The 56321-nt window shown below is 62.9% G+C and carries 62 protein-coding genes (2 of these 62 cut by a window edge); 46 read left to right on the top strand and 16 right to left on the bottom strand.

The features are described from left to right. Both IGS60_RS16780 and IGS60_RS16775 read right to left on the bottom strand, forming a co-directional pair. A protein-coding gene (locus IGS60_RS16780; RefSeq protein ID WP_070221557.1) for a RidA family protein crosses the window boundary here: on the bottom strand, positions 1-212 show its 5' portion. The gene continues 139 nt to the left of window position 1, outside the view; only the first 212 of its 351 coding nucleotides appear in the window; the start codon lies at positions 210-212; its stop codon lies off the left edge, out of view. A 54-nt stretch (positions 213-266) separates the two neighbouring features. Then, positions 267-1148 carry an alpha/beta fold hydrolase gene (locus IGS60_RS16775; RefSeq protein ID WP_121669202.1) on the bottom strand — a complete coding sequence of 294 codons (882 nt, stop codon included), beginning with the start codon at positions 1146-1148 and terminating at the stop codon, positions 267-269. A 263-nt stretch (positions 1149-1411) separates the two neighbouring features. On the opposite strand from IGS60_RS16775, the gene IGS60_RS16770 reads away from it, so the two are divergent. Next, positions 1412-2713, top strand: a complete 1302-nt coding sequence (locus tag IGS60_RS16770) for a dicarboxylate/amino acid:cation symporter (RefSeq protein ID WP_230505575.1) — start codon at positions 1412-1414, stop codon at positions 2711-2713. A gap of 249 nt (positions 2714-2962) precedes the next feature. Continuing rightward, a complete protein-coding gene (locus IGS60_RS16765) occupies positions 2963-3376 on the top strand; it encodes a DoxX family protein (protein WP_230505574.1) in 414 nt (137 codons plus the stop codon). Positions 3377-3385: 9 nt separating this feature from the next. On the opposite strand, the gene IGS60_RS16760 is transcribed toward IGS60_RS16765, so the two are convergent. From IGS60_RS16760 to IGS60_RS16750, 3 genes are all read right to left on the bottom strand, one after another. Continuing rightward, positions 3386-4597, bottom strand: a complete 1212-nt coding sequence (locus IGS60_RS16760) for a DUF2235 domain-containing protein (protein ID WP_230505573.1) — start codon at positions 4595-4597, stop codon at positions 3386-3388. 152 nt (positions 4598-4749) lie between these two features. Next, positions 4750-5400, bottom strand: a complete 651-nt coding sequence (locus tag IGS60_RS16755; RefSeq protein WP_070221586.1) for a CoA transferase subunit B — start codon at positions 5398-5400, stop codon at positions 4750-4752. Between the two features lie 21 nt (positions 5401-5421). Further along, positions 5422-6120, bottom strand: coding sequence for a CoA transferase subunit A (locus tag IGS60_RS16750; protein ID WP_070289089.1), 699 nt, complete (start codon positions 6118-6120; stop codon positions 5422-5424). A gap of 147 nt (positions 6121-6267) precedes the next feature. Here IGS60_RS16750 and IGS60_RS16745 point away from each other — a divergent pair, with 147 nt between their 5' ends. Then, complete coding sequence (locus IGS60_RS16745) at positions 6268-6834, top strand: LuxR C-terminal-related transcriptional regulator (protein ID WP_070221561.1); 567 nt, start codon at positions 6268-6270, stop codon at positions 6832-6834. Between the two features lie 9 nt (positions 6835-6843). On the opposite strand, the gene IGS60_RS16740 is transcribed toward IGS60_RS16745, so the two are convergent. From IGS60_RS16740 to IGS60_RS16730, 3 genes are all read right to left on the bottom strand, one after another. After that, positions 6844-7659, bottom strand: coding sequence for a phytanoyl-CoA dioxygenase family protein (locus IGS60_RS16740; protein ID WP_070289088.1), 816 nt, complete (start codon positions 7657-7659; stop codon positions 6844-6846). A gap of 8 nt (positions 7660-7667) precedes the next feature. Continuing rightward, on the bottom strand, positions 7668-8246 hold the full coding sequence (locus tag IGS60_RS16735; RefSeq protein ID WP_070221563.1) for a bifunctional 2-polyprenyl-6-hydroxyphenol methylase/3-demethylubiquinol 3-O-methyltransferase UbiG: 579 nt from the start codon (positions 8244-8246) through the stop codon (positions 7668-7670). Positions 8247-8349: 103 nt separating this feature from the next. Further along, entirely contained in the window at positions 8350-9126 is a 777-nt protein-coding gene (locus tag IGS60_RS16730; RefSeq protein ID WP_070221564.1) for an SDR family oxidoreductase, read from the bottom strand. Positions 9127-9390: 264 nt separating this feature from the next. On the opposite strand from IGS60_RS16730, the gene IGS60_RS16725 reads away from it, so the two are divergent. From IGS60_RS16725 to IGS60_RS16670, 12 genes are all read left to right on the top strand, one after another. Then, on the top strand, positions 9391-11067 hold the full coding sequence (locus IGS60_RS16725) for an electron transfer flavoprotein-ubiquinone oxidoreductase (RefSeq protein WP_175445164.1): 1677 nt from the start codon (positions 9391-9393) through the stop codon (positions 11065-11067). Positions 11068-11377: 310 nt separating this feature from the next. After that, positions 11378-14590 carry a tetratricopeptide repeat protein gene (locus tag IGS60_RS16720; RefSeq protein WP_230505572.1) on the top strand — a complete coding sequence of 1071 codons (3213 nt, stop codon included), beginning with the start codon at positions 11378-11380 and terminating at the stop codon, positions 14588-14590. After that, positions 14587-15702, top strand: coding sequence for a DegT/DnrJ/EryC1/StrS aminotransferase family protein (locus tag IGS60_RS16715; protein ID WP_070289085.1), 1116 nt, complete (start codon positions 14587-14589; stop codon positions 15700-15702). Before IGS60_RS16720 ends, IGS60_RS16715 begins: the two co-directional genes overlap by 4 nt. Before the next feature lie 43 nt (positions 15703-15745). Further along, positions 15746-16762, top strand: a complete 1017-nt coding sequence (locus IGS60_RS16710; RefSeq protein ID WP_121669197.1) for a ketoacyl-ACP synthase III — start codon at positions 15746-15748, stop codon at positions 16760-16762. Positions 16763-16806: 44 nt separating this feature from the next. Continuing rightward, the gene (locus IGS60_RS16705) at positions 16807-17025 is read left to right on the top strand and encodes an acyl carrier protein (protein WP_121669196.1); all 219 of its coding nucleotides are present in this window, start codon (positions 16807-16809) and stop codon (positions 17023-17025) included. Positions 17026-17027: 2 nt separating this feature from the next. Further along, on the top strand, positions 17028-18083 hold the full coding sequence (locus tag IGS60_RS16700) for a ketoacyl-ACP synthase III (RefSeq protein WP_070300386.1): 1056 nt from the start codon (positions 17028-17030) through the stop codon (positions 18081-18083). A gap of 3 nt (positions 18084-18086) precedes the next feature. Next, on the top strand, positions 18087-18845 hold the full coding sequence (locus tag IGS60_RS16695) for an SDR family NAD(P)-dependent oxidoreductase (RefSeq protein ID WP_070289083.1): 759 nt from the start codon (positions 18087-18089) through the stop codon (positions 18843-18845). A gap of 8 nt (positions 18846-18853) precedes the next feature. Further along, positions 18854-19486 carry a NeuD/PglB/VioB family sugar acetyltransferase gene (locus tag IGS60_RS16690; RefSeq protein WP_070220049.1) on the top strand — a complete coding sequence of 211 codons (633 nt, stop codon included), beginning with the start codon at positions 18854-18856 and terminating at the stop codon, positions 19484-19486. Beyond that, positions 19483-20502 (top strand): Rieske 2Fe-2S domain-containing protein, encoded by a 1020-nt coding sequence (locus IGS60_RS16685; RefSeq protein ID WP_230505571.1) that lies wholly within the window; start codon positions 19483-19485, stop codon positions 20500-20502. The genes IGS60_RS16690 and IGS60_RS16685 overlap by 4 nt, the downstream gene beginning before the upstream one ends. A gap of 164 nt (positions 20503-20666) precedes the next feature. Further along, positions 20667-21518 carry a flagellin gene (locus IGS60_RS16680; RefSeq protein WP_070220045.1) on the top strand — a complete coding sequence of 284 codons (852 nt, stop codon included), beginning with the start codon at positions 20667-20669 and terminating at the stop codon, positions 21516-21518. 191 nt (positions 21519-21709) lie between these two features. Beyond that, positions 21710-22564, top strand: coding sequence for a flagellin (locus IGS60_RS16675; RefSeq protein ID WP_070220043.1), 855 nt, complete (start codon positions 21710-21712; stop codon positions 22562-22564). Positions 22565-22604: 40 nt separating this feature from the next. Beyond that, a complete protein-coding gene (locus IGS60_RS16670; RefSeq protein ID WP_230505570.1) occupies positions 22605-23705 on the top strand; it encodes a hypothetical protein in 1101 nt (366 codons plus the stop codon). 53 nt (positions 23706-23758) lie between these two features. Here the strand turns inward: IGS60_RS16670 and IGS60_RS16665 are convergent, their stop codons facing one another. From IGS60_RS16665 to IGS60_RS16635, 7 genes are read right to left on the bottom strand one after another with little or no spacing between them, the layout of a single operon-like run. Continuing rightward, a complete protein-coding gene (locus IGS60_RS16665) occupies positions 23759-25846 on the bottom strand; it encodes a flagellar biosynthesis protein FlhA (RefSeq protein ID WP_070220038.1) in 2088 nt (695 codons plus the stop codon). Continuing rightward, complete coding sequence (locus IGS60_RS16660) at positions 25843-26982, bottom strand: flagellar biosynthesis protein FlhB (RefSeq protein ID WP_070220036.1); 1140 nt, start codon at positions 26980-26982, stop codon at positions 25843-25845. The genes IGS60_RS16665 and IGS60_RS16660 overlap by 4 nt, the downstream gene beginning before the upstream one ends. Continuing rightward, positions 26972-27772 carry a flagellar biosynthetic protein FliR gene (locus IGS60_RS16655; protein ID WP_230505569.1) on the bottom strand — a complete coding sequence of 267 codons (801 nt, stop codon included), beginning with the start codon at positions 27770-27772 and terminating at the stop codon, positions 26972-26974. Before IGS60_RS16655 ends, IGS60_RS16660 begins: the two co-directional genes overlap by 11 nt. A gap of 11 nt (positions 27773-27783) precedes the next feature. Beyond that, the gene (locus IGS60_RS16650) at positions 27784-28056 is read right to left on the bottom strand and encodes a flagellar biosynthetic protein FliQ (RefSeq protein ID WP_034757874.1); all 273 of its coding nucleotides are present in this window, start codon (positions 28054-28056) and stop codon (positions 27784-27786) included. Positions 28057-28059: 3 nt separating this feature from the next. Next, positions 28060-28830 carry a flagellar type III secretion system pore protein FliP gene (gene fliP, locus IGS60_RS16645; RefSeq protein ID WP_070220032.1) on the bottom strand — a complete coding sequence of 257 codons (771 nt, stop codon included), beginning with the start codon at positions 28828-28830 and terminating at the stop codon, positions 28060-28062. Continuing rightward, the gene (locus IGS60_RS16640) at positions 28827-29192 is read right to left on the bottom strand and encodes a FliM/FliN family flagellar motor switch protein (RefSeq protein ID WP_070220030.1); all 366 of its coding nucleotides are present in this window, start codon (positions 29190-29192) and stop codon (positions 28827-28829) included. Before IGS60_RS16640 ends, fliP begins: the two co-directional genes overlap by 4 nt. A 1-nt stretch (position 29193) precedes the next feature. Further along, positions 29194-30072, bottom strand: coding sequence for a FliM/FliN family flagellar motor switch protein (locus IGS60_RS16635; RefSeq protein ID WP_230505568.1), 879 nt, complete (start codon positions 30070-30072; stop codon positions 29194-29196). Between the two features lie 554 nt (positions 30073-30626). On the opposite strand from IGS60_RS16635, the gene IGS60_RS16630 reads away from it, so the two are divergent. From IGS60_RS16630 to IGS60_RS16550, 17 genes are all read left to right on the top strand, one after another. Continuing rightward, entirely contained in the window at positions 30627-30965 is a 339-nt protein-coding gene (locus IGS60_RS16630; RefSeq protein ID WP_034787870.1) for a flagellar hook-basal body complex protein FliE, read from the top strand. A 60-nt stretch (positions 30966-31025) separates the two neighbouring features. Further along, a complete protein-coding gene (fliF, locus tag IGS60_RS16625; protein ID WP_121669191.1) occupies positions 31026-32762 on the top strand; it encodes a flagellar basal-body MS-ring/collar protein FliF in 1737 nt (578 codons plus the stop codon). Beyond that, positions 32740-33780 carry a flagellar motor switch protein FliG gene (locus tag IGS60_RS16620; protein ID WP_070289073.1) on the top strand — a complete coding sequence of 347 codons (1041 nt, stop codon included), beginning with the start codon at positions 32740-32742 and terminating at the stop codon, positions 33778-33780. Before fliF ends, IGS60_RS16620 begins: the two co-directional genes overlap by 23 nt. After that, entirely contained in the window at positions 33777-34466 is a 690-nt protein-coding gene (gene fliH / locus IGS60_RS16615) for a flagellar assembly protein FliH (RefSeq protein WP_070219799.1), read from the top strand. The genes IGS60_RS16620 and fliH overlap by 4 nt, the downstream gene beginning before the upstream one ends. After that, positions 34463-35773 carry a flagellar protein export ATPase FliI gene (gene fliI, locus IGS60_RS16610; protein ID WP_070219797.1) on the top strand — a complete coding sequence of 437 codons (1311 nt, stop codon included), beginning with the start codon at positions 34463-34465 and terminating at the stop codon, positions 35771-35773. Before fliH ends, fliI begins: the two co-directional genes overlap by 4 nt. 8 nt (positions 35774-35781) lie before the next feature. Further along, positions 35782-36219, top strand: coding sequence for a flagellar export protein FliJ (locus IGS60_RS16605; RefSeq protein WP_070289072.1), 438 nt, complete (start codon positions 35782-35784; stop codon positions 36217-36219). Between the two features lie 89 nt (positions 36220-36308). After that, entirely contained in the window at positions 36309-37733 is a 1425-nt protein-coding gene (fliD, locus tag IGS60_RS16600; protein WP_121669189.1) for a flagellar filament capping protein FliD, read from the top strand. Positions 37734-37784: 51 nt separating this feature from the next. Continuing rightward, the gene (gene fliS, locus IGS60_RS16595) at positions 37785-38174 is read left to right on the top strand and encodes a flagellar export chaperone FliS (RefSeq protein ID WP_070219791.1); all 390 of its coding nucleotides are present in this window, start codon (positions 37785-37787) and stop codon (positions 38172-38174) included. 31 nt (positions 38175-38205) lie between these two features. Then, positions 38206-38484 carry a hypothetical protein gene (locus IGS60_RS16590; protein WP_227742152.1) on the top strand — a complete coding sequence of 93 codons (279 nt, stop codon included), beginning with the start codon at positions 38206-38208 and terminating at the stop codon, positions 38482-38484. Then, positions 38481-39644, top strand: coding sequence for a flagellar hook-length control protein FliK (locus IGS60_RS16585; protein ID WP_230505567.1), 1164 nt, complete (start codon positions 38481-38483; stop codon positions 39642-39644). The genes IGS60_RS16590 and IGS60_RS16585 overlap by 4 nt, the downstream gene beginning before the upstream one ends. An 11-nt stretch (positions 39645-39655) precedes the next feature. Continuing rightward, positions 39656-40120 carry a flagellar basal body-associated FliL family protein gene (locus tag IGS60_RS16580; protein WP_306798497.1) on the top strand — a complete coding sequence of 155 codons (465 nt, stop codon included), beginning with the start codon at positions 39656-39658 and terminating at the stop codon, positions 40118-40120. Positions 40121-40153: 33 nt separating this feature from the next. Then, positions 40154-40897 (top strand): FliA/WhiG family RNA polymerase sigma factor, encoded by a 744-nt coding sequence (locus IGS60_RS16575; RefSeq protein ID WP_046684903.1) that lies wholly within the window; start codon positions 40154-40156, stop codon positions 40895-40897. A 56-nt stretch (positions 40898-40953) separates the two neighbouring features. Further along, positions 40954-41868, top strand: coding sequence for a flagellar motor stator protein MotA (gene motA, locus IGS60_RS16570; protein WP_034757817.1), 915 nt, complete (start codon positions 40954-40956; stop codon positions 41866-41868). Next, on the top strand, positions 41795-42856 hold the full coding sequence (locus IGS60_RS16565) for a flagellar motor protein MotB (RefSeq protein ID WP_070219910.1): 1062 nt from the start codon (positions 41795-41797) through the stop codon (positions 42854-42856). Before motA ends, IGS60_RS16565 begins: the two co-directional genes overlap by 74 nt. A 16-nt stretch (positions 42857-42872) precedes the next feature. Beyond that, positions 42873-43163 (top strand): flagellar biosynthesis anti-sigma factor FlgM, encoded by a 291-nt coding sequence (gene flgM / locus IGS60_RS16560; RefSeq protein WP_034757812.1) that lies wholly within the window; start codon positions 42873-42875, stop codon positions 43161-43163. Further along, positions 43160-43600 (top strand): flagellar export chaperone FlgN, encoded by a 441-nt coding sequence (gene flgN, locus IGS60_RS16555; protein ID WP_083287147.1) that lies wholly within the window; start codon positions 43160-43162, stop codon positions 43598-43600. Before flgM ends, flgN begins: the two co-directional genes overlap by 4 nt. After that, positions 43587-44339, top strand: coding sequence for a glycoside hydrolase family 73 protein (locus IGS60_RS16550; protein WP_070219908.1), 753 nt, complete (start codon positions 43587-43589; stop codon positions 44337-44339). The genes flgN and IGS60_RS16550 overlap by 14 nt, the downstream gene beginning before the upstream one ends. 7 nt (positions 44340-44346) lie before the next feature. Here the strand turns inward: IGS60_RS16550 and flgA are convergent, their stop codons facing one another. Then, positions 44347-44967: a flagellar basal body P-ring formation chaperone FlgA gene (gene flgA / locus IGS60_RS16545; RefSeq protein WP_227742151.1), complete on the bottom strand. Its 621-nt coding sequence runs from the start codon at positions 44965-44967 to the stop codon at positions 44347-44349. A gap of 281 nt (positions 44968-45248) precedes the next feature. Here flgA and flgB point away from each other — a divergent pair, with 281 nt between their 5' ends. From flgB to IGS60_RS16475, 14 genes are all read left to right on the top strand, one after another. Beyond that, entirely contained in the window at positions 45249-45611 is a 363-nt protein-coding gene (flgB, locus tag IGS60_RS16540; protein WP_034758109.1) for a flagellar basal body rod protein FlgB, read from the top strand. Positions 45612-45619: 8 nt separating this feature from the next. Next, positions 45620-46036 carry a flagellar basal body rod protein FlgC gene (gene flgC / locus IGS60_RS16535; protein WP_034757795.1) on the top strand — a complete coding sequence of 139 codons (417 nt, stop codon included), beginning with the start codon at positions 45620-45622 and terminating at the stop codon, positions 46034-46036. 3 nt (positions 46037-46039) lie between these two features. After that, positions 46040-46693: a flagellar hook capping FlgD N-terminal domain-containing protein gene (locus tag IGS60_RS16530; RefSeq protein WP_070219904.1), complete on the top strand. Its 654-nt coding sequence runs from the start codon at positions 46040-46042 to the stop codon at positions 46691-46693. A gap of 58 nt (positions 46694-46751) precedes the next feature. Next, positions 46752-47930: a flagellar hook protein FlgE gene (locus tag IGS60_RS16525; RefSeq protein WP_070219903.1), complete on the top strand. Its 1179-nt coding sequence runs from the start codon at positions 46752-46754 to the stop codon at positions 47928-47930. A 26-nt stretch (positions 47931-47956) separates the two neighbouring features. After that, positions 47957-48685, top strand: a complete 729-nt coding sequence (locus IGS60_RS16520; protein ID WP_070219896.1) for a flagellar basal body rod protein FlgF — start codon at positions 47957-47959, stop codon at positions 48683-48685. A 32-nt stretch (positions 48686-48717) separates the two neighbouring features. After that, a complete protein-coding gene (gene flgG, locus IGS60_RS16515) occupies positions 48718-49506 on the top strand; it encodes a flagellar basal-body rod protein FlgG (RefSeq protein ID WP_170909686.1) in 789 nt (262 codons plus the stop codon). An 11-nt stretch (positions 49507-49517) separates the two neighbouring features. Next, on the top strand, positions 49518-50180 hold the full coding sequence (flgH, locus tag IGS60_RS16510; RefSeq protein ID WP_046685514.1) for a flagellar basal body L-ring protein FlgH: 663 nt from the start codon (positions 49518-49520) through the stop codon (positions 50178-50180). 9 nt (positions 50181-50189) lie between these two features. Continuing rightward, on the top strand, positions 50190-51302 hold the full coding sequence (locus IGS60_RS16505; RefSeq protein ID WP_070219890.1) for a flagellar basal body P-ring protein FlgI: 1113 nt from the start codon (positions 50190-50192) through the stop codon (positions 51300-51302). Continuing rightward, positions 51302-51691: a rod-binding protein gene (locus IGS60_RS16500; RefSeq protein WP_070219914.1), complete on the top strand. Its 390-nt coding sequence runs from the start codon at positions 51302-51304 to the stop codon at positions 51689-51691. The genes IGS60_RS16505 and IGS60_RS16500 overlap by 1 nt, the downstream gene beginning before the upstream one ends. Before the next feature lie 81 nt (positions 51692-51772). After that, positions 51773-53134, top strand: a complete 1362-nt coding sequence (flgK, locus tag IGS60_RS16495) for a flagellar hook-associated protein FlgK (protein WP_070219888.1) — start codon at positions 51773-51775, stop codon at positions 53132-53134. A 10-nt stretch (positions 53135-53144) separates the two neighbouring features. Then, the gene (gene flgL / locus IGS60_RS16490) at positions 53145-54056 is read left to right on the top strand and encodes a flagellar hook-associated protein FlgL (RefSeq protein ID WP_070219886.1); all 912 of its coding nucleotides are present in this window, start codon (positions 53145-53147) and stop codon (positions 54054-54056) included. A 5-nt stretch (positions 54057-54061) separates the two neighbouring features. Further along, complete coding sequence (locus IGS60_RS16485) at positions 54062-55105, top strand: hypothetical protein (RefSeq protein ID WP_070219884.1); 1044 nt, start codon at positions 54062-54064, stop codon at positions 55103-55105. Between the two features lie 171 nt (positions 55106-55276). After that, entirely contained in the window at positions 55277-56245 is a 969-nt protein-coding gene (locus tag IGS60_RS16480; protein ID WP_230505566.1) for an IS1595 family transposase, read from the top strand. A 45-nt stretch (positions 56246-56290) separates the two neighbouring features. Continuing rightward, positions 56291-56321, top strand: the beginning of a protein-coding gene (locus IGS60_RS16475) for a glycosyltransferase family 9 protein (protein WP_230505565.1). 1070 nt of this gene lie beyond the right edge of the window; the window shows 31 of its 1101 coding nt (coding positions 1-31); its start codon is at positions 56291-56293; the stop codon falls past the right edge of the window.

Raw genomic sequence — 56321 nt, 5'->3', positions numbered from 1 at the left:
ATGTCGGCGATGTAGATCTGGCACGACAGGATGCACGTCTTGTCGCTGCCCGCTTCCATCAGCAAACGGTCGACGTGGCCGAGCACTTCACGCGTCTGGCCGACGATGCCTTGCGTGGTGTCTTCCGCGATCTGTCCCGCCAGGTAGATGGTGTTGTTATGTATCGCTACTTCAGAAAGGCGTTTGCCTACGTGCAGTCGTGTAATTTCCATGCTTCTTCTTTCGGTTGTTTCAAAATCTGTACAGCGGTATTGCTTGTTGCCTTCTTACTTGCCCAGCAAAAACTTGCGCGCGATGGCGATCTGGTCGTCGTGGACGAAAGTGGGCGCATGGCCCACGCCGGCGATTTCCACCAGTTCCGCTTTCGGGCCGCGGCCCAGCATGATCTGCGCCGTCGCGTGCGACAGCAGATCGGATTCCGACCCGCGCACCAGCAAGGTGGGGCAGCGCACGGCATCGTACGCGGCCCACAGCATGGCTTCGTCGCTGGCCGCCGATTCCGGCGTGGCCGAGCGGAACGGCATGGCCAGTCCCATATCATAGTGACGGCGCCAATGGCCATCCTTGTCCTGCCGCAACACATCGACTGCCAGTTTATGCCATTCCGCATCCGTGTGCGGGCCGAAGCTGGCGGACACGTCGCGCACAAATTTGGCGCCCTGCTCGAAGGTATCGAAACGCAAGTCCTGGCCGATGTAGTCGCCGATGCGCTGCAAGGCTTCCGGCGCCAGGGTCGGGCCGATATCGTTCAATACCAGCTTGCTGATCGGGCTGTGCGGCAACGAGGCCAGGCCCAGGCCGATCAAGCCGCCCATCGAGGTGCCGAACCAGTCCACCGTCTGGCGCTCGCCATTGGCCAGCACGCGCGCCAGCAGGGTCACCATGTCGCTCACATACTGGGGCACGCGGTAGAACTGGGGATTGGCCAGCCAGCCCGAGCGCCCGCGTCCCACCACGTCGGGGCAGATCACGCGGTAATCGCTGGCCATGGCGCGCGCCAGGTTGTCGAAGTCGTCCGCCACGCGCGTCACGCCATGGGCGCAGACGAGCACGTTCGGATTGTCGGGCGCGCCCCACTCCTTGTACGACATGGTGTGCAGGCCTGCGGGGGAGATGCACTGGACGGATTTGATGCTCGCTTCGATCATTCGATTTCCTTATTCGATATAAAAAGAGCACCGCTTTCTGCCTGCCAAGGGATGTCCCGCGCGCGACGCTACGGCAGTGTAGCGCAGCGCGGGCAATGCTCCAAGCGCGCGGCTGAATTGCTGCGTCGCAGCACAGCACTCGCACGCCCCTCATCGCGCAATACCCGATATAGCGAAACTGCATATCTGCGGTTATCCACAATTGAGCACGCCTGCCAATGGGCGGATGATTCGCAGCATCAACCCGCAAGAGGAGACCACTCGTGAAAAAACCATTCTATAAAATCCTGTACGTACAGGTGCTGTTCGCCATCGTGGCTGGCGTGCTGCTGGGGGTGTTCTACCCTTTGAACGCCGTCGACATGAAACCGCTGGGCGACGGCTTTATCAAACTGATCAAGATGATCATCGCCCCCGTGATCTTCTGTACCGTGGTCTCCGGCATCGCCGGCATGCAGGACGTCAAGAAAATCGGCCGCGTGGGCGGCAAGGCGCTGCTGTACTTCGAAGTGGTCTCCACCTTCGCGCTGGCCATTGGCTTGCTGGTTGCTAACATCCTGAAACCGGGCGCCGGCTTCAACGCCGATCCGGCCCACCTCGATGCCAAGTCGATCGCGCAATACACGCACGCCGAAGGCATGAGCACCGTCGACTTCCTGATGAACATCATCCCGAAGACCTTCGTCGATGCCTTCGCCAAGGGCGACATCCTGCAAGTGCTGTTGATCGCCATCCTGTTCGGTTTCTCGCTGTCCCTGCTGGGCGAGCGTGGCCGTCCCGTCACCAAGCTGATCGACGAGCTGTCGCACGCCATCTTCGGCATGGTCAACATCATCATGAAAGTCGCTCCGATCGGCGCGTTCGGCGCGATGGCCTTTACCATCGGCAAATACGGCCTGGCGTCGCTGATCCCGCTGGCTAAACTGATGGGTTCGTTCTACCTGACCTGCTTCCTGTTCGTCTTCGTCGTGCTGGGCCTGATCGCCAAGTACACGGGCTTCTCCATCGGCCGCTTCTTGTTGTACATCAAGGAAGAATTGCTGATCGTGCTCGGTACCAGCTCGTCGGAATCGGCGCTGCCGGCCCTGATGAAGAAACTCGAGCGCCTGGGCTGCTCCAAGCCAGTCGTCGGCCTGGTCGTGCCGACCGGCTACTCGTTCAACCTGGACGGCACCAATATCTACATGACCATGGCCGCCCTGTTTGTTGCACAAGCAACCAACACGGAACTGACGATCTGGCAAGAGCTCACCATCCTGGGCGTGGCGATGCTGACGTCGAAAGGCGCGTCCGGCATCACGGGCGCCGGCTTCATCACCCTGGCCGCCACCCTGGCCGTGGTGCCGACGATTCCCGTGGCCGGCATGGCGCTGATCCTGGGCATCGACCGCTTCATGAGCGAATGCCGCGCGCTGACCAACTTTGTCGGTAACGGCGTGGCCACCATCGTCGTGTCGAAATGGGAAAAGGAACTGGACATGGACAAGCTGCACAGCGAGCTGGCCCATCCCACCCACCCGGCCGACGACGCCTACGTTGCACCGACCGTCAATATCGTCAAGTAAGCCCGCCAAGCAAGCTGTACTCTCCATTGAAAAGCCCCGCAGAGCGATCTGCGGGGCTTTTTGCATGCGCGAGGGGTTTTTTATTGCATCATCAACATATGGTAAATCATGCATCAATATTTCATCGGATGATCAATGAATGAAAAACCATTACAGTGCTGTCTATTGTTCGCCGCCAGGCTCCCGCATAATGACATTGCGTTAATGCAAGCCAGACACCGAACCATCCACCTTTGAATGGAGTACGCCATGTCCCTCTCGCCCGCCCTCTACGCCACCTGGTCCCCACGCTTGCTGGGCTTGCTGCGCATCATCCTCGGCTTCCTTTTCCTGCAACATGGCACGGCAAAACTGTTCGGTGCGCCGCACGTGGCCATGTTCGACGGCTTGCAACTGTTTTCCCTGATGGGCGCGGCCGGCGTCATCGAGCTGGTAGGCGGCAGCTTGCTGCTGCTCGGCCTGTTCACGCGCCCCGTCGCCTTCATCCTGTCGGGCCAGATGGCAGCCGCCTATTTCATCGCGCATGCGCCTGCCGGCTTTTTACCGATCCTGAACGGCGGCGAAATGGCCGTGATGTACTGCTTCACCTTCCTGTACTTCGCAGTTGCAGGCGCTGGCGCTTACAGCCTGGACGGTTTGCGCGGCAAGGCTGGCGCCGCATAAACGACCGGGCTAGCGCGAGCACTCCAACGGATAGGGCCGTTGCTCGATCACACCCTGCATGCGCAACGGCGCACTGCCGGCAACGGTCCTCACTTGCAGGGCCGGGGCCTGCATGGCGCCGTCGGGCAATACCCTGTCCTCGCAATGGCTTAACAAATTGGCCGGCCAGTCGCCGATCGACCAATGCGCCAGGCCCAGCGGATCGCCAGCCAGCTGCAACGGCGGGAGCGCATAATCTTGCGCCAGGCCCGTCATCATCCACGCCAGCGACAGGTCGGACAACGACCGTGAATCGGCGTAACCACCACCGATATCGGCATGCGATCCGGGAAACCAGAGTTCGCTGACGCTCGTGTAGTCCGCATTAATGGGCGGACACAGCAAGATGGGATGGAAGCGGCTGCGCTTTTCATCGCGCGACACGGCGTGCAGGATGCGGCGGATCGGCGGATAGGAATCGGACTTGTAGCGGTCGCCGTCCCTGCCGTCGCTCATTTCCTTGCACACACCGAAGTCCTTGAACAGGGAACCGGGCACGGTATCCCACAGGCCGAGAAATTGGATTTCCACCGGCACCACGGCTACCTTGAAACGTTCGCGCAGTTCTTTACCGGCGATCGGCTCCTGTCCCGGCCGCCACGCCTTCCACGCATCCACATAGGCTTCATCGTTCTTGCGCTTGACCACTTCGAGGATGGCGTTATCGCGCCGAAGCCGTTGTTCGATTTCGTCTTCCGACCTGGCCGGCACGCCCGCATAGGCGATCAGGCCAGCCAGTGCGCGGGCCTGGTGGGCGCCACGGCTGAAGCCCAAAATGTAGAGCTTGTCACCGGGGCGAAACGCCTGCGCGACGAAGTCATAGCCGCGCAGGATACGCGGCTCCATGCCAAGGCCGAGACTGGCGCCCAGCACGGGACTTTCGACGCTGCCCACGCCTTCGATATAGATGGCGCTGGTCTGCGCCTCGTCGGCATGGAGCACCGCATCAAAGACCCGGCGCACATTGGTCCCGGAGGCGCTGTCATTGCGCGTCCCATCCAGAAAGACAAAGATGTTTTTTGCCAGGGCGGGATCGCCCGTAAATACTTTCTCCGTCACCACCGGGTTGACGTGCTCGCCGCCGGCGGCAGCACAGGCGGACAGCAACGCCGCCAAGCCCGCTGCCAACACACTCCCTGCCATGCGCCTCAGTAGTGGCGATGCGTACCAGTTTGCCTTCATGACTGCTCCTTGTCGTGACTTCGTCTGCCCTGCACCGCTCCAGCATAGGCACACTCCAGGGACAGCCTTAGACATGGCGCAGACGTAGTGCGTGCGCGGCGAAAAAAAAGCGGACATCGCTGTCCGCTTTTTTTATGCATGCAACGATCCGTTTATACGGCGGAAACGTCCAGTTCCGCGCCCGTGGCCGCCTGCACTTGCTCCTTGGTCACGCCCGGCGCCAGTTCCACCAGCTTCAAGCCGTTTTCCGTCACGTCGATGACGCCCAGGTCGCTGATGATGACGTCGACCACGCCCACGCCCGTCAGCGGCAGGTCGCATTGTTTCAGCAGCTTGTGCGACGTCGTGCCATCCTTGGCCGTGGCCACGTGCTCCATCAGCACGACGACGCGCTTGACGCCGGCGACGAGGTCCATCGCGCCGCCCATGCCCTTGACCATTTTGCCTGGAATCATCCAGTTCGCCAGGTCGCCCTTTTCCGACACTTGCATGGCGCCCAGGATAGCCAGGTTGATCTTGCCGCCGCGAATCATGCCGAACGAATCGGCCGAGCTGAAGTAAGCGGCGCCGGGCAAGGCCGTCACCGTCTGCTTGCCAGCGTTGATCAGGTCGGCATCAACCTCATCTTCGGTGGGAAACGGGCCGATGCCCAGCAAGCCGTTTTCCGACTGCAAAAACACTTCGATATTGTCCGGCACATAGTTGGCCACCAGGGTCGGCAAGCCGATGCCCAGATTCACATAAAAGCCATCCTGCAATTCCTTTGCCGCGCGCGCGGCCATTTCATCTCTTGTCCAAGCCATGATCATCTCCCAATCTTGTATTTAGTCGGCGCGCACGGTGCGCTGCTCGATGCGTTTTTCCGGGTTCGCGTTGACCACGATGCGGTGCACGAAGATGCTCGGCGTGTGGACCTGGTCCGGGTCGATCTCGCCCACTTCGACCAGTTTTTCCACTTCCACGATGGTGATCTTGCCCGCCATGGCCACGTTCGGGTTGAAGTTGCGCGCCGTCTTGCGGTAGATCAGGTTGCCGGCGCGGTCGGCCATGTAGGCTTTGACCAGGGCCACGTCGGCCACGAGGCTGCGTTCCATCACGTATTGTTCGCCGTCGAATTCGCGCAGTTCCTTGCCGTCGGCAACGATGGTGCCCACGCCCGTCTTGGTGAAGAAGGCGGGGATGCCGGCGCCGCCGGCGCGCAGTTTCTCGGCCAAGGTGCCTTGCGGCGTGAATTCCAGCTCCAGTTCGCCGGCCAGGTACTGGCGCGCGAATTCCTTGTTTTCACCCACATAGGAGGCGATCATTTTCTTGATCTGGCGCGTGGTCAGCAACTGGCCCAGGCCGAAGCCGTCCACGCCCGCGTTGTTGGAAATGGCCGTCAGGCCCGTCACGCCCGAATCGCGCAAGGCGCCGATCAGGGCTTCGGGAATGCCGCACAGGCCGAAGCCGCCGACGGCGATGGTCTGGCCATCTTGGACGATACCGGCCAGCGCCGAGGCGGCGTCAGGATAAACTTTATTCATGGGTGTCCCTCTATCTTTTGTTAAGCTTTGGTCTTGAGTCCATGACTCAGGCAGCGTCTCAGCATAAAATACGCGAGTGGAAAGTACAATACCGTAGAACTACCGGCGCCGTGCCGGCAATCCCCCTGTGAGAGTGATACGTATCAGATGAACGCCGCGTCAGCCATCGATTATGAAAGCATCTTCCTGCACGCGCCCGTGGGCATGTGCATGTCGGAAAACCGCATCATGCGCAGCTGCAACGAAGCGCTGGCGGCCATGTTCGGCTATGCGCGCGCCCAGCTCGACGACCAGTCCTTCGAAGTACTCTACCCCACGCACGACGAATTCCTGCGCACGGGTGACCGCATCATCCCCATCATGAACGCCAGGGGCCGCTATTCGGACGAGCGCATCATGCGCCGCAGCAATGGAGAATTGTTCTGGTGCCACGTGACGGGCCACGCCATGCTGCCGAATCAACCGCTGGGAGCGGGCATCTGGACGTTCGAGGATGTCAGCGAGAAACGTCCCGTGACGGCGGAACTGACCCCGCGCGAGCGCGAAATCGCCGCCCTGCTGGTGGAAGGCAAGACCAGCAAGGTCATCGCCCGCCAGATCGACCTCAGCCCCCGCACGGTGGAAATGCACCGCGCCAAGCTGATGCGCAAATTTGCCGCCTCGACGTCGTCGGAGCTGGTGCACAAGCTGGTGGGCTTGCAGCTGCAGCGCTGAGGCGGACGTTTACGGCGTGCCGGCCTGCTCCCGCATTACTTTTTCGTACTTGATGATTTTCAGTACCCTGGAGTTGGCGAAATACTGGATGCAATTGAGCGGCGAATAGAAAATATCGGTCTTCCATTCGCCCGCGATCAATTCCTTGCCTGTCGGGTCGTCCGCAGGCTGGAAAATCGTATCGGCCAGAATGCGATGGACACCCGACACATTCGGTCCCGACTCATGCCACGTCGAACTGTGCATGACCACGAAATCGCCGGGATTGAGGATAGGCGTGACTTTGACGAACTGGATGTTGAAACTGTCAGGGTTGATTTCGCCGGCATCGCCGAGATAACCGAGTTTATGCGAGCCGACATAAAAACTCATCGCACCGTTATCCTCGTCCACACGGCTCAATGCGGTAAAAATGCTGCATTTGTTCAAGTTACCCAGGTGGTAACAGCTATCCTGGTGCAGGAATACCTTGTTCGGACTGAATGCATCCTTGATGACGAAGCGGTGATTGTATAGCGCCACGTCGGGACCGAATATGCGCGACAGCGTTGCGGCATACACCGGCGCGCGGTACATTTCCAGCAGTTTCTGCGGCAATTCCTCGGTCAGCGAAACGGGATTGGCCTGGCTGACATTGCGGCCGGCACGTAGCTTGGCATCATAAAAAATATCCCACTCATGCTGCCATTGCGCCAGCAGATCCGGTGCAATCGCATTACGCACGACAAAAACGCCTGTCTCCCGGAAAACCTCCGGCAGGAACTGCTCCCCGCTGATGCGCTGCAAGACGTCTTGGGTCTGCTCATTGACTACAGCCAGTGTCATCGCCACTCCTAGATAAAGCGGAACGTCAGTTCATTGTCTTGCGTGTTTTTGAACTTATTGCACTTCGCCAGCACGTTATATTTGATAGGAAACAGCTCGCGGTCAGGCGTTTCCAGGATATCAATTTCAATGATGTCGAAATCGCGCAGCAAGGCGCTCCAGCCATGCTCGGTAATGCGCCAGCAGTCCGGAATCGGACCATGGATGCGCCAGTTCAAGGGGGCGGAAATGAGCAGATAGCCTTCATGCTTGAGGATGCGGCGGATTTCCTTGACGGTGTCGAAGGGATTGAGCGTATGTTCGATCACTTCCAGGCAGACGACGCAATCATACGCGCTGTCGGCGATCGCCGAATTGACCTTGGTGATGTCGCCCACCAGCGTGGGGCTGTAAGTGTCGACGATATCAAAGGTGTCGACGCTGAAATTGCTGAAGTTTTCGCGCACGGTGGAGCGGTCCTGCGGCCCCACTTCCAGCAGCTTGCCCGTCTCACCGGCAAGCTTGGCGGCCGTTCTTGCCACAAAAGCGTTCAAGTGATCGCGTGCCAGCTGAAACGTGTCATTGTCAAACTTCGAAGGAGTTGCCATCGTAAAAATTCTCGTATAGTGGTTATGCCCGGACGCTATGCCGCAAGCAAAAACATCATAGCCGCTAATTTTCCCTGTGGCAACAATACCTTCCCTCTGCCGCTTACATGCTGGCCATGCCGCCATCGGCGGAGATAATCGCGCCATTGATGAAGTGCGAATCCTCGCCCGCCAGCAACAGCAGCAGGCCGTCGAGGTCCTCCGGCTTGCCCGGCCGTTTATTCGGCAGCATTTCGATCAGTTTCTTGCCCTGCTCGGTGGCAAAGTAATCCTCGTTGATTTCCGTGGAAATGTAGCCGGGGCAGATGGCGTTGGTGTTGATGCCATATTTACCCCATTCGACAGCCATGGCGCGCGTCATGTGCACCATGCCCGCCTTGCTCATGCAGTACACGCCGATCTGCGGCAGCACCTGCAAGCCGGCCATCGAGGCGATATTGATGATGCGGTGCTGTTTCTTCGGGTCGCCCTTGGCGCGCGCGATCATGCGCTTGGCCGTCTGCTGGGCCACGAAGAACGAACCGCGCAGATTGGTGTCCATCACGAACGAGTAATCTTCGGGCGTGACGTCGACCAGACGTTGCGTGGTGGAGACACCTGAATTGTTGACGAGGATATCGATGGGACCCGCTTCCGTTTCCGCATGGGCGATGGCCGACTTGATGCTGGCAAAGTCGGTCACGTCGAGCGACACCACGTGCGCGGCACCGCCGTCCGCTTCGATCTCGGCGCGCAATTCCTTCAGGCGTTCGGTGCGGCGCGACGCCAGCACGACCTGCGCGCCCGCCTGGGCCAGCACTTTCGCAAAGCGCGCGCCGAGGCCACTCGATGCGCCGGTAATCAGGGCAATCTTGCCCTCGAAATTGACTTCTATGCCCACGAGCTACTCCTGTTTTATTTTAAACAACACTTTACGCCATGCCCATGGCAATCGGGCAAATTCCCCCGCCGCGCACTCGAGCAAAAGTAAACGCCATCATTACACAAAATGGCCGGATTTAGATTGCGGCGAGGGGCAATGTCACGCAAAATGGCGCCAAAGTTGCAATCCTCGTCAAAAACAAGCACACTCGTGCTTAAATTTCCCCGATGATGCTTTATTCCCTATCCTTGCTACCTAATTGAGTGACTATAAATCGAGACCATGACACAGCCTAATAACTTAGTTGAACAGTACGGACCGCGCGAAACCATGGAGTATGACGTGGTGATCGTCGGCGGTGGCCCCGCAGGCCTGGCGGCGGCGATCCGCCTGAAGCAGCTGGCCGCTGATAAGAGCCAGGAAGTGTCCGTCTGCGTGCTGGAAAAAGGCGGCGAACTGGGCGCGCATATCCTGTCGGGCGCCATCATGGACCCGAAAGCGCTGACGGAATTGATTCCGAACTGGAAAGAACTGGGCGCGCCCCTGAACACCGAAGTAACGGAAGACCGCATCCTGTTCCTGACCGAAACGAAAGCGTACAAGACGCCAGGCTTCGCCGTGCCGGCCTGCTTTGAAAACCACGGCAACTACATCGTCTCCTTGGGCAATGTGGTGCGCTGGATGGGCCAGCAGGCGGAAAACCTGGGCGTGGAAATCTTCCCCGGCTTCCCTGCCGCGGAAATCCTCTACAACGACGACGGCTCCGTGAAAGGCGTGGCGACCGGCAACATGGGCGTCAAGCGCGACGGCGAGCCCGGTCCCGACTTCCAGCTGGGCATGGAATTGCACGCCAAATACACCCTGTTCGCCGAAGGCGCGCGCGGCCACCTGGGCAAGCAATTGATGGCCAAGTATGACTTGAACGCCGGCAAGGACCCGCAATCGTACGGCATCGGCATCAAGGAATTGTGGGAAATCGACCCGGCCCAGCACAAGCCGGGCCTGGTGATCCACTCGAGCGGCTGGCCGCTGGACACGAAAACCTATGGCGGTTCCTTCCTGTACCACCTGGAAAACAACCAGGTGATGGTCGGCTACGTGGTGGGCCTGAACTACGAAAACCCCTACCTGTCGCCGTACGAGGAATTCCAGCGCTATAAAACGCATCCGGAAATCCGCAAGTTCTTCGAAGGCGGCAAGCGCATCTCGTACGGCGCGCGGGCGATTGCGGCCGGCGGCCTGCAATCGCTGCCGAAGCTGGTGTTTGCCGGCGGCGCGCTGATCGGCTGCGATGCGGGCTTTTTGAACATGAGCCGCATCAAGGGCAGCCACGCGGCCATCAAGAGCGGCATGCTGGCGGCGGACGCGGCCTTCGGCGCGCTGGGCGAACAGCGCCAGCACGACGAACTGACGAGCTACCCTGTCGCGTTCGAGAAATCCTGGCTGCATGAGGAACTGCACGTGGCGCGCAACGTCAAGCCATGGCTGTCGAAAGGTTTGTACCTGGGCAGCCTGATGACGGGCATCGACCAGCTGATCTTCCGCGGCAAGGCGCCGTGGACCCTGCACCACTCGCATGGCGACCACGAATGCCTGAAACCGGCGGCCCAGTCGAAACCGATCGTGTATCCGAAACCCGATGGCAAGCTGACCTTCGACAAGATGTCGTCCGTGTTCATCTCGAACACGAACCACGCGGAAGACCAGCCCATCCACCTGACCTTGAAGAACGCCAGCGTGCCCGTCGATGTCAACCTGGCCACGTATGCGGGTCCGGAAGCGCGTTACTGTCCCGCCGGCGTGTACGAATTCGTGAAGAACGACGACGGCGCCGAACGCCTGCAGATCAATGCGCAAAACTGCGTGCACTGCAAAACCTGCGACATCAAGGACCCGACGCAGAACATCGTGTGGGTGACACCGGAAGGCGGCGGCGGCCCGAACTATCCGAATATGTAATTGTCATCGCATCATCGCGTCATCACGCGTAGCTGGACAACAGCGCGGCACCCTCGGGTGGCCGCGCTTTTTTTATCTGGCGATGTCACTGCAGCGTCAGACAGCACAGCACAGGCAAGATTCCGGCATCCCCCCACCACTTGCCGATGCCGGAATCTTTTACTTTCATTGCAATCTTTCTTGCCGCTGTGGCCTGCCAGGAACACCAAAATTTGTTCAATGATGCACTAGGGCAAAATTCCGTGGGGAAATTTTCTATTCGCCACTCCCAGCAGTTACAATTGCCGCTGGTACACTTTTCTTCCCTCTCATGAACGCTGACGCCACCCTGGAAACGCAACTCGACACCCAACTGGCGCTGGCGCTGAAAGCGCATCAGGCGGGCCACCTGGAAGAGGCGGAAGACCTGTATGTCGCCATCCTGCAAGCCCAGCCCTACCATGCCATCGCCAACCACAATATGGGTTTGCTGGCCGGCCAGGTAGGCCAGTTCCGGGCAGGACTGCCGTATCTGCGCAAGGCGCTGTCGGTCAATCCCGATGAAGGCCAGTTCTGGCTATCGCTTGCCGACGGCTTGCTCAAGGCGGGCGAACGGGACGAAGCGCTCGACATCATCGATACGGCCATCGGCCGCGGCCTCGATAACGACCAGGCGCAAACCTTGCGCGCACGTATCGCCACGGCGATTGCTGCCGCGCCCACGGCCGACGAATGCCAGCACGTGGTGGCGCTGTACCAGGCGGCACGGTATGTGGAAATGGAAACGGCCACCCGGGCGCTGATTGCGCGCTACCCCACCTCCGATTTTGCCTGGAGCGTACTCGGCACCGTCCTGCAGGCGCAGGGCAAGGATGCCCTCGACGCGCTGCAAACCACTGTCCAGCTCACCCCGTATGACGCCGAAGCCCATTGCAATCTGGCCAATGCGTGGCAGGCACGCGGGGAACATGCGCAAGCGGTCCAGTCCTACCAGCAGGCGTTGCAGTTCAATCCGGCATTCGCCGAAGCGCACAGCAACCTGGGCGGCGCCCTGCTGGCGCTCGGCGCCCTGGCGGAAGCGGAAGACGCCTATCTGCAGGCCATTGCCCTGCGGCCCGACTATGGCATGGCGCACTTTAACCTGGGCAATACGCGCAAGGCGCGTGGCGACCTCGACGGTGCCGTCGGTGCCTACAATGCCGCCCTGGCAAGCATGCCCGGCGACGCCGAAGTGCTCTGCAACCTGGGCAATGCCCTGCAGGCGCTGGAGCGCAATGAGGAAGCGGCCGACAGCTATCGCCGCGCGCTGGCTCTCGAGCCCCGGCTGGTGATGGCGCACAGCAACCTCGGCGCCGCGCTACAGAATCTGGAGCAGTACGCGCAGTCGGAAGCGAGCTACCGCACGGCCTTGTCGCTGGCGCCGCGCCATGCGGACCTGTGGAATGGCCTGGGCAACAGCCTGCAGTCGCAGCAGCGGCTCGACGACGCCGCCGATGCCTATCGTCAGGCGCTGGCAGTGCAGCCCGACTATTCCCAGGCCCACTCCAACCTGGGCGGCGTGCTGGTGAGCCTGGGCGAATTCGATGCGGCGATCGCCAGCTATCGCCGGGCCCTGGAGCTCCAGCCGGACAGCGCCGACGCGCACACCCAGCTGGGCCTGGGCCTGCAATCGGTCGGCGAACTCGACGAAGCGCTGGCCCTGCACCAGCGTGCGGTACAGCTGGCGCCAGACAAGCTGCAGGCGCACACCTGCCTCGGACATTGCCTCAAGCAAATGCGCCGCTTTGAGGAAGCGCAAGTCGCTTACCGGCAAGCGCTCGCCCTGGCGCCCGATGTCGCCAACCTGCACAATGACCTGGCCATCGCCGTGCAGGACGCCGGCGATTATCCCGAGGCGATCCGCATCTACCAGCACGCGCTGGAACTGGACCCGCGCTCATCGCTGATCCATTGCAACCTGAGCGTGGCGTTCGAAGATAGCGGCCAGTCGGAACAGGCGCTCGAGTATCTGCAGCGCGCACGCGACATCGCGCCCGACTCCAGCCGCGTTCACTTTACGATGGGCAATTGCCTGCGCTCGCTGAAGCGCTACGACGAAGCGCTGGCCAGCTATGCGCGCTCGCTGGAAATCCAGGACGACTTCATCGGTTCCCACTTGAATACCTGCGCGACCTACAGCGAGATGGGGCGCACCGACGACGCCGTCCAGGCATGCCGCACGGCTCTGGCCAGGTATCCGCAGTACGATGAGGTCTACAGCAACATGCTGTTCGGCCTGTCGCACATGCATGCCGACGACCCTGCCGCCATGGTGGCCGAGCATTTCGGCTTCGGCGAGCGCTACGAAACGCCGCTGCGCGCCGCGTGGCAGCCGCACGCGAACGAGCGCGACCCGCAGCGCCAGTTGAAGATCGGCCTGGTCTCGGGCGACTTCTGCAACCATGCCGTGGCGCATTTCATTACGCCCCTGCTCGAGGAACTGGTGGCGATGCCGCAGTTTTCGCTGTATGCGTACTATAACAATAGCCGCGTCGACAATGTCACCATGCGTATCGCGCAACTGCTGCCCAACTGGCTGCCAGTGACCCACCTGAGCCAGGAAAAGCTGGCCGAGCGCATCCGCGCCGACGGCATCGACATCCTGATCGACCTGTCCGGGCATACGGCCAAGAATTGCCTGCTGGCCTTTGCCCGCAAGCCGGCGCCCATACAGATGAGCTGGATCGGCTATCCGCTGACCACGGGCCTGCAGGCCATGGATTACTACCTGAGCGACCGTCATTTCTCGCCGCCGGAGACATTCGCCAGCCATTTCACGGAAAAACTGATCTTCCTGCCGACCATCGCCCCATTCCTGCCATCCGAAAATGCGGACGGCATCCTGCCGGCGCCCGTGCTGAAGAACAAATACCTGACTTTCGGCAGCTTCAACCGCCCTAACAAGCTCAACCGCCAAACCATCGCGCGCTGGGCCAGGGTCTTGCGCGCCATCCCGGACGCCAGGATGCTGCTGGCCGCCATGCCGGCGCCCGGTCCCCACCCCGGGCTGACGGCGTGGTTCGCCGAAGAAGGCATCAGCGCCGACCGGCTAATTTTTGAACCGCGCGCCAACATGGCCAACTTCCTGGCCATGCATCACCGCGTCGACATGTGCCTCGATACGGCGCCATACGGTGGCGGCACCACCACCTTCCACGGCTTGTGGATGGGCGTGCCCACCCTCACCGTTGCCGGACCGACCGTACCGAGCCGCGCCGGCACCTCGATTCTGCGCCACGTGCAGCTGGAGGAATTCATCGCCCGCGATGACGAGGAATTTGTCAGCAAGGCCCTGTACATGGCGGCCAACCCCATGCTGCTGGGCGCCTACCGCTTCAGCACCCGGCACCGCCTGGCGCAAACGGCGCTGGGCCAGCCGAAGTTGATTGCGGAAGGCCTGGCCAACAGCCTGCGCCTGGCCTGGCAGCGCTGGTGCAAAGACTTGCCGCCAGTCAGCTTCGACGCGCCGCTCGACAGTCAGTTGCCCGGGGAGATAGCGGCATGAGCGACGCCAAACCCATCTACGTCACCCAGCCGCTGCTGCCGGACCTGCAGGATTTCCTGCCCTACCTGGAAAGCATTTGGGAAAACAAGATCCTCACCAATGGCGGCCCCTTCCACCAGCAGCTGGAAAAAGCGCTGTGCGACTACCTGGGCGTGCGGCATATCTGCCTGTTTACCAATGGAACGCTGGCATTGATGACGGCCTTGCAAGCCTTGCGCGTGAAGGGCGAAGTCATCACGACGCCGTATTCCTTCGTTGCCACGGCCCATTCGCTGCTGTGGAATGACATCAAGCCCGTCTTCGCCGACATCGATGCGCGCACGCTGAACCTCGATCCGGCGCGCATCGAGGCGGCCATCACGGCGCAGACCACGGCCATCATGCCCGTGCACTGCTATGGCCAGCCCTGCGATGTCGACGCCATCCAGAAGATTGCCGACAATTACGATCTGAAGGTCATCTATGACGCCGCGCATGCGTTCGGCGTGCGCCATGGGGGCACCAGCGTCCTCAATTACGGCGACCTGTCCGTGATCAGCTTTCATGCGACGAAGATCTTCAACACCTTCGAAGGCGGCGCCATCGTCTGCCCGGACGCCAAGACCAAGCAGCGCATCGACCATCTGAAAAATTTCGGCTTTGTCGACGAAGTCACCGTCGTCGCCGCCGGCATCAACGGCAAGATGAGCGAAATCAATGCCGCCTTCGGCCTGCTGCAGCTGAAGGGCATCGACCAGGCGCGGCAACAGCGGCGCAGCATCGACGCCCACTACCGCGAGCGTCTGGCCGGCGTCGCGGGCATCACCTGCCTGGAAGCGGCCGACGCCGAAGCGGCCAATCACGCCTACTTTCCCATCCTCGTCGGGCCCGACTATCCGCTGGCGCGCGACGCGCTGTTCCAGCGGCTGCGCGATCACGAAATCTACGCGCGGCGCTATTTCTACCCGCTCATCAGCGATTTCCCCATGTACCGCGGCATGCCGTCCGCCGCGCATGCCAATCTGCCGGTCGCGCGCCAGGCCGCATCCCAGGTGATCTGCCTGCCGATCTACCCGGCCCTCGAGCTGTCGAGCGTGGACGCGATCACCGCCCTGATCGCCGGGGCGGCCTGAGCGCCCCGCCCTTCCCTATTGACCCAGACCGAACGGCCACCGCATGCCCCACTACGCCCACCTTACCGCGATCGCCTACCACCTGCCGCAGGCGATCCTGACGAATGCCGCGCTGGAACAGGAGTTCATCGACTGGCCGGCGCAAAAAATCCTCGACAAGACGGGCATTGCGCAACGGCATATCGCCGCGGAACATGAAACGGCCAGCGACCTGGCCTTCCATGCCGCGGAAAAGCTGTTCGCCACGCATGACGTCGCGCGCGGCGACATCGATTTCCTGATCCTGTGCACGCAGGCGCCCGACTACCTGCTGCCCAGCAGCGCCTGCGTGCTGCAGCAACGGCTTGGCTTGCCGACCTCCTGCGGCGCGCTCGACATCAACCTCGGCTGTTCCGGCTACGTCTACGCGCTGGCCATGGCCAAGGGCCTGATCGAGAGCGGCATCCGCAAGAAAGTGCTGCTGCTGACGGCAGACACCTATTCCAAGTACATCAACGCGCGCGACCGCAGCGTACGCACGCTGTTCGGCGACGGCGCCGCCGCCAGCGTGATCGCCGGCGGCGCGCCCGAACTGGCGCTGGGGCCTTTCGTCCTGGGCACGGATGGCAGCGGCGCGAACAACCTGATCGTGCCGGCCGGCGGCATGCGCACGGCCCGCAGCGCGGCCACCGCCATGCCCGTCGAAGATGCGTCCGGCAACTGGCGCAGCCAGGACGACCTGTTCATGGATGGCGCGCAGATCGTCCAGTTCACCTTGGGCGCCGTGCCGCGTACAATGCAGGAGCTGCTGGACACGGCCGGCAAGACCCTCGATGACATCGATCATGTGATCTTCCATCAGGCAAACAAATTCATGCTTGACGCCTTGCGCCGCAAAATACGCATTCCGGAAGACAAATTTGTGATTGAAATCGATACTGTCGGCAATACCGTCTCCTCGACCATTCCCATCGCCATTGCCCGCGCGCGCGCCTCGGGACGCATCGTGCCGGGCGACACGGCCCTGCTGCTGGGCTTTGGCGTCGGCTATTCCTGGGCCGGCACGCTGGCGCGCCTGTAGGCGCCCGCGCATCTGCGTACTGAACTTCTCTGAAAGGAAACACAATGCAAGAATTTTTCAACGGCATGGCCGACATCCTGGAAATCGACGCCGACAAAGTCGTGCCGGCCCTGAAACTGGGCGATTACGCCTGGGATTCGCTGGCCATCATTTCCACCATCGCCCTGGCCGATGAGCTGTTCGATCAGATGCTCGAAGGCCAGGCCCTGGCCAATTGCGAGACCCTGGCCGACGTGCTGGCATTGATCGCCGTCAAGGTCTGACCATGTCCAGCCAGCGCCTGGAATCGGGACTGCCCTTCAGCACCGCCCATCTGGCCATGCGCGGCGTGGTGTGCGCGCTGCCGCGCACGCAAGTCCACAATGCCGACCTGGCCGAGCGCTTCGGCGCCGAGGCGGTGGCCGACGTGAGCAAGATGATCGGCGTGCAGTCGCGCCGCCGCGCCGCCGATGGCCAGACGACGGCCGACCTGTGCCAGGCGGCGGCACAAACCCTGCTCGACGATCTGGGCTGGGAGCGCGACAGCATCGACGCCCTGATCTTCATCTCGCAAACCCCCGATTACGTGCTGCCGGCTACCGCCTGCGCCCTGCATGGACGGCTGGGCCTGCACAAGGCTTGCGCCGCCTTCGACATCAACCTCGGCTGCTCGGCCTACGCGTATGGCCTGTGGCTGGCGGCGAAGATGCTCGACGGCCAGGCCATGTGCCGCATCCTGCTGCTGGTGGGCGACACCATCAGCAAGACCGTCGATGAGACCGACCGCGCCACCGCGCTGCTGTTTGGCGACGCCGGCACGGCCACGGCGCTGGAATTCGATGCGGCGGCGGCGCCCGCCCATTTCATCGTCGGCAGCGACGGCGGCGGCGAACGGCACCTGATGATGGCTGCCAGCGCCTGCCGCCCCTACGCCGGCGACGATGCGCGCCTGGCGCAGCGCGATCCCGCCAAGCTGTACATGGACGGCGGCGAAATCTTCAATTTCACGCTGAAGAGCATTCCGCCGCTGGTGGCGGACCTGCTGCGCCTGGCAAACCGCACGAGCGACGAAATCGATGCCTTCCTGTTTCACCAGGCAAATACCTTCATGCTCAAGCACATTATCAAAAAAGCCAAATTGCCAGCCGGGCGCGCACCGATCAACATGGACCGCTATGGCAACACGTCCAGCGCCTCCATCCCCCTGCTGATCGCCGACAGCCTGGGAGCGGCGGCACAGGGCCAGACCATCGCCATGTTCGGCTTTGGCGTCGGCTATTCCTGGTCGGCGGCCGTGCTGGGCCTGCAATCGCTGACCGTCAACCGCCTTATCGAAGTCTGAACCATGATCTTTCAACCCGACATGCTGGCCGGCCAGCGCATCCTCGTCACCGGCGCCTCGTCCGGCATCGGCCGCGACACGGCCCTGCTGCTGGCGCGCTGCGGCGCGCAACTGCTGATCAGCGGACGCGACCCGGCTCGCCTGGAGCAAACCCTGCAGGCCCTCGACGGCAGCGGCCACCGGGCCGAAGTGCTCGAACTCGACGGCGGCGACCACATCGTCGACTTCCTCAGGCAAGCCACGCTTGAGGCGCCCTTGAACGGCATCTTCCATGCGGCCGGCATCGAGTTATTGCGCCCGGTCAAATTGTCCAAGGCGCAACAGTTTGACGACGTCTTCGCCTCCAGCGTCAAGACGGCGCTGGCGCTGGCGCGCGGCGCCGCCCTGCGCGGCGTGCTCAGCGATGGCGCCGCCCTGCTCTTCATGTCATCCGTGGCGGGCCAGAGCGGCCAGTCCGGCATGAGCGTGTATTCGGCGGCCAAGGCCGCCATTGACGGCCTGGTGCGCGCCCTGGCCGTGGAACTGGCGCCGCGCGGCATGCGCGTCAACAGCATTGCCGCCGGCGCCGTCGAAACGGAAATGCACGCGCGCCTGAGCCGTGGCTTGCCTGACGAGGCCATGCGCGCCTACGCGGAGCGCCATCCGCTCGGCTTCGGCCGCAGCAGCGACATCGCGCAGACGGCGGCCTTTTTGCTGTCGCCGGCGGCGCGCTGGGTCAGCGGCGCCACCTGGGCCGTCGACGGCGGCTACCTGGCCCGTTAGGAGTATTCATGCAAACCATCCTCATCGTCGGCGCCGGACGCTTCGCCCGAGAATTGCTGTGCTGGCTGGAAGACAGCCTCGACCCGGCCACGGCCCGCATCGGCGGCTTGCTCGACGACACGCTGCCGCCCGCGCCCATGCTCGACGCCGACTACCCGTACCCCGTGCTGGGCAGCATCAGCGACTACCGGCCGGCGGCCGGCGAGGCGCTGCTGCTGGCCATCGGCGCACCGAAAGCCCGGCTGGAAGTGGCGCTGGCGCTGGCCGCGCGCGGCGCCCGTTTCCATACGCTGATCCATCCCAGCGCCGTGGTAGCCCGCACGGCCCGCATCGGCCAGGGCGCCGTCGTCTGCCCGTTCGCCCTCGTCTCGGCGGGCAGCGAGCTGGGCGACTATGTCACCATCAACAGCTACGCCAGCGTCGGCCATGACGCGGTGCTGGAACGGGGCTGCACGCTCAGCTCGCACGTCGACATCACGGGCGGCGTGCATCTGGGCCAGGCCGTCATGGTCGGCTCGGGCGCATCCATCCTGCCACGCGTGAGCGTCGGCGCCGGCGCCACGGTCGGCGCCGGCGCCGTCGTCATGCGCCGCGTGGCCGCCGGCGCCACCGTTTACACGCCACCGGCAAAGACATTATGAGCACCATCTCCGAAACGCGGCAGCTGCGCGACCAGTTCTGGCACTTGCTGTGCCACCGCAGCGAATTGCCGGCCAGCGGCGACTATCTGAAACTCGACTGGCTGGGCGAGGAAGTGGTCGTCTACAACGACCAGGGCGAGCTGATCGCCTTCGACAATCTGTGTCCGCACCGCGGCACGCGCTTCTTCACCGAAAAACGCGGCAATGCGCCGCTGGCCTGCCCCTACCATGGCTGGGCCTACCGGGCCGGCGCCATGCACATCCCCTGCCGCGAACGCTACGCGCCGGCCGAGCTGGACAATGCCCGCCTGCAGGTGCTGCAGCTGGACTGGTGCGCCGATTTCCTGTTCGCCTCGCCACAGCCGCGCATGCCACTCGAAGCGCAGCTGGGCGAGACCCAGGCCACCTTGGAAAACATTTCCTTCAACGTCGCCGGCCTGGGCGATTTCAACGCCTATGACTATGAGTGCGACTGGCGCATCGCGCTGGAAAATGCGCTCGAGCCGCTGCACGTGCCGTTCGTGCACCCGGAATCGCTGGCGCAACTGCAACTGGACGACGGCGAAAACCGTTTCACGGACTGGACGTCGACATGGGAAGCGGGCCTGGGCAACGCCGGCATGGCCAGGAAACTGCGCTCCGTCAAACGCCTGTTCCAGCTCGACAGCCAGTTCGAGGGCTACCAGAGCCTGTACCTGTTCCCGTTTACCATGCTCTCGTCGACGTTTTCATATTCGTATTCGCTGCAGCATTTCTTTCCGTCAACGCAAGCGCAGCGCACGCATTTCTCCAGCCGCCTGCTCATGGCCGCAACCAAGCCCGCCGCCAGCGCTACGCTGCAGGGCTTTTTCGACTCGAGCGCGCAGATGAATCGCCAGGTATTCGAGGAAGACCATGCCATCTGCAAGCGCATAGCCGTGCAGGCGGCCGACAGCGCGCGCTTCAAGATCCTTTCCAGCGACGAGGCAAAGATCGCGCATTTCCGGGCCTGCCTCGCGGCGGCAAGCAAGTCTTAGGGGGCTGGCGGCGGCCTCGCCGGCCGATGTGAAACTTTTTTAAAAAGAATTTTAAAAAATTTCCACAAAGCATTTAATAAGCTTATGCGGATGGTCGTCTTGTACTTGGGAGAGCACAAAGAACCGTTGCTCCGGACTGAACCCACCAAACCAGGAGTTACACCATGCTGAGCCTTCACACTAACAACGCTGCACTGTCCGCACAAAATTCGATCACCCGCACCCAAAACCAACTGTCGACCTCGATGACGCGCCTGAGCACCGGCTTCCGCATCAACTCGGCAATGGATGACGCAGCAGGCTTGCAAATCGCAACCCGCCTGAAAGCACAAACCAGCGGCATGACCGTTGCAATGTCGAACACCCAGAACAGCACCTCGATGCTGCAAACGGCTGAAGGCGCGTTTGACGAAGTCACCAACATGCTGATCCGCATGAAGGATCTGGCAACCCAGGCAGCCGATGCTTCGTCGGGCGCCAAAGACAAGACCGCCATGCAGTCGGAATTCGATGCACTGGGCCTGGAACTGTCGAACGTGATGAAAAACACCACCTTCGGCGGCAACAAGCTGCTGGTAGGCGGCACGCTGGCCTCGTCGATGACGTTCCAGATCGGCGCAAGCCAAACCGAAACGATGGCATTTGACGTTTCGGCCAAAATGACCAGCCTGACGGCATCGCTGGGTTCGGCTACCGCCAACTACGCTTCGGCTGCGACCGGCACCGAGCTGACCAGCTCCGCCAACGCCACCATCGCCCTGCTGGAAACGGCAATCGGCGACGTCGGCACCGTTCGCTCGGCACTGGGTGCTGCTGCAAACCGTCTGGACCACGTCAACACCAACTTGTCCAACATCGCCACCAACACCAAAGCCGCTACCGGCCGCATCATGGACGTCGACTTCGCTACCGAAAGCTCGAACATGACGTCGTCGCAAATGCTGCTGCAAGCTGGCACCGCAATGTTGAAACAAAGCAACAGCATGTCCTCGATGGTCATGTCCCTGCTGCAATAATATGTCCGTGCCTGGCCGTTCGCGGCCAGTCGCTGAAAACCAGGCCTTGGCCTGGTTTTTTTTCGTCCCCGGTATCTCGCCGTTGCACGCAAGAGTAACTATTTGCTGCCAATCTTTAACGATGCGGCACGCATGGTCGCCTGTTTGATGGGCAAGCCCACCCAACAGCCGTCATCCACAGGAATCGCCGAGTGCTCAGTCTCCATACGAATATCGCAGCACTGGCCGCACAAAATGCCGCCGCACGCGCGCAATCGCTGCTGTCGACCTCGATGACGCGGCTCTCCACCGGCTTTCGCATCAATTCGGCCATGGATGACGCCGCCGGCCTGCAAATCGCGACCCGGCTGCGGGCACAGGCGAGCGGCATGGCCGTCGCCATGCGCAACACGCAAAACAGCACCTCGATGCTGCAGACGGCCGAAGGCGCGTTCGACGAAGTGAACACCATGCTGATCCGCATGAAGGACCTGGCCACCCAGGCCGCCGATGCATCGTCGGGCGCCAAGGACAAGGTCGCCATGCAGGCCGAATACGACGCCCTGGGCCTGGAACTGGCCAACGTCATGAAAAACACCAGCTATGGCGGCAACAAACTGCTGGCCGGCGGCACGCTGGCGTCGTCGATGACCTTCCAGATCGGCGCCAGCCAGAGCGAAACGATGGTGTTCGACATCTCGGGCAAGATGGCCGGCGTGCTGGCCTCGCTCGGCGCGGCCAGCGCCAACTTCGGCGCGCCCGCCACCGGCAACGAATTGACGGGCAGCGCGAATGCCAGCATCGCCCTGCTGGAAGCGGCCATCGACGATGTGGGCGGCGTGCGCTCGGCCCTGGGCGCCGCCGGCAACCGCCTGGACCACGTGCACACCAACCTGTCGAACATGGTCACCAACACCAAGGCTGCCATCGGCCGCATCATGGATGTCGACTACGCGGCCGAAAGCGCGAACATGACGTCGGCGCAAATGTTGCTGCAAGCGAGCACGGCAATGCTCAAGCAAAGCCAGAGCATGCACAAAATGATACTCTCCCTGTTGCAGCCATGACGGCAGGCTTTTTGATGGAACCAGATCTGGACATAGTGGCATGGCGATAGACCGCATTTCATCGGGCAATCCGGTGCCCCTGATTACCCAGCGCTTCGACGTCAGCCCCGCGACGCCGATGGTGCCGGGCGTGGTGCAGCCGCTGGTGCCGATCGGCCCCTACATGGCGCCCGCGCCCGACGCCGGCACCCTGCCCGCTCAGCTGCAGCAGCAGGGCCAGGACAGCCTGGCGTCCCTCATCAAGCCCAATGCCGACGGCACGGGCGGCGCCTTGCCGCGCGACAGCAGCGCCATGCAGGTCAATCAGCTGTTCTTCACGCGCCAGCTCGTCTGGCAGCCGCCCGACGCGGCGCAGCTGGCCGCCTCGTGGCGCGTGATGGTCAGGACCTATGGCGAACAATATGCGGCCCTGCAGGAACAGGCGCGCGGCCAGCACGTGCCGGGCAACCTCTTCATGGCCGAGCAGCAACCGGCCCTGCTGCGCGAAGGCGCCCGCCCCCCGCTCACGGTCGACAGCGAAGCGTGGCGCTTTGCCGTGTATGGCTGGGGCGGCCAGCGCCTGCTGCTGCGCGTGCTGGCCAGCGACGTAGACGATGAGGCAACGCCGAGGCGGCGCGGCAAGGTAGCGCTGCGCGTCGAGCTGATCATCATCGGCATCGGCCGGGTGGTGATCCAGATGGAGCCGTCCGGCGACGGCGTGCTGCTGGAACTGGCCGCCGACGAGGAAGCCGCGCTGCGCCATCTGCGCCTGGCCCTGCCCGAGATCGCCGACGCCGTGCGGCGCGCGGGCCTGCGCCTGGTGCGCTGCCGCCTGAATCGCCAGCTGCATGCACAGCGCATGCACGGCAATTACCCGATGCAGGCGGGCGCCGCGTCGCTGTCGCTGCCCCTGTTCCGCGCGATGGCCGAAGTGGCCCTGCTGCTGACGCAGCCGGAAGCGGAAGCGGCGGCCGATCCCGATGCGCCCGCGGCTGCCGCGGCCGAAGCCGAAGAGGAGGCCATCTTTGTCTCGAAGGAAGTGGCGGCGCCGCTCGGCTACGACTATGGCGACGCGGAAGACGCGGCGCAGGGCGGCACCGTGCTGCTGCTGGCCGACGGCCAGGAGCACGACCTGCTGCCGCCCATCGACGAGCAGGATTGATACAGCACAAAAAAACGGCGCCCGCGGCGCCGTTTTTCTTTCAATTCACCGTACTAGCCCACCGTGCCGATGATGCTCACTTCGCGGTTTTCCGGAATTTCATTGTATGACAGCACGTGCAGGCCCGGCGCGAACAGGCGCGCGTAGCGGGCCAGCAGCGGACGGATCTGCGGCAGCACCAGCAGCAGCGGCGGCGTGGCCTGCTGCTTCATCTGCTCGCGCGCCACCGGCATGTTCACTTGCAACTGCGACAACAGGTGCGGGTCGATCGGATAATTATCCAAGGTCACCTTGCCCGACTGGCGCGCCTGGTTCAAGGAACCGAGCAGCATGTTTTCCAGTTCGCCGCCCAGATTAAACGCCTGCATTTCCATCTTCTGGCCGAACAGGCCGCTGACGATCTGGCGCCGCAGCGCGCAACGCACCTCGGCCGCCAGCAGGATCGGGTCCTTGGTCGTTTCCGAACTGTCGAGCAAGGTGGTGGCGATGGGCACGATATCCTTCAGGGACACATTTTCCGCCAACAAGACACGGAACACGCGCAGCATCTGCGTGTGCGTCAGCGCCTTGTCGAGCGCACCGGCCAGCTTCGGCGACAGGGCCGTCAGGCGCTCCATCAGGTTCGACACGTCTTCGTGGCGGAACAGTTCCGGCAGGTATTCGCGCACCATTTTCGACAAGTGCGTGGCGATCACGCTGGGCGCCTCGATGACCTGGTAGCCGAGGCCCAGCGCATGCGCCTTTTCACTGGGCTCGATCCACGTGACGGGCATGCCGTAGGCCGGTTCGATGCCGGGAATGCCGTCGAGCTGGCCATACACGTTCGGCGACGGGATCGCCATCAGCCGGTCGGCCTGCACTTCCGCCTGCGCCACCACGGTGCCCGACAGCACGATCGCGTACTGCGACGGTTTCAGGGCCAGGTCGTCGCGCACGCCGATATTCGGCAGCAGCAAGCCCATCGCCTCGGACAAACTCTGGCGCACGCCCTTGACGCGCTTGGTCAACGGTTCGCCTTGCGTTTTATCCACCATGCCGACCAGTTTATAGCCGAGCATCACCATCAATGGCTGCACGGCGGGCAGTTGCTGCCACTCCAGTTCGGCAGGCTTGTCGTCGCGCAAGGCCGCCTCGATGGCCGCCATGCCGGCCGCGTCGGGCCCCTTCACGCGCTTGGTCAAACGCCAGGCAACAAAGGCCAGCACGGCGGCAAAGGTCATGAACATGAACCACGGCATGCCCGGGATCAGGGCCAGCGCCACCATCATGCCGGCCGCGCTGTAGATCACCGTTGGCGAGGTCAGCACCTGGCCCGCCACTTGCTGCTCGAAATCGCCCGAATCGCTGATGCGGGTCACCAGGATGGCGGCCGCGGCCGACAGCAGCAGCGCCGGAATCTGCGCCACCAGGCCATCGCCGATGGTCAGCAGTGCGTACTGGCGGAAAGCGTCGCCGAACGACAGGTCGTGCATCAGCGAGCCGATGGCCACGCCGCCGACCATGTTGATGATCAAAATCAGGATACTGGCGACGGCGTCGCCGCGCACGAACTTCGATGCGCCGTCCATGGCGCCATAAAAATCGGCTTCGGCAGCCACGTCCTTGCGGCGGATCTGGGCTTTTTCCTGGTTGATCAGGCCGGCGTTCAGGTCGGCGTCGATCGCCATCTGCTTGCCCGGCAAGGCATCGAGGGTAAAGCGCGCGGACACTTCCGAGATGCGCTCGGCGCCCTTGGTAACGACGGCGAAGTTGATGATCATCAAAATCACGAAGACGACGATACCGACGACGAAGTTACCGCCGATGACCACGTTACCAAACGCCTCGATCACCTTACCGGCCGCATCCGCGCCCGTATGGCCGTGCAGCAGCACCACGCGCGTGGACGCCACGTTCAGGGTCAGCCTGAGCATGGTGGTGGCCAGAATCACCGTCGGGAAGACGGAGAAGTCGAGCGGCCGCTTGGCCGACACGCTGACGAGGATGACGATCAGTGCCAGCACGATATTGAAAGTGAACAAGATATCGAGCAGCACGGGCGGCAGCGGCAAGATGATCATCGCCAGGATCACCAGCAGGAACAGCGGCGTGGCGAACTTGTGGCGGCGCATTTCGGCAACCAACCGGTTCAGGAAATTCATGAAGGTACTACCTCGCTCAAATGAGATGGCACGACCACCTCGGTGGGAAATGGGGGCTGGGCGGCGCGCTGCCCAGTACGGAATGCTTTCAGCTGCAGGATGTAGTTGAGCACCTGCGACACGGCCTGGTACAGCTGCACGGGAATCTGCTGCTGCACCTGGCTGGTGTTGTAGATGGCGCGCGCCAGCGGCGGCAACTCCAGCGTTTCGACGTTGTGTTCCTTCGCCACTTGCCGGATATACAGCGCCATCTCGTCGACGCCCTTGGCAACGACGAACGGCGCCTCGGCGCGGTCCTGGTCATACTTGAGCGCGACGGCGTAATGCTCGGGGTTGACGATCACCACGTCGGCGTCGGGCACGGTCTTGCGCACGCTGCGCCGGCCGATTTGCTGCTGCAGCTGGCGGATGCGCTGGCGCACTTCGGGCCGCCCTTCGCTGCTTTTATGTTCTTCCTTGACATCCTGCTTGCTCATGCGCTGGTTGCGGGCAAAGAAAAACGCCTGCGCCGGCACGTCGATGATGGCAAACAGGACGAAGACGGAAATGAGCGCCATCAGGCCGTCGAGCATCAGCGCCGAGCCGTCGAGCATGGCTTGCTGCAGGGGCCGGTGTTGCAAGTCCACGTACTGCGTCAGGCTGGAGCGGCTCACGTGCACGAGCACCATGCCCAGCACGGCGGCCTTGGCGATCGACAAGCCGAATTCAAAGCCATGCTTGGGCGACACCAGGCGGCCCAGGTTCTTGGCCGGGCTCAGGCGCTCCATCTTCGGCATCCAGTTCTTCGTGCTGATGACCCAGCCGCCAGGGACCAATGAGCCGAGCACAACAAACAAGGGCACGCAGAACAGCGGCACGATCATCTTGATCAGCAAACCCACGGACGTGGTAAACGCCATCGACATGGCATTGTCCAGCGCGCCCTTGCTGTCGAGCGGCATGAAGGCCATGGCGAACAGCTCGCGAAAGCTCACCAGATAGCCGGGCAGCAGGTAAATGAAGACCTTCATGCTGATCAGAATACCCAGCGCCGTCGACAGGTCGCGCGAACGCACCACCTGCCCTTCCTGGCGCGATTTCTTCAGCTTCTGTGCTGACGCCTTTTCTGTCTTGTCGCCCGTGCTGCTATCCGCCATGGGCCACCCGCATCTGTTCGGCGATCATGTCGAGCACGCGGTTCGTCATGGCGATGTAGTGCTCCGGGATAAAGCGCACGATCTGTCCCAGCATCAGCAGGCCGAACATGGTGATCATGGAAAAGCCCAGCGAAAACAGGTTCAGCGACGGCGCCACGCGGTTCAGGAAGCCAAAGCCCAGTTGCACCACCATGGTGGAAAAGACGATGGGCAAGGCCAGCAGCATAGCGGCGGCGAAAATCCAGGCCACGTTATACGCCACCGTCTGCAGCAGCAGCGGCCCGTAGCCCTGCCCCACGGGCCAGGCCTTGAAACTGGCGCCGATCACGCCCGTCAGCACGAGGTGGCCGTCGATGGCGAAAAACACGATCATGCACATGATGGTGAGCATCCCCGTGATCACGTCCGACGAGGTGCCGTTGAGCGGATCGTTCATGACGGCCATGGAAAAGCCCACCTGGCTCGACACGAGGTAACCGAGCACCGACATGACGGACATGGCGAAGTGGAAAGCCAGGCCCAGGACGAAGCCGATGATGGCCTGCTCCAGGGTGGCGACGAGGGCGTGCAGGGAAAACGGATCGATCTTCAGCAAGTCCTGCGACACGCCCGACGCCTGCATGACGGGCAGCATCAGGATCGCCAGCACCAGCGACAGCAGCACCCGCACGGGGACGGGCACCATGGCGTCGCCGATGACGGGCGAAGCGCTGAGCATGGCCAGGATGCGGCAGAACGGCCACCACACGGCCAGCAGAAACGGCAGCACCTGATTGAAAATCTGATCCATGGCGCGCGGCGCTATCCGACCAGGGTGGCGGCGCGCTGAAAAATGGACACGCAATAATCCATCAGGTAACCGGCCATCCAGCGTCCGGCCAGGATCAGGGCCAGCAGGGTGACCAGCAGGCGCGGCAGGAAACTCATGGTCTGTTCATTGATCGAGGTGGCAGCCTGCACCAGCGCGACCAGCAAGCCCATGAGCAAACCCGGCACGACCAGAATCACCACCAGCAGCATGACGACATGCAGCGCTTCGATGATCAGGTCGACGGCGACTTCAGGGGTAAACATCGGTCAATAGCCCTGTATGCTGGTAACTAAGGTGTTGACGGTCAGCGTCCAGCCGTCGACCAGCACGAACAGCAGCAGCTTGAACGGCAGCGAGATGACGAGCGGCGAGAGCATCATCATGCCCATGGCCATCAGCACGGACGCCACCACCAGGTCGATGATGAGGAAGGGGATGAACAGCATGCAGCCGATCTGGAACGCTGTCTTGAGTTCGGACAACACGAACGCGGCCAGCTTGACCGTGAAACTGTGGTCTTGCGGGCGCATGGTCGACGGTTCGCCGGCCAGGTGCGCGATCTGCGCCAGCGCGGCCTTGCTCGTCTGCGCCAGCATGAAGCGCGAAATCGGCACTTCGGCGATCTTCAGGGCTTCCTGCATGCCGATCTGGTCGCGGTCGTAAGGCACGAACGCGTCCTTCCATACCTGGTCGCCGATGGGGCGCATGACCAGCAAGGTGAGAATCAGGGCGATGCCGGTGACGATACGGTTGGGCAAGCCCTGCTGCAGGCCCAAGGCCTGGCGCAGCAGGGACAGCACGATGACGAAGCGGGTAAAGCTGGTCATCATCATGACCATCACGGGCAGCAGCCCGAGCAGGGTCATGACGACGAGGATCTGCATCTTCACCGACAAGTCGGTCTTCGCGCCCGGCACCACGCCGGCGAGCAGGTCCTGCGCGCCGGCGGCGCTGCAGCACAGCATCAGAACAGGGACAGCCAGCGCGGCAGCCAGCGCGCCGCGGCGCCGGCTCAAGCCGGGTACCGCCAGCTTCATGCTGTCATCAGGTCGAGATTGAGGCCGTCGAGGTCGATGACTTTCAGGCCATAGTTCTCGCCGGCCACCACCACTTCGGCGCGGCCGATCGGCGTGCCATTGACCTTGATCACCAGCGGTTCGCCGGCCAGCATGTCGAGTTCGATCACGCTTTCCGGGCCGATGGCCATCAACTCTTCCAGCGAAATGCGGGCCGAGCCCACTTCCAGGGTCAGGGTGACGGGAATCTTGCGCATCATTTGCGGAATGTCGCGGCGCGCGCGGGTGCTGGCCACGTCGGCAACGTCGCCCTGGTCGATGATCATGTCATCGCCCAGGTCTTCCAGCAGGGTTTCGCTCTGGTTGGTATCGGTCATATTCATATTATTCGACATCTTCAAATGAGGTTAAACAGAGCTTGCCCTTGTGTTCGGAAACAGCCGCTGTAAATAAACGGGAGTCGTCCAGCATGACGTCAGTACGGCTCAGACTGACGGGAATCACGTCGCCCACGCGCAGGTCGAACAAGGCGCCCAGCTGCATCTGCTTGCTGACCAGCCGGCCTTCCAGGGTCACTTGCAGGCGCGAAGCGAGCGGGCGCACGCTGCCGCGCAAGGCTTTCTTCGCTTGCGCGCGTTCGGGCAGCAGGCCGCGCAGCACATCGGCCATCAGGCGCTTGTCCAGCGAGAACCAGAACTGGCCGCTCTGCCCCGCCTCGACGTCGCTGAGCGACACGGTGACGATCCAGCTGCCGCGCGCCGGGTGCACGCCGGACTGCACGGCCACCTCGGCACTGGTGTCGATGTCGCTGCTCTTGCCCAGGATTTGCAGATTCTTGTGGATGCGCGTGAACAAACTGTTCACCAACTGTTGTCCCAGCACCACAGCGAGGCGCTCTTCCGTGGCCGTCACGCGCACTTGCGCCGGATCGGGCAGCGCGCCCTTGGCGCCGGCACTACCGTAGCGATAGTTCAGCACGCTCAAGAGGATCTGCCGTTCGAGCGCAAAGCCCGGCTGACCGGCCGGCGTGGAAAAACTCAGCCAGCGATTCGCGCTGTCCTCGTTCTCCACGCGCGACAAGGTCACGGCATCGATCTGGAAATTGCCCCAGTAGCGCCGGCTCATCGGCTGGCGCAGGGCCACGGCCAGGTCGTCGCGCAGCTGGGCGCCGAATACATGCAGCAAATGGACAGGACGTCCAAGCAGACAGGAATCGAGGACTTGATGGCGCGCAGTTTGATCTGTCTTGGTAATGATTGTCATGTAGTGGTCATGTCGGTATTGCGGTGGCAGAACAAATTATACGGATCGCCCGAAATTAAATACAGCATCATCTTGGCCTTGCCAACCGGCCGGCCGGCGAGCAAACGATTGCGCATCGTATCGCATGCTGGATGACTACGGTGCTGAACAATACATGAAAAAGCAAAATATTGCCATGTATCAATATTCCTTGAGGCAATCCTCTCTTTACTTTATAGTTGCCTCGAGGTAAGCTTATAGCGAGAAAAAAGTGATTTGCAGTGCGCCATTCCGCTTACCTGATTCCGGTTTTTATGGCAGTTTCCAGCCCCTCTTATTGCCACCAGAAGAAACTTTTATCAGATAATTATTAGTTATCATGGCCATGTAAATCATTCGGCGCGGTTCTGCCGGGTTTGTTGAATCTGCTTGAGCGGATGGTGTGGCAACTGATAAAACTGATGGGCCCTGTCAATTGGGCCGGGCAAGATGGCATTGGATGTAATGCCTGCCGGAATGGCAACACCAGTAATTTCTGATTGATACGTCACCGCATATTGAAAGTAGAGGGCAAGATGAGCAACGAACTCGCAGGTCTGATCAAGGCCGATCTGGCAGCACTGAGCAATGACGCGCGCGCCCTGGGCGCCAGCATCGCGCCGGCCGCCCAGTTCGGCGCACCGGAACAATCCGGCTTCTCGTTTGCGCAAAGCATGAAAGACGCCATCGGCAAGGTCAACGGCGATGACCGCATGGCTGCACAAAAAATGAGCGACGTCGACAGCGGCAAGAGCGACGACATGGTCGGCGCCATGCTGGCCAGCCAGGAAGCGAGCCTGTCCTTTTCCATGTTGATGCAAGTGCGCAACAAGGTCATGGGCGCGGTCGACGAACTCATCAAACTGCCTCTGTAATCTTCACGTCCTGATCCACGCCCAGCCTCCCAGCGAAAGTTACCCCAAGTGATTACCACCATGAAGTCCGCATTTGCGCGCTGGCGCCCTGGCGCCCAGCCCGCCATCCCGCCCGCCCTGCTGAAAAACCTGGTTCCCATCGTCGTGCTGGCCATCGGCATCACCGCCATGGTGACCATGTATGCCTGGCGCGACCAGGCCAACTACAAGCCGGTGTTTGGCGCGCGCGAAAAAGTGGCCGTGACGGACATGATGGCCACCCTGGACGCCGAACACATCCCCTACCGTTTGCATCCGGACAGCGGCCAGGTGCTGGTGCCCGACGCCATGCTGGGCAAGGTACGCATGCTGCTCGCCTCGAAGGGCGTGACGGCGCAGCTGCCGGCCGGCCTGGAACTGATGGACAAGAATGACCCGCTGGGCGTATCGCAATTCGTGCAGGACGTGCGCTTCCGCCGCGGCCTGGAAGGCGAACTCGCGCAAAGCATCATGACGATGGACGCGATCGCTTCGGCGCGCGTCCATCTGTCGATTGCCAAGTCGACGTCGTTCGTCGCCAGCGACGGCGACAAATCGTCGGCTTCCATCGTCGTGGCGCTGAAACCGGGCCGCACCCTGGCGCCGGAACAGATCGCCGCCGTCATCAACATGGTGGCCGGCAGCGTCGCCAGCCTGGCGCCCACGCGCGTGAGCCTGGTCGACCAGGGCGGCAACCTGCTGTCCTCGCACGTCGACCTGACGGACGGTTTCGATGCGTCGGCCGCCGGCAATGAAGGCGCGAAACGCTTTCAGGATGAAATCCGCCGCAACGTCACGGGCTTGCTCGGCCCCGTCATCGGCGAAGACAACTTCAAGCTCAGCGTGACGGCCGCCGTGAACAACGACCGCGTGGACGAAACGCTGGAAAAATACGGCGAAGCGCCGAAAGTGACGAGCGAAGCGATGCGCGAAGAGCAGGAACGCAACCGCACCGTGGCCGGCATTCCCGGCAGCCTGTCGAACCGTCCGCCAGCGGCCGCCGTGCCGGCACCGGCCGACGCCGCCGGCGCCGCGCCCGCCGATGGCGCGCCGAAGCCGTCCGACGACGGCACGGCCCGCAAGAACGCCACCACGCGCCAGTACGCGTATGACCGCAGCATCACGCAGATCAAGCGCAGCCGTGGCCGCCTGGAAAAACTCAGCGTCGCCGTCGTCCTCAACAGCGCCGCCGCACCGAACCCGAAAACGGGCTGGACACCAGCCGAACTGGGCAATATCGAAAAAATGCTCAACAGCGGCCTGGGCATCAACGCCCAGCGCGGCGACAGCCTGAGCCTGACGGCGCTGCCCTTCCCTGCCAAGCCGCCTGTGGCGCAATGGTGGGAAGAGCGCGACACCGTCGTCGATTTCAGCAGCTGGCTGCTGTACGCCCTGGGCGCCGTGCTCGGCTACTTCCTGATCCTGCGTCCGCTGCTGCGCCTGCTGACCACGCGCCTGGCGCCGCCGGCACTGAAACAGCTCGATCCGGCCCTGGCGCTGGGCGGCAGCAACGCCGCCGCCGGTGCCAATGGCGTGACCGCCGCCGGCGCGCCGGCCTTGGGCGTGAATGGCAGCCCGCTGGCGCTCGAGGGCGAAGCCGCCGCCGGCAACGCCATGCCGGTCGTGCCGCTGCTGGAAAATTATGACTTGCCGCCACCAGGCTCGGCGGTCGACGTGATGGTCGACCACCTGAAAGTGCTGGCGGAAAAAGAACCCGAGCGTGTCGCCGAAGTCGTCAAACAATGGATGCAGAAAAATGGCCGAACTCAACAACAGTAATCCCTCCGACGGCGCCGAATACGAAAGCGCCAGCCTGAACCCAGTGGAACAGGCCGCCATCGTGCTGCTGAGCATCGGCGAAGAACAGGCCGCCAATGTGCTGCGCTGCCTGTCGCGCGAAGAATTGCTGGAAGTCACGCAAGTGATGTCGCGCATGAGCGGCATCAAGGTCGAATCCGTGAAAACGGCCATGCAGACCTTCTTCGACGACTACCGCCAGCAAAGCGGCGTGCACGGCGCCTCGCGCAGCTACCTGAAGCGCTCGCTGGACATGGCGCTGGGCAGCGATATCGCAAATAGCGTGCTCAACAACATTTACGGCGACGCCATCCGCCCCAAAATGGCGCGCCTGCAATGGGCCTCGCCAAAATGGCTGGCCGAATACATCGTCAACGAGCACGTGCAGATGCAAGCCGTGTTCCTGGCCTTCCTGCCGCCCGCGCTGGCCGGCCAGATCCTCGACGCCCTGCCCGCCGAAGGCCGCGACCTGGTCTTGCTGAACCTGGCGCGCCTGGACGAGATCGACCGCGACCTGCTGGTCGAGCTCGACGAACTGGTGGGCCGCTGCCTGGGCGCGCTCGACACGCAAAGCACCAGCGTCGAGGGCATCCGCCAGGCGGCCGAGATTCTCAACCGCATGCCGGGCAACCGCGCCGCGCTGGTCGAACTGCTGCGCGCGCACGACCCGGACGTCGTGTCGGAAATCGAACTGAGCATGTACGACTTCCTGATCCTGGCCACGCAGAGCGATGTCACGCTCACGCGCATCCTGGAAGACGTGCCGATGGAACAGTGGGCCATCGCCCTCAAGGGCGCGGAACCGTCGATCCGCGACGCCGTGCTGAAAACCATGCCGCGCCGCCAGGCGCAGAGTTTCGAAGACATGATGCGCCGCTCCGGCCCCGTGCCCCTGTCGCGCATCGAACAGACGCGTCAGGAAATCATGGCCACCGTCAAAGGCCTCGCCGATGCGGGCGAGATCGAAGTGCAACTGTTTGCCGAAGCGGTGATCGAATGAAACACTTCCGCTCGTATCGTTTCCCGCCGCTGTCGCAATTCATCGCCGCCGGCCAGCGTGCCTCCAACGAGGACACGGATGGCCAGTGGCAGGCGTCCGTCTCGGAAGGCTTCGAGCAGGGCCAGCGCGACGGCTACGAAGTGGGCCTGGTGCAAGGCCAGCAGGACGGCTACGACGCCGGGCGCAGCGATGGCATGGCGCAGGGCCGCGAAGAAGGCCGCAATGAAACCCTGGTGGCGCTGGACCGCCTGGCCCGCCCCGTCGACGCCATCCTGCGCGACCTGAAGAAAGTGCGCGCCGATTACCGCGAAGCGCAGCGCAAGGAAGTGGTCGACCTGGTGGCCAAGGTGGCGCGCCAGGTGATCCGCGCGGAACTGGCGCTGCAGCCGGTGCAATTGCTGGCCCTGGTCGACGAGACCCTGGCCTCGATGCCGCCCACGCGCGAGGAAATCGACGTCTTCCTCAATCCGGAAGAACTCAAACGCATCAGCGAACTCGATCCGAAGCGCGCCAAGCGCTGGAACCTGATCGCCGACGCGCGCCTCGACGCGGGCGAATGCCGCATCAAGGCCGGCGACAATGAAGTCGACGCGGGCTGCCATCAGCGCCTGTCGGCCTGCATGGAGCAGGTCAGCAGCCACCTGGCGCTGGCCGCCGAACACGCAGACCACGGCGCGCCTGCATGATCGCCGACACGCTGCGCAGCTTCGAGATCGGCGACATCCCGGTCGCGACACCCACCGGCCGCCTGGTCGGCGCCTCCGGCCTGCTGCTGGAAAGCGCCGGCTGCCGCCTGCACACGGGCCAGCGTTGTCAAATTGAAACAGTCAATGGCGAATGGCTCGATGCGCAAGTCGTCGGCTTCCGCGAAAAACTGTCGTATTTAATGCCGTTCAAGAAGGCGACGGGCCTGACCACGGGTGCCAGAGTCCTGCCCCTGCCCGACAAGGCCAGCCTGCAGATCGGCCCGTCGTGGCTGGGCCGCATGGTCAATGGCCTGGGCGAGCCGATCGACGACCTGGGCCGCCTCGGCGGCGAACACATCCTGGAAGTGACGCCGCCGAAGATCAATCCCCTGAAGAAACAACCGGTGGTCGAACCGCTGGACGTGGGCGTGCGGGCGATTAACAGCATGCTGACCCTGGGCAAGGGCCAGCGCGTGGGCCTGATGGCCGGCTCCGGCGTGGGCAAGAGCGTGCTGCTGGGCCTGATCACGCGCCAGACCGTGGCCGATGTCGTCGTCGTCGGCCTGATCGGCGAGCGGGGCCGCGAAGTGCGCGAATTCGTGGAAAAGTCGCTCGGCGCCGAAGGCTTGAAAAAGGCCGTGCTGGTGATCGCGCCGGCCGACGAATCGCCCTTGATGCGCATCATGGCCACCGAACTGTGCCATTCGATCGCCGCCCATTACCGCGACCAGGGCAAGCACGTGCTGCTGCTGGTCGACTCGCTCACGCGCTATGCGATGGCCTTGCGCGAAGTGGCGCTGGCCCTGGGCGAGCCGCCGGCCACGCGCGGCTACCCGCCGTCCGTGTTTTCGAACCTGCCGCAACTGGTGGAAAGCGCCGGCAACGGCGCCCACCCGGAAGGCAGCATGAGCGCCATCTACACGGTGCTGGCCGAAGGCGACGACCAGCAGGACCCCGTGGTCGATACGGCGCGCGCGATTCTCGACGGCCACATCGTGCTCACGCGCGAACTGGCCGAGCGGGGCCACTACCCCGCCATCGATATCGCCGCCTCGATCAGCCGCTGCATGGCGCAGGTGATCACGCCCCCCCACATGCAGGCGGCGCGCGCGCTGAAAGCGTCGATGGCGCGCCATGCGCGCGTGCGCGACCTGATCCCGCTGGGCGCCTACGTGCCCGGCGCCGACCCGATCACCGACCGCGCCGTGCAGTTGCACGCGCCCATCGAAGCCTTCCTGTGCCAGGGCACCAAGGAAGAGGCGCCGATGGGGCCGTGCATCGAACAACTTGAACAGATCATGGCCTAGGAGCATACGTGAGCGACGCGCATACCATCCGCAACCTGACCACCCTGGTCGGCCTGCGCAGCACCGAAGTGGAACGCCTGCAAGGCGAAATGGCGGCGCAGACGGCCGTGCGCGAGCGCTACCAGAAAAATCTGGAACGCCTGACGGGTCTGTACACGGATAGCGGCCCCAGCGGCGCCCTGCCCCTGGCCCTGTCCGTCAACTGCGGCAACTTCAAGCAAGCCGTCATGCAGATGGCCGACCAGCACCGTACCGACCTGCATTTACACGAGGCCAACATGGCCGTCTCGCAACGCGCGCTCAATACGGCCTGGGCCAAGCGCGAAGTGCTGGACCAGGTGCTGACGCAAAAACAAAAACATGTTGCAAATGAGCAACAACGTGTCGATGCCAAGCGGCAAGACGAGCTGGCGACGCAATTCTGGTTCCGCGGACAGGTAAAATGAGGTTGGTGTAAGTTTCTTTCAGGAAAACTTCACAAAACGGGAATGGGGGTCGCCTTGTACCGGTATATCCCTTTATTCAGGAGTCTGGCATGGCAAACGTAATTACTGCACCGCAATACGATCCGCTCGTCACTGCAAAAAACCTGGCTACCAAGTCGGTCGCGGCGCAGCAGGACAAATTGACTAAGCAAACCGCACTGGCCAACACCACGGCCGCGGCGCTGAACAACCTGAAGCTGGCCATGAGCGCCTTCCAAAGTACGATGACGACCATGAGCAGCAGCAAGTCGCTGCTGAGCCAGTCCGCCACCTTCAGCAATACCGCCTATGGCAGCGGCACGGCCGATGCCACGGCAGTTGCCGGCAGCTATTCCTTTTTCGTGCAGCAACTGGCCACAGCCAGCCAGACTTCGTACAGCGGCCTCGCCAGCAGCCCCGCCGCCGGCAGCGGCACGCTGGCCGTGCGGATCGGCGATCCGCTGGCCCCCGTCACCGCAGACAACAGCTTTGACATCGACCTGAGTGCCGCCGACAAGGATGCCGACGGCAACCTGACGCCGCAGGAAATCGCCGCCGCCATCAATGGCAACAGCAAGAACAATTCGCGCGTGACGGCTTCCATCGTCACCATCGGCAACCAGGCGCAGCTGGTATTGACATCGAACCTGACGGGCAAGGAAAACGCCGTCACGCTGGACGCGTCGAGCGTGACGAATACCGCGCTGACCAAGGCCCTGGTGACGGACGCGGCCACCAACATCAAGGAAGTCGTCAAGGCGCAGGACGCCATCGTCTGGCTGGGCGCAAAGGACACCGGCACGCAAATCACGCAGGCGTCGAATACCTTTACCAACGTGACGGGCGTGAAAATGACCTTCACCAAGGCCATGAACACGGGCGACGCGCCCGTGACGGTCACGGTGGCAACCGACAGCGGCGGCACGGCAACCAATGTGCAGGCATTCGTCGATGCCTACAACAAGCTGAAAAGCGTGCTGGACGGCCTGGCCAGTTCCGGCGACCCGGACAAGAACGTCGCGGCCGGCATCTTTGCCCACGATTCCGGCCTGAACGCCCTGCGCAGCAATTTGAACAATCTGCTGCGCCAAAGCGTCGGCGGCGTCTCGCTGGTCTCCTACGGCGTGACCGCCAACCGCGACGGCACGCTGAGCCTGAATACGGCCAAGCTGACCGCCAAGCTGGCATCGAACCCTGGCGACCTGGACAAGTTGTTTGGCAACAACAGCCTGTCGGCCCCATCGGGCGTGTTAGGCGGCCTGGACAAGGCGTTGGGCCAATGGAGCAATATCACCAAGGGCCAGCTGGTGCAGCGTCTCGATGCGAATACCAGCTTGCAGAAGTCGCTGAGCAAAAGCACCGACCTGCTGACGAGCCAGTACAACACGGCCTACAAGCGTTTCCTGGATCAATATACGCGCCTGCAAGTCATGCAGGAACAGATGTACAAGACGGTCGACATGTTCGACGCCATGTTTGGCAACGACAAATCCTAAGGCGAGCGTGCCTGCCGCGCCGCCGCAAGTTTAGACAGTGAGAAATAAGACATGTTAAACAATGAAGCTTACGGCAACTACCATGCCGTCAACCTGGATGCCCAGACCGCCCGCGCCACACCGGTCGAGCTGGTACTGGTGCTGACGGACGGCCTGCTGGAAGAACTGGCGCGCGCGCGCGGGCATATCGTAGGCAAGCGCTACGAGCAAAAGGCCATCAGCCTGGATAAATGCACGCAGATCATCAACGGTCTGTCGAGCTCGCTCGATTTCGACAATGGCGGCGAAGTGGTCGTCAACCTGGCCCGCCTGTACGACTATTGCGTGGCGCGCCTGTACACGGCCGGCATCAAGCTCGACCCGACCCTGATCGACGAAGTGACGACCCTGATGACCACCATCAAGCGCGGCTGGGTGGGCGTCCAGGCCAACAATGCCTAGGCGCGGCATCCTGCAACAGCTGAACCGGCAATTGAGCGCCGCCATCGCGCAAGCGGATTGGGAAGCAATGGGAAAACTGTCCGCCAGCCTGGCGAAAAACATCCCCCTGCTGGCCGAACGGGGCGCATGGAGTGCGCTGGAACAAACAGAATTGTTGCAATTGCGCAAAAATCACGCGCAAGCGGTTAAAATTTGCTCTGAGGAAAAAGAACGCCTGGGTCAACACCTGGGTGCATTACAGGCAAATAAGGAAGGTTGGGTCGCCTACGCCGCGCTCGGCGAATACGACTCGGACGGGAATCAAGCATGATCATGAACTTCAACACGGCGCCGGCCGCTCCGGCACCGGCGAGCCCTGCGGCAGCTGCACCAGCACCGGCGGCAGCGCCGTCACAGGCCGCCGCCTTGCCCGGCACACCAGGCTATGCCGCTACTGGCGCCGTGCCCTCCGCCCTGCCCCTGTTTGCGCAGGTGCTTGACGTGACGGGCGTGGAAACGGCCGACGCCGACACGCCCGCTCCCGCGAAGGAGAGCGACAGCGACAGCCAGGCCGACAGCAGCCTGCCGGCCATGGCCGCCCCCGTTATCGGCTTGCCGGTGACCATGCTGCCGCCAACGGACGCGGCCGCAGCCGAGGCGCGTGCCGCCGCCCAGGCGCAAGTACAGACACAAGCGCAGACACAGGTGCAGGCGAATGCGGCGCAAGCCAATCCGGCACTCAACATCAGCCTGCATCCGTCGGCGGTCACCCTAAACGCACCGGCAACGGCGCCAGCGCCAGGCCGCGACACGCGCGAGCCGCTGGCCGCCGCCAACCCGGCGACGGCCGCCAAGGGCGGCGCGCCGGCACAGCCGTTCGAATCGCTGCTGCAGCAAAGCGCTCCGGCAACCGCCGTCGCCGCGCCTGCCGTTGCCGCGCGCGAAGGCGAACGTGGCGCCGCGACGCCGGCACCGGCCACGCCCAACCTGGGCCTGACGGGCGCGGTCGGCAATACGGCCACAGCGGCCCCGGCCGGCGACACCATCAAGCTCAACGGCCCAGCCCAGCAATGGCAGGAACCGCTGCGCGAAGCGCTGGGCGAACGCCTGCAGACGCAGATCGGCCGCAACAGCGAACACGCGACGATCCGCCTCGAGCCGCCCATGCTGGGACGCATTGAAATTTCCATCCGCCATACGGCCGGCGCGCTGCAGGTGAACGTCACGGCGTCGAATTCGGAAGTGTTGCGCCAGTTGCAAGGCATCGGCGAGAACATGCGCAGCGACCTGGCGCAGCGCCAGTACACCGACGTGGCCGTCAATATCAGCGCCACCCCGCGCAGCCCCGCTGCCCACGCGTTCGCCGAAGGCGATGCGCGCGGCCAGCGTCAGCCGGGCCGCCAGCAGGACGACGCCGAGCCGGGACGCGCCCTGTCCGACGGCAGCACCGCCGCTACCACATACGCCAGCCACGAGCGAGAGACCGCCTGATGAATATGAAAATGAAACTGATAGCCGGCTTTGTCGGCGTGGCCGTGCTGGCCGCCGGCGCCGCTGGCGGCGCCATCTGGTATTTGGCCAAGCCGGTCGCCGGCCATGCCGATGTCGCCGAAGCGAAAGCCCCGCCACCGCCCGCCACGGGCAAGAAGGCGCGCAAGTTCCTCACGCTGGACAAAGTCATCGTGATGTTGCGCCGCGGCCCCGGCGAAGGCGAAACGCATTACCTGTCGGCCGACCTGGTGATCGCCACCACCGAGGAAAAGGAAAAGCTGACCAAGGATCACTTGCCGCTGATGCGCTCGATCGCCGTCAGCACCCTGTCGAGTTTTCCGCTGGACAAGGCGCAGACCATGACCGTGGAACAATATGCCGAGCAGATCAACAAAGCCTTCAATGTCAGCTACGAGCGTGAACAGATGGAAAAACCGTTCACCGAAGTCATGGTCGGCAAGCTGATCATTGAATAAGCCAACACGCCAGCCGACCTAGTGGGAGATCCCTTGGCCTATGTAGAGCAATACCAGGAAGCGTATGGCGCCGGCGAATATGCGGCCGCCAGCGCTTGCGCGGCCGTGCTCAGCGTTGCTGAAGAGCAACAACATCTGGTGGCGTACTCCCCTTTGGTGAAACGCATCGTGCGCCAGCTCAATTCGCAGGTGTCGGGCGCCATCGACCGCGACGACATGGAACAGATCGGCCTGATGGGCCTGCTCGAAGCCTTGCGCCGCTACGGCGTGCCGGACCAGTCTTTCGGCAGCTATGCCAGCCTGCGCATCCGTGGCGCCATCCTCGATGAACTACGACGCCAGGACTGGCGCCCGCGCGCCGTGCGCCAGGAAAGCCACCGACTGCGCGACAGCGTGCGCGCCCTGACCCGCCGCCTCGGACGCGAGCCGCTGGACGCGGAAATCATGGCCGCGCTGAAGCTGACGCCCGAAGCTTTCCAGGAATACCAGTTGGCGGAAAACGCCGAGCTGATCGCCAGTTTCGATGAAGTGCTGCAGGAAAGCCTGGGACAGGCCGACAGCGCACCGAGCCCGGAAGAGCAATTGATGGTGCGGCGCAGCCTGGAGCAGGCGCTGCGCGCGCTCGACGAACGCGAGCAGCGCGTGATCCAGATGTATTACGAATTCGAACTGAGCTACAAGGAAATAGCCGCCGTACTGGACCTGAGCGACGCCCGCGTCTGCCAGCTCAACAAGACGGCGCTGGGCAAGATGAAAGCCATGCTGCAAGACGCATAAGTTTCAGCACTATCCATCAAATTGACGCAGCACAATGACGCAGAAAGGCAGTTGACATGGTAATTATCGGTATCTTAATCGTGATGGGGTGTGTATTCGGAGGCTTCGCCCTGATGGGCGGCACCGTCCACGCGATCTGGCAACCGGTCGAGTTGATCATCATCATCGGCGCCGCCGTCGGCGCCCTGGTGCTGGGCAACCCGAAGCATGTACTCGGTGAAATGCTGCACCAGATGCGCAAGATCGTCACGCACAAGAAGCAAGGCTCGGAATTCCAGCGCCAGTTGCTGCTGCTGATGTATGAACTGCTGCAAACGGCCGCCGGCGGCCTGAAGGCGCTGGACGCCCACGTCGAGGCGCCGCGCGAAAGCGCCCTGTTCCAGCGCTATCCGCTGGTGCTGGAAGAGCCGAAGCTGCTGGCCTTTATCGTCGACAACTTCCGTTTGATGGCGATGGGCAAGATCAACGCGCATGAACTCGAAGGCGTGCTGGAGCAGGAACTCGAAGCCATCCACGACGAATTGCTGCAGCCGTCGAAGTCCCTGCACAAGATCGCCGAAGCCATGCCCGGCTTCGGTATTCTGGCCGCCGTGCTCGGCATCGTGATGGCCATGAATTCCGTGGCCGACGGCGCCGACGCGGCGGAAATTTCGGAAAAAGTGGGCGCTGCCATGGTCGGTACCTTCATCGGCATCTTCTTTTGCTACGGCGTGCTCGATCCGATGTGCAACATGATGAAACAGCTGGTGGGCGAGGAAGGCTCGACCATGGAATGCGTGAAGGTCGTGCTGGTCACGCACGTGGCGGGCAAACCGCCGCTGCTGGCCATCGATGCGGGCCGCCGCCTGGTGCAGCTGAACATCAAACCGAGCTTCGCCCAGCTGGAAAGCTGGATCAATGCGCTGGAAGATGGCGGCGCCGAACAAGAGCAAGGCCAAGGCCGGGGAGGCCGCCGTGCTAAAGCCGCATGAGAAACATGAACAGGCCATCATCAAGCGTGCCGGCCGCAAGCATGACGACGATGGCCATGGCGGCGCCTGGAAAGTAGCGTTCGCCGACTTTTGCCTGGCCCTGCTGTCGCTGTTCCTCGTGCTGTGGCTGATGGCCGCGCGTGAGCAGCAGGCGATGAAGGAAATCATGATGGACGCATCGGCAGGCAGCCGCCAGGGCGAAGGCCAGGGCGTCATGCCGGAACAGAAAGGCGGCCCGCGCGGCAGCCTGATCGAGCGCTTCCCCATGCCCCGCAAGGGCACCGGCGACACACGCACGGAAGGCAAGCAGACGCAGGACGGCAAGGCTGGCGCCGCGCCGCAAAACCAGACCAAGGTCAGCTACCAGTCGCCGGAAGACTTGCTGTCCCTGTCGCGCGCGCTCGACAAGCTCAGCGACGAAGCGGGACTGAAGAGCAACCTGCAATCGGTGATCACGCCATACGGCTTGCGCGTCATGCTGCACGATACGGACAAGCAAGGCATGTTCGTGCGCGGCAGCGCCGTGCCGACCGACCGTTTCCGCAAGCTGCTGCGCCAGATGGGGCCCGTGTTTGCGCAAATGGAGAACCAGATGCTGATCGTCGGCCATACGGACTCAATGCAATACGCCAATACCGGCTACGAAGGCTTCTCGAACTGGACCCTGTCGGCCAACCGCGCCATGTCGGCGCGCGCGCAATTGCTGATCGGCAGCATGAGTCCGGACAGCGTGCTGCAAGTGGTCGGCATGGCCGACCGCGCGCCGCTGGACGTGAAAAATGCCAGCGCCGGCATCAATCGCCGCATCGAACTGTTAATATTGACGCGTGGCCAGGCCGACAGCATCGCCGCCATGTTCGGCATGGCCGGACAAAAGCCGCAAGGCGACGAGCTGCAGGTGGGTGAACCGGACTCCGGAACCCTGCAACGCCTGCGCGAAAAACTGGGCCTGCCCGCAAAGAAAGATCGGGAAGAGCATGCAAATTAAGGGCAAGGGACAACGTATGAAAATCTCCTCCGGCAACACCGGTGCTGCCGTGCGCAGCAGCGCCGTCGCGCCGGCCGAGGCGATCGCCGAAAACGCGGGCGCCGCCGGCGCCATGGGCGGCTCGTCGGCCGGGGCGGAACTGCAATCGGCCGTGCTGCAGCCGGCCATGGCCGCCCTGCGCGCCATGCCCGAGATCGACCATGAAAGAGTGGCCATGCTGCGCGATGCGCTGGCCAAGGGCGAGTTGCCGTTCGATCCATCGAAACTGGCGGGCCTGATCCAGCGTTTCCACGGCGGCGAATCGTGACCGCGCCGCGCAAGGGCATCACGCGCCAGGAAGCCGTGCGCCGCGTGCTGCAAGGCATGACGGATGACCGCGCCGGCTATGCCGCGCTGCAAACCTTATTGGAAGAGCAATTTCAGGCCACCTTGCACCACCAGAGCACCCGGCTGACGGCGCTGGCCGACCAGGTCGTCGCCGCCGTCGAGCCACTCGACGCACGCCGCCGCCAGCGTGTCAGTCTCGTCACCGCCCTGCTGGGCCCGCAAGGCGACATGCCCCAATTGTTTGCGCTGTTACAAGAAGACGCGCGTGCCACCGCCCAGCGCGACTGGGCCGCGCTCGAGCAGATGGTGCTCGAATGCAAGCGCCTGAATGCCCGCAACAGCGATTTATTAACAGAGCAGTACAGCATCATGCAGCGCGTGCTGCATGGCGAGGAAGATACGTATGCGCCAGGCTGATTTCCTGACCACCCGCGCCACGGCGGCGACGCCATCGACGGCGGCGACCCATGCCGTGCAGAGCAATATGCGCGCCACCGAATCCACGGCCTCCAGCGGCGGCTTTGGCAGCGTGTTCCGGCAAGTACAGGGCGAAGTGGCCCGCTTCATCGAACAGGGCGGCGGCAACGCCACCAACCTGAGCCCGCAAGGACGCGCCTACCTGGAGCAAAGCCAGCCCGTCAATGTGCTGGGCGCCATCAGCCAGGGCGGCGAGATCGGCGAAACGCAGCAGCAATTCCTCGCCTCGATCAAGCCATGGACGGAAGAAACGGGCGCGCGCCTGGGCGTGGCGCCGGAAATCGTCGCCGCCCACGCGGCGCTGGAATCGGGCTGGGGCCAGCGTCCGCTGCGCCAGGGCACGGGCGCGGACACCAATAATCTGTTCGGCATCAAGGCCGGCGGCAAATGGCAGGGCGACGTGGCCAGCAACCTGACGACCGAATACGAGGCCGGCAGCGGCACGGCGCTGAAGAAAACCGAGCGCTTCCGCAGCTACCCGGACCAGGCCAGCGCCTTCCGCGACTATGCGCAAGTGCTCCTCGACAATCCACGCTACCGCGCCGCCCTCAACACGGGCGCCGACGCGGGCGCCTTCGCGCAGGGTTTGGCGCGCGGCGGCTATGCCACCGACCCCAACTATGCCGCCAAGCTGACCCAGCTGGCGACACGTCTGCAGCGCACGGCCGCCGCCGAGTAAGTTCCCTTTAACGGCCGGGAAGTTCGGCCGGCTCCACCACGCCCGCATCGACCACCCTGGCGCGTATCACCGTGCCGCTGGTGGCGTTGCGCACGCGGATCAGCTCGCCAAGCGCGCCCGGATCCATCGCCTCGCCGGCCATGCTCACTTCCACCTGCTCCTTGCGCGCCACGATGTTGACCGCACTGCCCCGCTTGATCAGCACGGGCGAGGCCAGCTGTCCCTGGCGCAGCACTTCGCCGGCACGCAAGCTGCGCCGGCTCGACAGGCCAATCGCGCCAGGCAAGGCAGAAATACTGTCCGGCACCATCGTCACGTCGCGCCGCGCCAGCACCACGTCACCCGATTGCAACGGCGTATTGGCCGTGACGGGGGCGCTGGTGACGGCCACTTGCGCCGTGATGCTGCCGCGCGCCAGCATTTCGTAACGCCATCCGTTGCTTCCAGGACACACTGCGACAAAGCGCATGCGCTGCGCCGAGCGGCTGTCCGCCGTTTCCAGCGCAACGGGCGCGGCGCACGCCGGCATGGGGCGCGTGCTTTTCACGACGGTCACCTGAAACTGGGGTTCCAGCAGTCCCGCCGTGGCCGCCTGCTGTGTCAATTGCTCGCGAGCTAGCTGTTCCACACGTGAAAATATATTGTCGGCTGGCAATTCTGCGCGACCTGCACTACTATATAGGCTGGTCAGTAAAAATAGGCTTGGCAGCAGTATGTGACGACATTGCGCCTTGTTCCACATCACGGAATAGTTCTCAAAGTAAATCATTGCTAACCTTAATCAAAGATACTGAAGCGGCATGACCTTACCATGCGTCAACATGACTTGGCTGGGATTTTACCTCTGCACCACTTATTTTCTGGACCAAACCGCAAAAAGCACGATCGAATTCAACACAAAGGATGACCATGGGGATTAATTTCAAGGATGCGCTGGGCGTGCATGCCGATGCACTCGCACTGCGTGCCGACCGTACACGCGTGCTGGCGGCCAACATCGCCAATGAAAACACGCCCGGCTTCCAGGCCATGGACATGGATTTCGGCAGCGCCCTGCAACAATTGCAGGATAACGAGGCCGGCCTGCTGTCGACCGATGACGATGCCAGTGCCCTGTACCGCGTACCCTACCACCCCAGCCGCGACGGCAATACCGTCGAAATCGGCGTCGAGCAGGCGGCGTTCTCGCAGAATGCCACCGACTTCCAGACCAGCCTCACTTTCGTCAACATGAAACTGAAGGGTCTGTCCAAGGCCATTTCCGGACAATAAGGATCAGCATGAGCTTCCAGGATATTTCCAAGATCGCCGGTTCGGCGATGGCGGCGCAGACCGTGCGCCTCAATACCATCGCCAGCAACCTGGCCAATGCCGATTCCGTTGCCGGTTCCGAAGGCGAAACCTACCGCGCGCGCAAACCCGTGTTTGCGGCCGTGATGGATGGCCCGGGCGCCAGCGGCGCCGGCGGACGCGTTCAGGTGCTCGACGTGGTGCAAAGCGATGAGCCGCTGCGCAAGGTGTATGAACCGGGCCACCCGATGGCCAACGCCGACGGCATGGTGTTCTACCCCAATGTCAACCAGGTAGCCGAGATGACCGACATGATGTCGGCCTCGCGCGCGTTTGAAACCAATGTCGAAGTTCTGGGCCGCATCAAGTCGATGCAGCAATCGCTCCTCAAATTAGGTGAAGCATAATCCATGGAAACCAATCTCTTTACAAACAACACCAGCGGCAGCGGCAGCAACAACAATGCCGTCAAATCGCAAAACAATGCCACCCAGGATATGTTCACCAAGTTGCTGGTCGCGCAGATCAAGAACCAGGATCCCCTGGCGCCGACCGATCCGAGCCAGTTCGTCAATCAATTGACGCAGCAGGCGCAGACGGAAGCGATGCAAAACCTGTCGACGCTGACCAGCGCCAATGCCAGCGTGCTGCAATCGATGCAGGTGCTGGCTCTGGGCGCGCAGGTAGGCTCCGAAGTCATGGTCAACAGCGAAACGGTGCAGCTCGACAAGAGCAAGGTCAGCGGCAGCATCGCGCTGGCGGCCGGCACCACCAAGACCACCGTGACCCTGAAAGGCATCGACGACAAGGAATACAAGATCGAACTGGGCGCCAAGTCGGCCGGCACGGTGCCGTTCACCATCGATCCCGTCGCCTTGGGTTTGCCTGCAGGCACGTACACCATGGCGGTCACCACCAATGGCACCGAAAAACCATCGGTCGACATCGCGGGCAAGCTCAATAGCGTGCGCCTGTCGTCCGGCGGCAGCATGATTTTGAGCGTGTCGAACCTGGGCGAAGTCAACCCTGGCGCGATCACCGGCTTCAACGGCAAGACGGCCTGATCCGCTCGCCCCTTCGTTTCCTGAACACTAATCTCGTCCTTCACTAAAGGAAGTCAACATGAGTTTCGACATCGCCCTGTCCGGTATCCAGTCCATCAACCAACAGTTGAACAGCACCAGTAACAATATCGCCAATGCCGGCACCTACGGCTTCAAGAGCAGCCGCGCCAACTTTTCGGCCATGTATGCCGGTTCGCGCGCCACGGGCACGGAAATCGGCTCGATCACGCAAAGCATGTCGCTCACTGGCGGCGTGCTGAACACGGGCCGCGCGCTCGACGCGGCCATCGACGGCCGCGGCTTTTTCGTCGCGCGCGATGCGCAAAACACCATGAGCTACAGCCGGGTCGGCATCTTTTCGGCCAGCAGCGATGGCAAGCTGATCGACTCGAACGGCCGCCTGGTACAGGGCTATGCCGCCGTCAAAGGCAGCACCACCCTGGGCACCATGGGCGACATGAACATTCCGACGGGCCAGATTCCCGCCGTGGCATCGACCAAGCTGGCATATGCCGCCAACATGTCGTCCGAATGGACCATCAAGGCTGTGCCTTTCAACAAGACCAACGAACTGAGCTACAACAGCGCCAAGTCCTCGATCGTCTACGATTCGCTGGGCGCCAAGCACTCGCTGGGCCAGTACTTCGTCAAGACGGCGACGGGCGTGGACGTGCACTACACCTTTGACAATACCGATGTGACGCCGGTGACGAGCATGACCTTCGACACGAACGGCAAGCTGGTGACCGGAACGACCGCCACGCCGGTGTTCCCGACGCCGCCTGGCGCCGCAGCGCTGTCGATCGCCATCGACTACACGGGCACGACCCAGTTCGCCGGTGAAGCGACCACCTCGACCGACCGCGCCGACGGCTATGCCTCGGGCACCTACACGGGCGTGGAACTGGCCGACGACGGCTCCGTCGTGGCCAAATACACGAACGGCCAGAAGCAAAGCATCGGCGTGATCGCCCTGGCCACCTTCCCTGACGAAGGCGGGCTGACGGCCGTCAACGATACCAGCTGGGTCGCCTCGACCACCTCCGGCACCGCCATCTATGACCGTCCGGGCGTCGGCATGGCCGGCAAACTGGTGACGAGCTCGCTGGAACAGTCGAACGTCGACATCACCTCCGAACTGGTGGGCCTGATGACGTCGCAGCGCAACTACCAGGCGAACTCGAAGGTCATCTCGACCGAGAACGCCATGCTGCAATCGCTGATGCAAGCGCTGTAATCCACGATACGCAAAGGTAAAAAGCAATGGATGCGCTGATTTATACCGCCATGAGCGGGGCCGACCGTGCCCTGCGGGCACAGCAGGTACACGCCAACAACCTGGCCAATATCGAGACGGGCGGCTTTCGCGCCAACCTGGAAGTGTCCACTGCCCAGCCGCTGCAAAACGGCTATGGCTACGACGACCGCCACATGACGCAGACGCAGTCGAGCGCCGTCGGCACGCGCACGGGCGCCATCAAGGAAACGGGACGCGAACTCGACGTGGCCGTCACGGGCCCCGGCTTTCTCGCTGTGCAATGGCAGAACGGTGAAGCCTACACGCGCGCCGGAGCCATGGACCTCGATGAAACGGGCGCGCTGACCATCAACGGCCGGCCCGTGCTGGGCGAAGGCGGTCCGATCACGATTCCCGAGCACACCAGCCTGTCGATCGGCGCCGATGGCACGATTTCCATCCAGGTGCCAGGGACGGCGCAAATGCAGACCGTCGACAAGCTCAAGCTGGTCAATGCGGAATCGGGCGAGTTGACGAAGAACGAGGCGGGCCTGATCGTGGCACGCAGCGGCGAAGACTTGCAGGCCGACCCGGCGGTGCGCCTGCGCGACCGTCACCTGGAAGGCAGCAACGTGTCGGCCGTCGAGGAAATGGTCGCCACCATGAGCCTGAACCGCAGTTTCGAAATGCAAATGAAAATTTTCAAGGCCAGCGACGCGATGACCGAGTCCGGCAACCGCCTGCTGGGCGCCTGAGCCCAACGCCAACCAATTACCAGGAGTAAATCATGAATCCAGCAATGTGGATCAGCAAGACCGGCGTGCAGGCACAAGACGCCAAGCTGCAAGCCATCGCGAACAACCTGGCCAACGTCAATACCGTTGGCTTCAAGCGCGACCGCGTCGTCTTTGAAGACCTGTTTTACCAGGTCGAGCAGCAGCCGGGCACGCAGCGCGCCGACAATACCCTGTCGCCATCGGGCGTGCAGCTGGGTAACGGTACGCACATGGTCGGCACGCAAAAGGTGTTTACCACCGGCAGCCTGCAAACGACGAGCCGCGAATTCGACGTCGCCATCACCGGCAACGGCTTCCTGCAAGTGCTGCGCCCGAACGGCGAAGCGGCCTACACGCGCGCCGGCCAGCTCGGCATCAATGAAAACGGCGTGATGGTCAACGCCCAGGGCTTGCCGCTGGTGCCGCAGATCACCGTGCCGAACAATGCGACGGCGATCACCATCGGTGAAAACGGCATGGTCACGGCCACCGTGCCGGGCAACGTCAACGGCACCCAGCTGGGCCAGCTGAACCTGACCAGCTTCGTCAACCCGACGGGCCTGCTGGCACTGGGCGAAAACCTGTTCCAGGAAACGGCATCGAGCGGCACGCCGACGGAAGGCCGTCCCGGCGAAGGCGCACTGGGCAAGCTGAAACAGTTCGCGCTGGAAGGCTCGAACGTGCAGGTGGTCGAAGAGATGGTCGACATGATCGCTGCCCAGCGCACCTATGAAATGAACACCAAGGTGCTGTCGGCCGCCGACAATATGCTGCAATACCTGGCGCAAGCGGCACGCTGATGAGAATCGCCATGAAAGCCACGGCAGCCATGCTGCTGGTGTTGATGGCCGGTTGCGCCAGCCAGCCGGCCGCGCCGGTGGCGCCCAGCTTTTCCGATACGCCGCTGCCCGTGGCGCCGCGCAGCGCTGCGCGCGGCGGCGTGGGCGGCGGCGTTTTCAATCCCGACGCGGGCCTGGACCTGATCTCGGACAGCCGCGCCTTCCGCGTCGGCGACGTCGTCACGGTGGCCCTGCAGGAAACCACGCAGGCGAGCAAGAAGGCCGGCACCTCGTTCAACAAAGGTTCGTCCGTCGGCGTGAATGCGGCCAACATCCTCGGCAAGACCTTCCCCAAGACGGGCATCGACCTGTCGGCCGACCGCAACTTCGCCGGCGACTCGACCAGCACGCAGCAAAATGCGCTATCCGGCGCCATCACCGTGATCGTGCAGGAAGTGCTGCCGAACGGCTTGCTGCGCGTGCAGGGCGAGAAAACGCTGACCCTGAACCAGGGCGAGGAATTCGTGCGCCTGCGCGGCTACCTGCGCGCGGCCGACATCGATTCGAACAACCAGGTCTCGTCCCTGCGCATCGCCAATGCACAGATCGCCTATTCCGGCCAGGGCACCCTGGCCGAAGCCAATACACCAGGCTGGCTGACGCGCTTCTTCGTCGGCCCATGGATGCCGTTTTAAGGTGAGCTCATGAAATTTCGTTCCGCCCTGCCCCTGGCAGCCATGCTGGCCGCGCTCTCCGGCTTTGCCCTGCCCGCCAGCGCCGCGCAAGTGCTGCGCAACCTGGTCAGTATCGAGGGCGTGCGCGACAACCCGCTGGTCGGCTACGGCCTCGTCGTGGGCCTGAACGGCAGCGGCGACACCACCCAGGTGAAGTTTTCCAGCCAGTCCGTGGTCAATATGCTCAAGCAATTCGGCGTGAAGATGCCCGACGGCGCCGAAGCAAAAAGCAAGAACGTCGCCACCGTCATGGTCAGTGCCGTGTTTCCCCCAGGATACCGCCGTGGCCAGGCCATCGATGTCACCGTGTCGTCCCTGGGCGATGCGAAAAGCTTGCGCGGCGGCACCTTGTTGCTGACGCAATTGCGCGCGGCCGACAACGAAACGTATGCGCTGGCACAAGGCAACGTCGTCGTCGGCGGCTTGAACGCCACCGGCAAGAGCGGCTCGTCCGTCACCGTCAACACGCCAACCTCGGGCCGCATTCCCAACGGCGCCAACATCGAACGCGAAATCCTCAGCGATTTCTCGACCAAGCCGACCGTCACCCTGAACTTGCGCCACCCGCATTTCGAGACGGCCATCAATATCGTCGAAGCCGTCAACCGCCGCTTTGGCGCCGTCGCCACCACGCGCGACGCCACCAGCGTGGAAGTACTGGCGCCGGAAAACCCGACCCAGCGCGTGGCCTTCATGGCCAAGCTCGAAGCGCTCTCCGTCGATGTCGGCGTCGATACGCCGAAAGTGGTCTTCAATTCGCGCACCGGCACCGTGGTCATCGCCGAAGGCTTGCGCGTCAAGGCGGCCGCCGTCACGCACGGCTCGCTCAAGGTCGTCATTTCCGAAAGTTCGGCCGTCAGCCAGCCGGCGCCGTTCGGCCGCGGCCAGACCACCGTTACGCCGCAGTCGAAAGTGTCCGTCGACCAGGGCAATGGCAATATGTTCAAATGGCCGGCCGGTGCCAAGCTGCAGTCGATTATCGACGTGGTCAACAGCCTGGGCGCCTCGCCCGATGACATCATGGCAATTCTGCAAGCCCTGGACCAAGCAGGGGCCATCGAAGGCGAACTGGTGGTCATATGATGAATATCAACGACAGCAGCGGCGCCCTGCCCTCGGCCCTCGACGACAAGACGCCCGCCGCGGCCACGCCGGCCGATCCCCGTTATGCGGCCAAGGCCACCGAGGCGGCCGTCAAGTTCGAAGCCTTCTTCATCTCGCACATGCTGCGCCAGATGCGTTCGGGCACGCGCGAGATGGCGGGCGAAGACAGCGTCTTCAAGGACCCGGTCAACAGCGACATGCTGGAAATGGCTGATAACCTGGTGGCCGACAAGATGGCCGGCCAGCGCGCCTTCGGCATCGCCGACGCCATCCTGCGCCAGCTGCTGCCGCCTGCCGGCGCCCCGGTGACAGCCCGTGGCGCTGTCAAGACCGACAATATTGCGGCGCCGCTTAATAAATCCGTCTGAAGCGTCGCCTGTACAAGGTAACAACGATTCAGTGCCTGCCCACCCGCACGCGCCACACTCTTCACGAAAGAAACTTGCCCAATGAGCATCATCAGCAATGCATTGTCAGGCAGCATCGCCGCCCAGGCCGCACTCAATGCGGCCAGCCAGAACATCGCCAACCTGCAAACGGCGGGCTATACGCGCCAGGGTGTGCTGCTGTCATCGCTTGGCGCCACCGCCGGCGTGCGTTCGGCCGGCAATGGCGTGGAAGTGTCCGCCTTGCTGCGTTTTGCCGATGCTTATAAGAGCCAGCAAATGTGGCGTGCCGCGTCCGACCAGGGCGCCCGCTCGCAGACCCAGCCTTACCTGACCCAGCTCGAGCGCGTGATGGGCGACGATGCGTCGAGCATCAGCAATGGCATCGACGGTTTCTTCAAGGCCCTGAACGCGGCCGCCGTCGACCCGACGTCGACGCCGCTGCGCCAGCAGATCGTCACTTCCGCCGATGCCATGGCGCAGCGCTTCAACAGCATCAGCACGGTCATGGGCAACCAATTGCTGTCGGTCCAGCAACAACGGGCAGCGATTGTGCCGCAAGCCAATACCACCCTGGCCAATATCGCCGCGTTGAACCAGCGTATCAGCACCTCCACGGCGTCGGGCACGAACGTGTCGTCGCTGATGGATGCGCGCGACCAGCTGATCGATGGCCTGGCCTCGCAAATGGGCATCGAGGTGCTCGACCAGCCGGACGGCTCGCGCAATGTCTCGCTGAAGTCGGGCCAGCCGCTGGTCATCGGCAGCCTGGCCGGCACCCTGAGCAGCACCATGACGAACACGGGCGACCAGACGCTGAGCCTCGATTTCGCCAAGTCCTCGTACACGCTCGATCTGGTCGCCATCGGCGGCCAGATGGGCGGCCTGGGCGAGTTCGAAAAAAATACCCTGAAACCGCTGCAGCAGTCGCTGCAGGACATGGCCACCCAGTTGACCAGCAAGGTCAACGCGCAACTGGCGCTGGGAACAACCATGGCCGGCACGGCCGGCGGTCCCCTGCTGGCCTACGCGAACGGCAAGCTGAGCATTACCCCTGGCTTCAACGCCAAGGACCTGGCCCTGTCGCTGACGGGCCAGGCCGGCGACAGCGGCAACTTGCAGAAATTGATCGACATCAAGAATCAACCGATCAACGTCAGCTGGGTGGGTTCCGTCCTGATGAGCGACGCGGACACGCAGCTGGTCGGCAAGCTGGCGATCTACAGCCAGCAGAACCAGGCCTTGCTGAAGACGGCCAGCACGGTGCGCGCGCAAGCGATCGACGACTGGAAATCCACGAGCGGCGTGAACAAGGACGAAGAAGCGATGAACCTGGTCGAATTTCAGAATATGTACCAGGCAAACATGAAAGTCATTTCCGTGGCGAATACCTTGTTTGACGCCACTTTGCAAATGATGGGTTAAGGAGAAGATCATGCGTGTTGCCAGTAGCCAGTACCAATCGCTGATTAATATTTCTCTTCAGCAAAATCAAGAACGCATCAATTACCTGACCCAACAGATGGCGTCGGGCTTGCGCATCCAGCTGCCGTCGGATGACCCGATCGGCAACGTGCGCATTTCGCGCCTGACGCGCGAGCAGGCCATGGTCACCCAGTACCAGGACAATATCGCCACAGTCAAAGTGCGCCTGCTGAAAAACGAAAACTACCTGTCGAGCATGGTTACCGACATGGGCCAGGCGCGCGACCTGCTCGTGTGGGCGGCCGACGGCAGCAACGCCCCCGACGACCTGAATGCGATGACGCAATCGCTGGTCGCCATGCGCGACAGCGTGCTGTACACGGCCAACCTGAAGGACCAGGAAGGCCGCTACATGTTTTCCGGCACCGCCACCGACCAGCCGGCGATCAAGTACGACGCGACGGCGGCTGCCGGCTCGCGCTACAGCTACATCGGCAATACCGACACGCAGACCGTGGTGGTGGGCAATGGCGTGACGCAGGCGGCCAACGTCGACGTGAAGAATCTGGAAGTATGGCTCAACAAGATCGACCAGGTCATCACCACCCTCGGCACGCCGGGCGTCAGCCCGAACGACCCGGCCGTGCGGGCCGTGGTGGGCGCAGGCCTGAATGGCACGGATGACGGCATGGATCTGCTCTCGGGCAAGATCGCCATCTTCGGCGGCGCGCAGAACATTCTGTCCACCTTGTCCGGCAACCTGGCCAATGTCTCGCTGTCGAACGATTCGGCCCTGCTGGACCTGAAAAAGACCGACATGGGCGCGGCGGCCATCGAACTGACCGGCTACCAGACAGCCCTGCAGGCAACATACAAGGCATACGCCAAGGTTGGCACCATTTCCCTGTTTGATCTTCTCTGACCATCATGCAAATCGTTCAGACTCCCTCCTCTTCCGGCGTCAATGCCAAAGGCGCCGGCACAGCCCGCGTCGTCGATGACGCGTCCGCCGCCATCAACGGCAGCGCCAGCGCGCGCAGCGATGCGCCGGCGGCGAAGAGGTCGACGGCGAGCCTGCAACGCGGCCTGAGCAACTGGGATCACCAGCTGCAGGGGGAGATTTCCAACGCGCAGCAAACGCTCGACTACCTGGAACGCAGCAGCAGCCAGTTGCAAGCGCTGAAAAGCGAGCTGGCGGCCAAGCTGGCCGCGCGCCAGGGCCGCGAAGGGCAAGTCGAAGCGAGAGTACGCCAGTTCAGCAATACCTGGCGCCAGCGCGCCAGCGCCTCGGGCGGCACGCTCGACGCACAACTCAGCTATACCAGCCCGCGCGCGGCACAGCAAAACTTCAGCATCCGCGGCCTGACCATGGCCAGCCTGCAGGAAGGCCCGCAGGAAGTGCTGGCGTTTTCCGTCGGCGGCGCGAACCAGGCATTGCGCTCGGTCAATATCGAACCTGGCCTGAGCGCGAACGAAATCGTCTCGCGCTTCGACCGCGCCTTGATGCCATCGGGTATCGGCGTCAAACTGGGCGAGAATGGCGAACTGGTGTTCAGCACGTCGGAAGCGGCCTGGGCCAACGTGCGCGACAGCCTGTCCGTGCGCGGCAGCGGCATCCGCTATCCGACCGGCCAGATGAGCCGCGTGCGCACGGATGCGGAGCCGGCCGCCATCGCCCCGGAAGAATGGCATACCGGCGACGTGGAAGCCCTGCGCGCCACCTTGCAGCAAGTGGTGCAGGCGCTGGCGCAGTTGCAGGCGGCGCGCAGCTCCGTCAGCCTGGCCCTGGCGCAGGCGACGGGACGAGTTGCCCGAGCGCAACCGGTGCAGGTGCACGTCAGCATGGATACCCTGGCGGAAAACTTCACGCAAAAGGCCAGCGAGCCCGGCTATGAATCGCTGCTGGCGATCAGCTCGGCATTGGTCGGCATCAGCCGCGAGAGAGTCGTCGCCCTGCTGGGCCTCGAATAATCGCTCCCCGCGCGTGCGCCGCCCTGGCGCACGCGGCAATAATGGGGCACGCCCCCCTAGCTCAGGACGGTGGAAATCCGTAGGCTCTGTCCCCGACAAATAGGGGAACTCAAGGAATCTTCCCCAGGCCCGGCTGTCTGACTGTACCTATCAGACAAACGGGAGCCATCCATGCAGCCAGCCGAATGGAAAACCTTCATCGCCCAGTTTGCCGCACTGAGCCGTCGCCAGCGTCAGGCGAGCACTGCTCTGCTGCGCGGGGCAGGATCGCAGAACGCCGCCGTGGCACTGCTCGAAAGCGTGGCCCGGCAGCGGTTACACTGTCCCGCCTGCAACAGCAGCCATGCGCACCGGCACGGTCATGCGCATGGACTGCAGCGCTACCGTTGCGTGCCGTGCGGGCGCACCTTCAATGCGCTCACCGGCACGCCGCTGGCCCGCTTGCGCCACAAGACCTTGTGGCTCGACTACGCCTATTGCCTGCTCGAATCGGCTTCCGTGCGCAAGGCGGCAAGCCAGCTGGGCGTGCACCGCAACACCGCCTTTCGCTGGCGCCACCGGTTTTTAAGCCTGGCCAAGACGGACCGGCCCCATTGCCTGCATGGCATCGCCGAAGCGGACGAGCTGTATGTGCTCGAATCGGAAAAGGGCGCGCGGCATCTGACCCGTCCGGCGCGCCGCCGTGGCAGCCATGCCCACAAGCGCGGCATTTCCAATGAGCAGGTCTGCATCCTGGTGGCGCGCGACCGCACGGGACAAACCCGCGATTTCGTCGCGGGAAAAGGGGCGCTGACCAAGGCGCAGCTGCATGCTTGCCTGCCGCCCGTGATCGACAAGGACATTTTGCTGATGACCGACGGCCACGCTGCCTATCGCGCCTTTGCCAAGGAAGCGGGGATCAGCCACCAGGCCGTCAATGTGCGCGCCGGCATCCGCGTGCAGGGCGCTGCCCACGTGCAGAACGTCAACGCGTATCACAGCCGCTTGCGCGGCTGGCTGCGCATCTTCCATGGGGTGGCCAGCCGTTATCTGCCGAATTACCTGGGGTGGCGCTGGATACTGGACGCCGGGCGCATCCGCTCCCCAGAAACATTATTGAAGGCAACACTGGGCGAGTTCCCACATTTGACGGTGACATAGCCAATCCGTAAGATGCTGCTGTCGCCAGCTACTTCCGGAGTTTCCTTGATAAAAACCGCCGCCCGGCTGATCAGCT

The organism is Janthinobacterium sp. FW305-128 (assembly GCF_020858135.1).
Classification (GTDB): domain Bacteria; phylum Pseudomonadota; class Gammaproteobacteria; order Burkholderiales; family Burkholderiaceae_D; genus Janthinobacterium.
Note: the sequence above shows the minus strand (reverse complement) of the source record. Positions and strands in the feature narration are given on the sequence as shown.

Coding starts and splice junctions, on each gene's coding strand:
- fliH (WP_070219799.1), top strand. CDS start 33,777: ATGAAACACTTCCGCTCGTATCGTTTCCCGCCGCTGTCGCAATTCATC.
- IGS60_RS16585 (WP_230505567.1), top strand. CDS start 38,481: ATGATCATGAACTTCAACACGGCGCCGGCCGCTCCGGCACCGGCGAGC.
- flgC (WP_034757795.1), top strand. CDS start 45,620: ATGAGCTTCCAGGATATTTCCAAGATCGCCGGTTCGGCGATGGCGGCG.
- fliF (WP_121669191.1), top strand. CDS start 31,026: ATGAAGTCCGCATTTGCGCGCTGGCGCCCTGGCGCCCAGCCCGCCATC.
- IGS60_RS16485 (WP_070219884.1), top strand. CDS start 54,062: ATGCAAATCGTTCAGACTCCCTCCTCTTCCGGCGTCAATGCCAAAGGC.
- fliD (WP_121669189.1), top strand. CDS start 36,309: ATGGCAAACGTAATTACTGCACCGCAATACGATCCGCTCGTCACTGCA.
- motA (WP_034757817.1), top strand. CDS start 40,954: ATGGTAATTATCGGTATCTTAATCGTGATGGGGTGTGTATTCGGAGGC.
- flgB (WP_034758109.1), top strand. CDS start 45,249: ATGGGGATTAATTTCAAGGATGCGCTGGGCGTGCATGCCGATGCACTC.
- fliS (WP_070219791.1), top strand. CDS start 37,785: ATGTTAAACAATGAAGCTTACGGCAACTACCATGCCGTCAACCTGGAT.
- IGS60_RS16655 (WP_230505569.1), bottom strand. CDS start 27,772: ATGGATCAGATTTTCAATCAGGTGCTGCCGTTTCTGCTGGCCGTGTGG.
- IGS60_RS16505 (WP_070219890.1), top strand. CDS start 50,190: ATGAAATTTCGTTCCGCCCTGCCCCTGGCAGCCATGCTGGCCGCGCTC.
- IGS60_RS16775 (WP_121669202.1), bottom strand. CDS start 1,148: ATGATCGAAGCGAGCATCAAATCCGTCCAGTGCATCTCCCCCGCAGGC.
- IGS60_RS16690 (WP_070220049.1), top strand. CDS start 18,854: ATGCAAACCATCCTCATCGTCGGCGCCGGACGCTTCGCCCGAGAATTG.
- IGS60_RS16480 (WP_230505566.1), top strand. CDS start 55,277: ATGCAGCCAGCCGAATGGAAAACCTTCATCGCCCAGTTTGCCGCACTG.
- IGS60_RS16765 (WP_230505574.1), top strand. CDS start 2,963: ATGTCCCTCTCGCCCGCCCTCTACGCCACCTGGTCCCCACGCTTGCTG.
- IGS60_RS16650 (WP_034757874.1), bottom strand. CDS start 28,056: ATGTTTACCCCTGAAGTCGCCGTCGACCTGATCATCGAAGCGCTGCAT.
- IGS60_RS16500 (WP_070219914.1), top strand. CDS start 51,302: ATGAATATCAACGACAGCAGCGGCGCCCTGCCCTCGGCCCTCGACGAC.
- IGS60_RS16760 (WP_230505573.1), bottom strand. CDS start 4,597: ATGAAGGCAAACTGGTACGCATCGCCACTACTGAGGCGCATGGCAGGG.
- IGS60_RS16680 (WP_070220045.1), top strand. CDS start 20,667: ATGCTGAGCCTTCACACTAACAACGCTGCACTGTCCGCACAAAATTCG.
- IGS60_RS16750 (WP_070289089.1), bottom strand. CDS start 6,120: ATGAATAAAGTTTATCCTGACGCCGCCTCGGCGCTGGCCGGTATCGTC.
- IGS60_RS16755 (WP_070221586.1), bottom strand. CDS start 5,400: ATGGCTTGGACAAGAGATGAAATGGCCGCGCGCGCGGCAAAGGAATTG.
- IGS60_RS16740 (WP_070289088.1), bottom strand. CDS start 7,659: ATGACACTGGCTGTAGTCAATGAGCAGACCCAAGACGTCTTGCAGCGC.
- IGS60_RS16630 (WP_034787870.1), top strand. CDS start 30,627: ATGAGCAACGAACTCGCAGGTCTGATCAAGGCCGATCTGGCAGCACTG.
- IGS60_RS16700 (WP_070300386.1), top strand. CDS start 17,028: ATGTCCAGCCAGCGCCTGGAATCGGGACTGCCCTTCAGCACCGCCCAT.
- IGS60_RS16525 (WP_070219903.1), top strand. CDS start 46,752: ATGAGTTTCGACATCGCCCTGTCCGGTATCCAGTCCATCAACCAACAG.
- IGS60_RS16745 (WP_070221561.1), top strand. CDS start 6,268: ATGAACGCCGCGTCAGCCATCGATTATGAAAGCATCTTCCTGCACGCG.
- IGS60_RS16565 (WP_070219910.1), top strand. CDS start 41,795: ATGCGCTGGAAGATGGCGGCGCCGAACAAGAGCAAGGCCAAGGCCGGG.
- IGS60_RS16695 (WP_070289083.1), top strand. CDS start 18,087: ATGATCTTTCAACCCGACATGCTGGCCGGCCAGCGCATCCTCGTCACC.
- IGS60_RS16710 (WP_121669197.1), top strand. CDS start 15,746: ATGCCCCACTACGCCCACCTTACCGCGATCGCCTACCACCTGCCGCAG.
- IGS60_RS16635 (WP_230505568.1), bottom strand. CDS start 30,072: ATGACAATCATTACCAAGACAGATCAAACTGCGCGCCATCAAGTCCTC.
- IGS60_RS16685 (WP_230505571.1), top strand. CDS start 19,483: ATGAGCACCATCTCCGAAACGCGGCAGCTGCGCGACCAGTTCTGGCAC.
- flgK (WP_070219888.1), top strand. CDS start 51,773: ATGAGCATCATCAGCAATGCATTGTCAGGCAGCATCGCCGCCCAGGCC.
- IGS60_RS16530 (WP_070219904.1), top strand. CDS start 46,040: ATGGAAACCAATCTCTTTACAAACAACACCAGCGGCAGCGGCAGCAAC.
- IGS60_RS16640 (WP_070220030.1), bottom strand. CDS start 29,192: ATGAATATGACCGATACCAACCAGAGCGAAACCCTGCTGGAAGACCTG.
- IGS60_RS16705 (WP_121669196.1), top strand. CDS start 16,807: ATGCAAGAATTTTTCAACGGCATGGCCGACATCCTGGAAATCGACGCC.
- IGS60_RS16580 (WP_306798497.1), top strand. CDS start 39,656: ATGAAACTGATAGCCGGCTTTGTCGGCGTGGCCGTGCTGGCCGCCGGC.
- IGS60_RS16725 (WP_175445164.1), top strand. CDS start 9,391: ATGACACAGCCTAATAACTTAGTTGAACAGTACGGACCGCGCGAAACC.
- IGS60_RS16620 (WP_070289073.1), top strand. CDS start 32,740: ATGGCCGAACTCAACAACAGTAATCCCTCCGACGGCGCCGAATACGAA.
- fliI (WP_070219797.1), top strand. CDS start 34,463: ATGATCGCCGACACGCTGCGCAGCTTCGAGATCGGCGACATCCCGGTC.
- IGS60_RS16715 (WP_070289085.1), top strand. CDS start 14,587: ATGAGCGACGCCAAACCCATCTACGTCACCCAGCCGCTGCTGCCGGAC.
- IGS60_RS16720 (WP_230505572.1), top strand. CDS start 11,378: ATGAACGCTGACGCCACCCTGGAAACGCAACTCGACACCCAACTGGCG.
- flgH (WP_046685514.1), top strand. CDS start 49,518: ATGAAAGCCACGGCAGCCATGCTGCTGGTGTTGATGGCCGGTTGCGCC.
- IGS60_RS16735 (WP_070221563.1), bottom strand. CDS start 8,246: ATGGCAACTCCTTCGAAGTTTGACAATGACACGTTTCAGCTGGCACGC.
- flgM (WP_034757812.1), top strand. CDS start 42,873: ATGAAAATCTCCTCCGGCAACACCGGTGCTGCCGTGCGCAGCAGCGCC.
- IGS60_RS16665 (WP_070220038.1), bottom strand. CDS start 25,846: ATGAATTTCCTGAACCGGTTGGTTGCCGAAATGCGCCGCCACAAGTTC.
- IGS60_RS16660 (WP_070220036.1), bottom strand. CDS start 26,982: ATGGCGGATAGCAGCACGGGCGACAAGACAGAAAAGGCGTCAGCACAG.
- fliP (WP_070220032.1), bottom strand. CDS start 28,830: ATGAAGCTGGCGGTACCCGGCTTGAGCCGGCGCCGCGGCGCGCTGGCT.
- IGS60_RS16670 (WP_230505570.1), top strand. CDS start 22,605: ATGGCGATAGACCGCATTTCATCGGGCAATCCGGTGCCCCTGATTACC.
- IGS60_RS16520 (WP_070219896.1), top strand. CDS start 47,957: ATGGATGCGCTGATTTATACCGCCATGAGCGGGGCCGACCGTGCCCTG.
- flgG (WP_170909686.1), top strand. CDS start 48,718: ATGAATCCAGCAATGTGGATCAGCAAGACCGGCGTGCAGGCACAAGAC.
- flgL (WP_070219886.1), top strand. CDS start 53,145: ATGCGTGTTGCCAGTAGCCAGTACCAATCGCTGATTAATATTTCTCTT.
- IGS60_RS16550 (WP_070219908.1), top strand. CDS start 43,587: ATGCGCCAGGCTGATTTCCTGACCACCCGCGCCACGGCGGCGACGCCA.